The organism is Blautia sp. Marseille-P3087 (assembly GCF_900120195.1).
In the GTDB taxonomy this organism is placed as follows: domain Bacteria; phylum Bacillota; class Clostridia; order Lachnospirales; family Lachnospiraceae; genus Blautia_A.
In genome coordinates, this window is the sequence record NZ_LT635539.1 from 1,200,261 (window position 1) to 1,257,931 (window position 57,671).

59 protein-coding genes and 2 pseudogenes (2 of these 61 cut by a window edge) are annotated in these 57,671 nt (G+C 41.7%); 17 read left to right on the forward strand and 44 right to left on the reverse strand.

Going from position 1 to position 57,671, the window contains the following annotated elements:
• Both BQ7344_RS05795 and BQ7344_RS05800 read left to right on the forward strand, forming a co-directional pair.
• Positions 1 to 680: the 3' portion of an XdhC family protein gene (locus BQ7344_RS05795; protein WP_072521801.1), read on the forward strand. 346 nt of this gene lie to the left of the window's left edge; only the last 680 of its 1,026 coding nucleotides appear in the window; the start codon falls outside the window, past its left edge; it ends in the stop codon at positions 678 to 680.
• Positions 681 to 733: 53 nt separating this feature from the next.
• Positions 734 to 1,537, forward strand: coding sequence for a TylF/MycF/NovP-related O-methyltransferase (locus BQ7344_RS05800; protein ID WP_235816053.1), 804 nt, complete (start codon positions 734 to 736; stop codon positions 1,535 to 1,537).
• Positions 1,538 to 1,621: 84 nt separating this feature from the next.
• Here the strand turns inward: BQ7344_RS05800 and BQ7344_RS05805 are convergent, their stop codons facing one another.
• The gene (locus BQ7344_RS05805; RefSeq protein WP_072521803.1) at positions 1,622 to 2,734 is read right to left on the reverse strand and encodes an ABC transporter substrate-binding protein; all 1,113 of its coding nucleotides are present in this window, start codon (positions 2,732 to 2,734) and stop codon (positions 1,622 to 1,624) included.
• Positions 2,735 to 2,903: 169 nt separating this feature from the next.
• Here BQ7344_RS05805 and BQ7344_RS05810 point away from each other — a divergent pair, with 169 nt between their 5' ends.
• The 4 genes from BQ7344_RS05810 to BQ7344_RS05825 are packed head-to-tail and all read left to right on the forward strand — an operon-like array spanning position 2,904 to position 6,179.
• Complete coding sequence (locus BQ7344_RS05810) at positions 2,904 to 3,947, forward strand: FecCD family ABC transporter permease (protein ID WP_072521804.1); 1,044 nt, start codon at positions 2,904 to 2,906, stop codon at positions 3,945 to 3,947.
• Between the two features lie 4 nt (positions 3,948 to 3,951).
• On the forward strand, positions 3,952 to 4,749 hold the full coding sequence (locus BQ7344_RS05815) for an ABC transporter ATP-binding protein (RefSeq protein WP_072521805.1): 798 nt from the start codon (positions 3,952 to 3,954) through the stop codon (positions 4,747 to 4,749).
• Between the two features lie 12 nt (positions 4,750 to 4,761).
• Positions 4,762 to 5,646: a class I SAM-dependent methyltransferase gene (locus tag BQ7344_RS05820; protein WP_015542409.1), complete on the forward strand. Its 885-nt coding sequence runs from the start codon at positions 4,762 to 4,764 to the stop codon at positions 5,644 to 5,646.
• Complete coding sequence (locus BQ7344_RS05825; RefSeq protein ID WP_015542408.1) at positions 5,643 to 6,179, forward strand: nucleoside-triphosphatase; 537 nt, start codon at positions 5,643 to 5,645, stop codon at positions 6,177 to 6,179. Before BQ7344_RS05820 ends, BQ7344_RS05825 begins: the two co-directional genes overlap by 4 nt.
• Positions 6,180 to 6,334: 155 nt before the next feature.
• On the opposite strand, the pseudogene BQ7344_RS05830 reads toward BQ7344_RS05825, so the two are convergent.
• The 4 genes and pseudogenes from BQ7344_RS05830 to BQ7344_RS05845 form a co-directional block, all read right to left on the reverse strand.
• A pseudogene (locus BQ7344_RS05830) lies at positions 6,335 to 7,141 on the reverse strand (group II intron maturase-specific domain-containing protein); the annotation flags it as partial.
• A gap of 48 nt (positions 7,142 to 7,189) precedes the next feature.
• Positions 7,190 to 7,777, reverse strand: coding sequence for a cytidylate kinase-like family protein (locus BQ7344_RS05835; RefSeq protein WP_072521807.1), 588 nt, complete (start codon positions 7,775 to 7,777; stop codon positions 7,190 to 7,192).
• Positions 7,778 to 7,790: 13 nt separating this feature from the next.
• Positions 7,791 to 9,158 carry an MATE family efflux transporter gene (locus BQ7344_RS05840; protein ID WP_072521808.1) on the reverse strand — a complete coding sequence of 456 codons (1,368 nt, stop codon included), beginning with the start codon at positions 9,156 to 9,158 and terminating at the stop codon, positions 7,791 to 7,793.
• A gap of 222 nt (positions 9,159 to 9,380) precedes the next feature.
• Positions 9,381 to 9,602, reverse strand: a complete 222-nt coding sequence (locus BQ7344_RS05845) for a hypothetical protein (protein WP_015542162.1) — start codon at positions 9,600 to 9,602, stop codon at positions 9,381 to 9,383.
• 450 nt (positions 9,603 to 10,052) lie between these two features.
• Between BQ7344_RS05845 and BQ7344_RS16290 the strand changes: the two genes are divergently transcribed.
• Positions 10,053 to 10,367, forward strand: a complete 315-nt coding sequence (locus tag BQ7344_RS16290) for a hypothetical protein (RefSeq protein ID WP_200793035.1) — start codon at positions 10,053 to 10,055, stop codon at positions 10,365 to 10,367.
• 249 nt (positions 10,368 to 10,616) lie between these two features.
• Here BQ7344_RS16290 and BQ7344_RS05855 read toward each other — a convergent pair whose 3' ends face one another.
• From BQ7344_RS05855 to BQ7344_RS05905, 11 genes are all read right to left on the reverse strand, one after another.
• The gene (locus BQ7344_RS05855; protein ID WP_072521810.1) at positions 10,617 to 11,207 is read right to left on the reverse strand and encodes a hypothetical protein; all 591 of its coding nucleotides are present in this window, start codon (positions 11,205 to 11,207) and stop codon (positions 10,617 to 10,619) included.
• On the reverse strand, positions 11,204 to 13,642 hold the full coding sequence (locus BQ7344_RS05860; protein WP_200793036.1) for a glycoside hydrolase family 3 C-terminal domain-containing protein: 2,439 nt from the start codon (positions 13,640 to 13,642) through the stop codon (positions 11,204 to 11,206). Before BQ7344_RS05860 ends, BQ7344_RS05855 begins: the two co-directional genes overlap by 4 nt.
• Positions 13,643 to 13,668: 26 nt before the next feature.
• Positions 13,669 to 16,530, reverse strand: a complete 2,862-nt coding sequence (locus BQ7344_RS05865) for a glycoside hydrolase family 3 C-terminal domain-containing protein (RefSeq protein ID WP_072521812.1) — start codon at positions 16,528 to 16,530, stop codon at positions 13,669 to 13,671.
• Between the two features lie 141 nt (positions 16,531 to 16,671).
• Positions 16,672 to 17,979, reverse strand: coding sequence for an ATP-binding protein (locus tag BQ7344_RS05870; protein ID WP_015542181.1), 1,308 nt, complete (start codon positions 17,977 to 17,979; stop codon positions 16,672 to 16,674).
• A 28-nt stretch (positions 17,980 to 18,007) separates the two neighbouring features.
• The gene (locus BQ7344_RS05875; RefSeq protein WP_072521813.1) at positions 18,008 to 18,712 is read right to left on the reverse strand and encodes a LytR/AlgR family response regulator transcription factor; all 705 of its coding nucleotides are present in this window, start codon (positions 18,710 to 18,712) and stop codon (positions 18,008 to 18,010) included.
• A gap of 170 nt (positions 18,713 to 18,882) precedes the next feature.
• Positions 18,883 to 19,383: a DUF3786 domain-containing protein gene (locus tag BQ7344_RS05880; RefSeq protein WP_072521814.1), complete on the reverse strand. Its 501-nt coding sequence runs from the start codon at positions 19,381 to 19,383 to the stop codon at positions 18,883 to 18,885.
• Positions 19,328 to 19,843: a nucleotide-binding protein gene (locus BQ7344_RS05885; RefSeq protein WP_235816054.1), complete on the reverse strand. Its 516-nt coding sequence runs from the start codon at positions 19,841 to 19,843 to the stop codon at positions 19,328 to 19,330. Before BQ7344_RS05885 ends, BQ7344_RS05880 begins: the two co-directional genes overlap by 56 nt.
• A 60-nt stretch (positions 19,844 to 19,903) precedes the next feature.
• Positions 19,904 to 20,098 carry a hypothetical protein gene (locus BQ7344_RS05890; protein ID WP_072521815.1) on the reverse strand — a complete coding sequence of 65 codons (195 nt, stop codon included), beginning with the start codon at positions 20,096 to 20,098 and terminating at the stop codon, positions 19,904 to 19,906.
• 16 nt (positions 20,099 to 20,114) lie between these two features.
• Entirely contained in the window at positions 20,115 to 21,932 is a 1,818-nt protein-coding gene (locus tag BQ7344_RS05895) for a cobaltochelatase CobT-related protein (RefSeq protein ID WP_072521816.1), read from the reverse strand.
• A 6-nt stretch (positions 21,933 to 21,938) separates the two neighbouring features.
• Entirely contained in the window at positions 21,939 to 22,871 is a 933-nt protein-coding gene (locus BQ7344_RS05900; protein ID WP_072521817.1) for an AAA family ATPase, read from the reverse strand.
• Between the two features lie 85 nt (positions 22,872 to 22,956).
• Positions 22,957 to 23,727, reverse strand: a complete 771-nt coding sequence (locus BQ7344_RS05905; protein ID WP_072521818.1) for an ATP-binding protein — start codon at positions 23,725 to 23,727, stop codon at positions 22,957 to 22,959.
• Positions 23,728 to 23,970: 243 nt separating this feature from the next.
• Here BQ7344_RS05905 and BQ7344_RS05910 point away from each other — a divergent pair, with 243 nt between their 5' ends.
• Positions 23,971 to 24,543, forward strand: a complete 573-nt coding sequence (locus BQ7344_RS05910) for a TetR/AcrR family transcriptional regulator (protein ID WP_235816055.1) — start codon at positions 23,971 to 23,973, stop codon at positions 24,541 to 24,543.
• On the opposite strand, the gene BQ7344_RS05915 is transcribed toward BQ7344_RS05910, so the two are convergent.
• Positions 24,465 to 25,091, reverse strand: coding sequence for a DUF3786 domain-containing protein (locus BQ7344_RS05915; RefSeq protein ID WP_072521820.1), 627 nt, complete (start codon positions 25,089 to 25,091; stop codon positions 24,465 to 24,467). The genes BQ7344_RS05910 and BQ7344_RS05915 overlap by 79 nt on opposite strands.
• A gap of 228 nt (positions 25,092 to 25,319) precedes the next feature.
• Between BQ7344_RS05915 and BQ7344_RS05920 the strand changes: the two genes are divergently transcribed.
• The 3 genes from BQ7344_RS05920 (at position 25,320) to BQ7344_RS05930 (ending at position 27,797) form a co-directional block, all read left to right on the forward strand.
• Positions 25,320 to 25,766, forward strand: coding sequence for an Rrf2 family transcriptional regulator (locus BQ7344_RS05920; RefSeq protein WP_072521821.1), 447 nt, complete (start codon positions 25,320 to 25,322; stop codon positions 25,764 to 25,766).
• Positions 25,767 to 26,234: 468 nt separating this feature from the next.
• Positions 26,235 to 27,221, forward strand: coding sequence for a biotin synthase BioB (bioB, locus tag BQ7344_RS05925; protein ID WP_235816056.1), 987 nt, complete (start codon positions 26,235 to 26,237; stop codon positions 27,219 to 27,221).
• Positions 27,222 to 27,251: 30 nt separating this feature from the next.
• Entirely contained in the window at positions 27,252 to 27,797 is a 546-nt protein-coding gene (locus BQ7344_RS05930) for a biotin transporter BioY (protein ID WP_072521822.1), read from the forward strand.
• Positions 27,798 to 27,804: 7 nt separating this feature from the next.
• Here the strand turns inward: BQ7344_RS05930 and BQ7344_RS05935 are convergent, their stop codons facing one another.
• The 6 genes from BQ7344_RS05935 to BQ7344_RS05960 all read right to left on the reverse strand — a co-directional run bounded on the left by BQ7344_RS05935 (position 27,805) and on the right by BQ7344_RS05960 (position 33,951).
• On the reverse strand, positions 27,805 to 29,037 hold the full coding sequence (locus tag BQ7344_RS05935; RefSeq protein WP_072521823.1) for an MYG1 family protein: 1,233 nt from the start codon (positions 29,035 to 29,037) through the stop codon (positions 27,805 to 27,807).
• Between the two features lie 68 nt (positions 29,038 to 29,105).
• Positions 29,106 to 31,172, reverse strand: a complete 2,067-nt coding sequence (locus tag BQ7344_RS05940) for a hybrid sensor histidine kinase/response regulator (protein WP_072521824.1) — start codon at positions 31,170 to 31,172, stop codon at positions 29,106 to 29,108.
• Between the two features lie 223 nt (positions 31,173 to 31,395).
• Positions 31,396 to 31,647 (reverse strand): sulfite exporter TauE/SafE family protein, encoded by a 252-nt coding sequence (locus BQ7344_RS05945; protein ID WP_072521825.1) that lies wholly within the window; start codon positions 31,645 to 31,647, stop codon positions 31,396 to 31,398.
• 32 nt (positions 31,648 to 31,679) lie between these two features.
• A complete protein-coding gene (locus BQ7344_RS05950; RefSeq protein WP_072521826.1) occupies positions 31,680 to 31,790 on the reverse strand; it encodes a heavy-metal-associated domain-containing protein in 111 nt (36 codons plus the stop codon).
• Positions 31,791 to 31,962: 172 nt separating this feature from the next.
• Positions 31,963 to 33,015, reverse strand: coding sequence for a 16S rRNA (cytosine(1402)-N(4))-methyltransferase RsmH (gene rsmH / locus BQ7344_RS05955; RefSeq protein ID WP_072521827.1), 1,053 nt, complete (start codon positions 33,013 to 33,015; stop codon positions 31,963 to 31,965).
• Between the two features lie 18 nt (positions 33,016 to 33,033).
• Positions 33,034 to 33,951, reverse strand: coding sequence for an alpha/beta hydrolase (locus BQ7344_RS05960; RefSeq protein ID WP_235816057.1), 918 nt, complete (start codon positions 33,949 to 33,951; stop codon positions 33,034 to 33,036).
• A 578-nt stretch (positions 33,952 to 34,529) separates the two neighbouring features.
• Between BQ7344_RS05960 and BQ7344_RS05965 the strand changes: the two genes are divergently transcribed.
• From BQ7344_RS05965 to BQ7344_RS05975, 3 genes are all read left to right on the forward strand, one after another.
• Entirely contained in the window at positions 34,530 to 35,096 is a 567-nt protein-coding gene (locus BQ7344_RS05965; protein WP_072521828.1) for an ECF transporter S component, read from the forward strand.
• Between the two features lie 162 nt (positions 35,097 to 35,258).
• Complete coding sequence (locus BQ7344_RS05970) at positions 35,259 to 36,389, forward strand: pyridoxal-phosphate-dependent aminotransferase family protein (protein ID WP_072521829.1); 1,131 nt, start codon at positions 35,259 to 35,261, stop codon at positions 36,387 to 36,389.
• 33 nt (positions 36,390 to 36,422) lie between these two features.
• Positions 36,423 to 36,950 (forward strand): ECF transporter S component, encoded by a 528-nt coding sequence (locus tag BQ7344_RS05975; protein WP_072521830.1) that lies wholly within the window; start codon positions 36,423 to 36,425, stop codon positions 36,948 to 36,950.
• An 82-nt stretch (positions 36,951 to 37,032) separates the two neighbouring features.
• On the opposite strand, the gene BQ7344_RS05980 is transcribed toward BQ7344_RS05975, so the two are convergent.
• The 9 genes from BQ7344_RS05980 to BQ7344_RS06020 all read right to left on the reverse strand — a co-directional run bounded on the left by BQ7344_RS05980 (position 37,033) and on the right by BQ7344_RS06020 (position 43,648).
• Positions 37,033 to 37,656, reverse strand: a complete 624-nt coding sequence (locus tag BQ7344_RS05980) for a cysteine peptidase family C39 domain-containing protein (RefSeq protein WP_072521831.1) — start codon at positions 37,654 to 37,656, stop codon at positions 37,033 to 37,035.
• A 37-nt stretch (positions 37,657 to 37,693) separates the two neighbouring features.
• Positions 37,694 to 38,167, reverse strand: a complete 474-nt coding sequence (locus BQ7344_RS05985) for a PTS sugar transporter subunit IIA (protein ID WP_072521832.1) — start codon at positions 38,165 to 38,167, stop codon at positions 37,694 to 37,696.
• A 47-nt stretch (positions 38,168 to 38,214) separates the two neighbouring features.
• Entirely contained in the window at positions 38,215 to 38,754 is a 540-nt protein-coding gene (locus BQ7344_RS05990; RefSeq protein WP_072521833.1) for an LOG family protein, read from the reverse strand.
• A 3-nt stretch (positions 38,755 to 38,757) separates the two neighbouring features.
• Positions 38,758 to 39,039: a hypothetical protein gene (locus BQ7344_RS05995; protein ID WP_072521834.1), complete on the reverse strand. Its 282-nt coding sequence runs from the start codon at positions 39,037 to 39,039 to the stop codon at positions 38,758 to 38,760.
• 125 nt (positions 39,040 to 39,164) lie between these two features.
• Complete coding sequence (locus BQ7344_RS06000; protein ID WP_072521835.1) at positions 39,165 to 40,493, reverse strand: anti sigma factor C-terminal domain-containing protein; 1,329 nt, start codon at positions 40,491 to 40,493, stop codon at positions 39,165 to 39,167.
• 86 nt (positions 40,494 to 40,579) lie between these two features.
• Complete coding sequence (locus BQ7344_RS06005; RefSeq protein ID WP_083585497.1) at positions 40,580 to 41,062, reverse strand: RNA polymerase sigma factor; 483 nt, start codon at positions 41,060 to 41,062, stop codon at positions 40,580 to 40,582.
• Positions 41,063 to 41,449: 387 nt separating this feature from the next.
• A complete protein-coding gene (locus BQ7344_RS06010) occupies positions 41,450 to 41,851 on the reverse strand; it encodes a type II toxin-antitoxin system HicB family antitoxin (RefSeq protein ID WP_072521837.1) in 402 nt (133 codons plus the stop codon).
• A 27-nt stretch (positions 41,852 to 41,878) separates the two neighbouring features.
• Positions 41,879 to 42,061 carry a type II toxin-antitoxin system HicA family toxin gene (locus tag BQ7344_RS06015; RefSeq protein WP_330392898.1) on the reverse strand — a complete coding sequence of 61 codons (183 nt, stop codon included), beginning with the start codon at positions 42,059 to 42,061 and terminating at the stop codon, positions 41,879 to 41,881.
• 987 nt (positions 42,062 to 43,048) lie between these two features.
• Positions 43,049 to 43,648, reverse strand: a complete 600-nt coding sequence (locus BQ7344_RS06020) for a 50S ribosomal protein L25 (RefSeq protein ID WP_072521839.1) — start codon at positions 43,646 to 43,648, stop codon at positions 43,049 to 43,051.
• Positions 43,649 to 43,952: 304 nt separating this feature from the next.
• On the opposite strand from BQ7344_RS06020, the pseudogene BQ7344_RS16920 reads away from it, so the two are divergent.
• A pseudogene (locus BQ7344_RS16920) lies at positions 43,953 to 44,063 on the forward strand (hypothetical protein); the annotation flags it as partial.
• On the opposite strand, the gene BQ7344_RS16925 reads toward BQ7344_RS16920, so the two are convergent.
• A complete protein-coding gene (locus BQ7344_RS16925; protein ID WP_330392816.1) occupies positions 44,033 to 44,230 on the reverse strand; it encodes a hypothetical protein in 198 nt (65 codons plus the stop codon). The pseudogene BQ7344_RS16920 and the gene BQ7344_RS16925 sit on opposite strands and share 31 nt — an antisense overlap.
• On the opposite strand from BQ7344_RS16925, the gene BQ7344_RS16675 reads away from it, so the two are divergent.
• The gene (locus tag BQ7344_RS16675; RefSeq protein WP_072521840.1) at positions 44,231 to 44,602 is read left to right on the forward strand and encodes an MATE family efflux transporter; all 372 of its coding nucleotides are present in this window, start codon (positions 44,231 to 44,233) and stop codon (positions 44,600 to 44,602) included.
• A 390-nt stretch (positions 44,603 to 44,992) separates the two neighbouring features.
• Here BQ7344_RS16675 and BQ7344_RS06040 read toward each other — a convergent pair whose 3' ends face one another.
• Positions 44,993 to 46,450 (reverse strand): uracil-xanthine permease family protein, encoded by a 1,458-nt coding sequence (locus BQ7344_RS06040; protein WP_072521842.1) that lies wholly within the window; start codon positions 46,448 to 46,450, stop codon positions 44,993 to 44,995.
• Positions 46,451 to 46,675: 225 nt separating this feature from the next.
• Positions 46,676 to 47,845, reverse strand: coding sequence for a cation diffusion facilitator family transporter (locus BQ7344_RS06045; RefSeq protein WP_072521843.1), 1,170 nt, complete (start codon positions 47,843 to 47,845; stop codon positions 46,676 to 46,678).
• Positions 47,846 to 47,990: 145 nt separating this feature from the next.
• Between BQ7344_RS06045 and BQ7344_RS06050 the strand changes: the two genes are divergently transcribed.
• A complete protein-coding gene (locus tag BQ7344_RS06050; RefSeq protein ID WP_072521844.1) occupies positions 47,991 to 48,758 on the forward strand; it encodes an NYN domain-containing protein in 768 nt (255 codons plus the stop codon).
• 30 nt (positions 48,759 to 48,788) lie between these two features.
• On the opposite strand, the gene BQ7344_RS06055 is transcribed toward BQ7344_RS06050, so the two are convergent.
• The 9 genes from BQ7344_RS06055 to clpX all read right to left on the reverse strand — a co-directional run.
• The gene (locus BQ7344_RS06055; RefSeq protein ID WP_072521845.1) at positions 48,789 to 49,103 is read right to left on the reverse strand and encodes a hypothetical protein; all 315 of its coding nucleotides are present in this window, start codon (positions 49,101 to 49,103) and stop codon (positions 48,789 to 48,791) included.
• 95 nt (positions 49,104 to 49,198) lie between these two features.
• On the reverse strand, positions 49,199 to 50,842 hold the full coding sequence (gene hcp, locus BQ7344_RS06060; RefSeq protein WP_072521846.1) for a hydroxylamine reductase: 1,644 nt from the start codon (positions 50,840 to 50,842) through the stop codon (positions 49,199 to 49,201).
• Between the two features lie 162 nt (positions 50,843 to 51,004).
• Positions 51,005 to 51,745 carry a tRNA pseudouridine(38-40) synthase TruA gene (truA, locus tag BQ7344_RS06065; RefSeq protein WP_072521847.1) on the reverse strand — a complete coding sequence of 247 codons (741 nt, stop codon included), beginning with the start codon at positions 51,743 to 51,745 and terminating at the stop codon, positions 51,005 to 51,007.
• A 60-nt stretch (positions 51,746 to 51,805) separates the two neighbouring features.
• Positions 51,806 to 52,609 (reverse strand): energy-coupling factor transporter transmembrane component T family protein, encoded by an 804-nt coding sequence (locus BQ7344_RS06070; RefSeq protein WP_072521848.1) that lies wholly within the window; start codon positions 52,607 to 52,609, stop codon positions 51,806 to 51,808.
• Positions 52,602 to 53,489 carry an energy-coupling factor transporter ATPase gene (locus BQ7344_RS06075; protein WP_072521849.1) on the reverse strand — a complete coding sequence of 296 codons (888 nt, stop codon included), beginning with the start codon at positions 53,487 to 53,489 and terminating at the stop codon, positions 52,602 to 52,604. Before BQ7344_RS06075 ends, BQ7344_RS06070 begins: the two co-directional genes overlap by 8 nt.
• Positions 53,480 to 54,325: an energy-coupling factor transporter ATPase gene (locus tag BQ7344_RS06080; RefSeq protein WP_072521850.1), complete on the reverse strand. Its 846-nt coding sequence runs from the start codon at positions 54,323 to 54,325 to the stop codon at positions 53,480 to 53,482. The genes BQ7344_RS06075 and BQ7344_RS06080 overlap by 10 nt, the downstream gene beginning before the upstream one ends.
• Before the next feature lie 13 nt (positions 54,326 to 54,338).
• Positions 54,339 to 54,944, reverse strand: coding sequence for a ribosome biogenesis GTP-binding protein YihA/YsxC (gene yihA, locus BQ7344_RS06085; protein ID WP_072521851.1), 606 nt, complete (start codon positions 54,942 to 54,944; stop codon positions 54,339 to 54,341).
• 46 nt (positions 54,945 to 54,990) lie between these two features.
• Entirely contained in the window at positions 54,991 to 57,306 is a 2,316-nt protein-coding gene (gene lon / locus BQ7344_RS06090) for an endopeptidase La (RefSeq protein ID WP_072521852.1), read from the reverse strand.
• Between the two features lie 18 nt (positions 57,307 to 57,324).
• Positions 57,325 to 57,671, reverse strand: the 3' portion of a protein-coding gene (gene clpX / locus BQ7344_RS06095; RefSeq protein WP_072521853.1) for an ATP-dependent Clp protease ATP-binding subunit ClpX. 967 nt of this gene lie beyond the right edge of the window; only the last 347 of its 1,314 coding nucleotides appear in the window; its start codon lies off the right edge, out of view; its stop codon occupies positions 57,325 to 57,327.

Consider the following 57,671-nt stretch of genomic DNA (forward strand, 5'->3'; position numbering starts at 1 on the left):
CTGAAAAATCATATGAGGAACGAAAGGATTTCTGGCTGATCTGCGATCTTCATGCAACATCCGGCATGAGTCTTTACAGCCCTTGTTATGGTCTGATCGGAAATGCTGATGTTCCTTCTTCCATATTATCATCCTTATCTGCACAGCCATTCCGCTATCGCAGTGAAGATTATGATCTGTTTTCTGAGCAGATCGGAACTTCCGGAACTGTCTATGTATTTGGCGGTGGCCATGTTTCACAGAAACTTGTACCGATACTTGCAAGCGTTGATTTTCGCTGTGTTGTCCTGGATGACCGGCCGGAATTTACAGATCCTGCTCTTTTCCCAGGAGCAGTTGAAACAATACTTTGTGATTTCAACCATCTGGAGCAGTATGTTTCTATCACAGCTTCTGATTATTGTTGCGTCATGACACGCGGACATTCCTATGATACCATTGTACAGGCACAGCTTCTCGCTACACCTGCATGCTATATAGGCGTCATTGGAAGCCGCGCAAAAAAGGCTGCTGTATTTCGCCGTCTGATTGAAGAATACAACATTAATGAACAAGATTTAAACCGTATCATCTCACCTATAGGACTGGAGATCAAAGCAGAAACACCGGCTGAAATCGCCATCTCCATCACAGGACAGATGATCCAGGTTCGTGCTGACAGAAAGGCTACATCAAAATGATGGCAAAATCAGTATATAAAACTGTAATATTTGGTGCCGGACAAATTGGACAAATGACAGCAAGACTTCTCAACAGTCCATGTCAGCTCCTGTGCTTTGCTGATAATGACCCCCATAAACACGGATCATATATTGGGAATATTCCAGTCTGTTCTCCGGATGCTGCAGCAGCACTTCTCCCGGATCTGGTCATCCTGGGAGTTCTGGATGAAGAACGGCGTAATTCTATGATAAAACAGATGGAAAACCTGGGTTATCACGGACCTTTTCGTGATCCCTCCGTCCTTCGCATGTTTGACCCACGGGTTGCTGTTATGCGTCTTTTATCTGAGCAGATCTATCAATTGGATATTCCGGGAAATGTTGCCGAACTGGGGGTTTTCCGAGGTGAATTTTCTTCCCTGATCAGTGCAGCCTTTCCAGACCGAAAAATCCATCTTTTTGATACTTTTGAGGGCTTTTCAGAAAAGGATATCACAATAGAAGCCTCCGGTAATCTGTCCCGTGCCAAAACAGGTGATTTTTCTTCTACTGATATTGACTCTGTTCTTCATGTTATGCCTGATCCTACACGTACTGTGATCCACAAAGGATGGTTTCCGGATACCTTTTCCGATGTTAGAGATGAAACTTTTTGTTTTGTATCTCTGGACGCGGATCTCTATGCTCCAACTGCTGCTGCACTTCCTCTGTTCTATGAACGCCTGGCCACCGGAGGAGTTCTCCTGATCCACGATGTGTACAGTACACAGTTTTCCGGATGTCGAAAAGCGGTCGGGGAATTCTGTCTGAAAAAACATCTGTTTGCAGATCCTGTATGCGATCTGCATGGAAGCGCAATGATCCGAAAATTATAAAAAGAAACGCCGGAACCGGTATTTACCGGAACCAGCGTTTTTTTTATTTATTGTATAGCCCTTTTCCACGTCCATGCCTAACCTTTATAAAGTTCCTTTCAGAACATTTTCCAACTGTTCATCGGACAGATCAACATGATAAAAAAGATCGAAAAATTTATGTATTTCTTCATTGATATCACATTTAATATATTCCGGATAAATCAATGCTGAGAACCATCGCATACCGATCAGGCGATTTGGTCCTGCCGGACGATCCACCCAGCTAAACGGTGCATTAGGAGTTCCATAAACCTTTTGGTCCTGTACTGCTTTTAATGAAGCATAATCAGGATTGCTCAGGATATCTTCTGCTGCAGAACTTCCACTTTTATCTGCCTTTGGTTCACCATTTACAACAATCACATCCGGATCCCATGCAAGAAGCTGTTCTGCTGAAATCTGAACACGAGATCCATCTCCCAATTCCAGATCTGCAACATTGACTGCATTGATGGCATCAAGAATCTGTGCATGCTGGGACCCTCTGGGTGCAGTTTCCAGTGAATCCTCTCCATTACCGAAGTATACACTGACTTTCTTTTCTTCTGGAATATCTGAAAGTGCATTAATATCAGTAAATACCTGCTCCGCATACTGGGCAAGCTCTTCTGCATGATCTTCTACACCAAGAAGTTCGCCCATAAAACGAAAAGCTTCCGCAGAATTATTAAGTTCGTTGTCTACTGCAACAACCGGAATTCCAAGGCTTTCTGATAACGCATCGCAATCAGAAACCATTGCATCATTAATCTTTCCACTATTAATAGCAATTGTAGGATTGGCAGCAATTACTGCTTCATAATTGACAGCATCACCCATTCCAAAATTAGGAAGATCCTGATATTTGTCCAGAATAATAGATTTCTCAACATCATTCAGTTCATAATTCCACCCAAGAAGCTTATCCGGTGCAACCATGTACAGAAAAATTGCAGCTACCGGACCTGTTGAAAAAACAGATTCAATATTTTCTGCTGCTGGGACAGTTACTTTTCTTCCTGCCATGTCTGTGATCTCACGGGTTTCAGCAGTTTCCTGCTCCGCACTCTGCGTCGGCTCTTCAGTAGCAGCTTTCGTTTCAGAATATCCTGTTAAAAGACTGACTGACATCACCAGACATATAAGCAGAGCCAAAAGTTGTCTGTGCTTTTTCATAAACTCTCTCCTTTCTTTTCTCCGCATTACTCATAATTGACGCTTATTGAAATTGACTATACAATTTTTAAGTATTATAATGTATATGCGAATAGTTTTTAAAAACAATTCGATTTTTCTGAGTATAACACCGTAAATTTGATTAGTCAAGTTACAAGGATGAATGATTATGAATCTGACAGCTAATGAAAAAAATGCCGCCGCTGCCCGGCAAAGACGATATGTTCTGCTGTTGGCGGTTATGCTGGTACTTTTGTTTATCATTATAGTACTCTCATTCTGGGTGGGATATTATCCGCTTACACCAGTGCAGGTACTAAATGCATTTTTATCAAAATTTGGTTTTAAAGGAAATATCTTACCCCAGGCAGTTACCATATTCTGGAATATCCGTCTGCCCCGTATTCTGTCTGCTTTATTTATTGGTGCCTCCCTCTCGGTAGCAGGTGCAACCTATCAGGGAATATTTCGCAATCCACTGGTATCTCCGGATATCCTTGGAGTTTCTTCCGGTGCAAGTCTTGGAGCTGCTTTTGCAATTTTAAACGGCGCTTCCAACTGGATGATTCAGCTTTCTGCTTTTGCAGGTGGTGTGGCCGCAGTAGCCGCATCCTATCTTATCAGCCGAAAATCCGCACATTCCCAGACTCTCAGTCTTGTTCTGACCGGAACTATGATCATGTCACTCTGCAATGCCGGTGTCACAATGATCAAATATGTCGCAGACCCCAATGATGTTCTCCAGCAAATTACTTTCTGGCTTATGGGCAGCTTAACCAAAACCACAACCAAATCCTTTTCCTGGAGTGTTCTTCCAATGATCATTGGATTAAGTCTGATTTTTATTTTTCGATGGCAGATCAATCTGCTGACTTTGGATGAAGAAGAAGCCAAAAGCTTAGGAATCAATGTGCGTAAATATCGTCTGATTTTTATAGTCGCTTCCACATTACTCAGCGCCGCTGCAGTCTGTCTTGGAGGATTGATCGGATGGGTCGGGCTGATGATTCCCCATCTGGCACGTGCACTGGTTGGCGTTGATTACAGAAGGCTGATACCTGCAAGTGCGATCCTTGGCGGCGGATACCTGATACTTGTTGATGATATTTCCCGTTCCCTTTTGTCCATGGAACTTCCACTTGGCGTTGTCACAAGTATCATGGGCGCCCCCTTCTTTATCTATCTTATCATCAAACGAAAGGAGCGCGCGTAATTATATGCTTCTGGAAATTGAAAATGTTTTTGGCGGTTACGGCAATGGTGATATTTTAAAGGGTATCAGCTGCAGCGCAGACTATGGTGATGTGCTTTGTCTGCTTGGCCCTAATGGTTGCGGAAAGACCACTCTGTTCCGCATGATATTAGGTTCCCTTCCTGTTTCTAATGGAAAAATAAAGATAGCCGGAAAAAATATTAGTGACTTTACAACCAAAACACTGGCAAATATGATTGCATATATTCCCCAATATCATTCCCCAGTATTTGCCTATACAGTTCTTGATATGGTAATTATGGGGCGTGCTTCTCATTTCTCCGCATTTGAAACCCCAAAAGAGCCTGATCAGGAAGCAGCTTTTGCCGCCTTGGAGAAAGTAAATGCCCTGCCTCTTGCCAACAGGAAATATACTTCCTTAAGCGGAGGACAAAGGCAATTGGTTTTAATTGCCCGTGCAATCTGTCAGTCTGCAAAAATCTTCATCATGGACGAGCCAGCCGCCAATCTGGATTATGCCAATCATCAACTTCTCATGGAAGTAATTTCAGGGCTGGCCAATCAGGGCTATTGCATTATTATGTCAACACATAGTCCTGAGCATCCCTTTTCCGTGGGAAACAAAGTTCTTCTCATGAAATCCGGAAAGGTTATGGGATTCGGCTCTCCCAAAGAAATCATTACATCTGAAACCTTACAATCTGTTTACGATATTGAAATGGATGTGATAACTACACACGACCGCTATGACCGTGAACGAACTATCTGTTTACCGGTAAATAGCTCACCAAAAGTATTTTAGGAGAAATGATACATGGACTCTATATTGGATTATTTTATTTCTCTGCAGGAATCTGAGCCTGCAGAATTACCTGAGCGGGCTATAGAAAGATGGAATAAACGTGCAGACTTTTGGGAAGACGCACGCAAAAAGAAAGAAAAAGGTGATGAACGTGTCATCAGCGCAATAAACTACCTGGATTCCAAAGGACTTCTTGAAAAAAATTATGATGTCGCAGATATTGGATGCGGTCCCGGACGGTTTGCTGCTGCATTTGCCAAATATGTACACAAAGTAGTGGGGCTGGATATTTCTGATAAAATGGTTAAACACGGAATGGAACATATCCAAAATGAAGGATTAAATAACGCTATACTCTATACATGTAATTTTCAGACATTAGATATTGATAAATCGGGGTATACGCATGCATTTGATTTGGTATTCAGTTCCATGACACCTGCAATCCACAATATGGACGGACTGATAAAATCTATGGAAATGAGCAGGGCATGGTGCTGTAATATCACGCATCTTGACAGACGAAATTCACTCAGGGAACAGATCTTACAGGAAGTATTTGGCAAACAAACAGCACCCCAATGGAATGGGCGATGGTTTTTCTCTCTTTTCAATATATTATTTCTGCTTGGATATAATCCTGAAACAAGCTATGAAAAACTCCATCGTGAAACCTGGGTAACTCCGGATGAACAATATATTGATTCCCTCATGGAGCACATGCTTCCTTCTGAAGAATATACACAGGAAAACGCAAATAAAATCATGCAATGGATTCAATCTCACTTAAACAAAGATGGGCAGATCAAGGAAATAACTGATTCCACTTATGGAAGAATTCTCTGGGATGTTCGAAACAAAACAATACGACCTGACTATAGAACTATTATAAAATGAAATGGGACTTTACTATGACTCAACATATATTTTTAACTGGTAAAAAACACATTGGAAAATCTACATTGATCCAAAAGATATTAGATGATTATAAGAAAACCTCTGATGGATTCCTGACTGTCCGCACAAAAAACTATCTGAAGGATCAGTATTCAGTTCATATGTACCATCTAAAAGAGAAGGAGCTCCCAAACGAATCTAATCTTTTGTTTTTATGCGGAAAAACAGATGAACACACTGCCGATACCTTTGATCGCCTTGGATGCAATATTCTTTCCATGTGTTCTGACTGCTCTTTAATTGTTATGGATGAGCTTGGTCCACATGAAGCAGACGCAGCTTTATTTCGGAGAAAAATCCTAAACCTTTTGGATGGGCAGACTCCCATTTTAGGGGTATTGCAAGAACCTGCAGAATCTTTCTGGCCTGAAATCGTAAATCACCCAAAGGTAGAAATCATTATAATTTCTGAAGACAATCGAAATGATTGCTCTTTACTTAATCACATTCAATATAAAATCTCATCTCCTTAATAATTACTCCCGGGGCTATGCGTTCGGAACTAACCAAAGGGTCAAGTAGCTTTGTCAAGTAAATCGAGTAGGAGAAATATCTCATCTTGTGAATGAGATATTTCGACCTCTCACACCACCGTGCGTACCGTTCGGTACACGGCGGTTCAATCAACTTAGCAAGTGACACACCTTTCGGTGTAGTAATCTAACATTGAGACTAATCCAAATGAGGCTAATCTTTTGTTGGTAATTACATAATTCAATGCCCCGCTACATACATGGGCTATCCTCGCTCCTGTGTATGCTATCGAGTATGCATCTTCTTTATTCATTCCAAGTTTTATCAGATTCTCAGCACGGTTTTGTGGTGTTTTCCAATGTTTCCAAATGCACATACGAAGTCTGTACCTGATATTACTGTCAAGTTCTTTGCAGAGTGTTTTCATACTTCCTATCTTGAAGTAGTTAATCCACCCTCTGATAAGCTGATTGAGCTTTTCCACCTTGTAGCTGTTGCTAACGCCCCAACTACGGCAAGTGAGTTTTCTCATTCTGTTCTTAAACTTCGCTACTGATTGTGCATGTGGTTTCGCCTTAAACTGATGCGCTCTTGTGTCATAGTAGAATCCAAATCCAAGGTATTTCAGTCCGCTTGGTCTGTCTACTTTGCTCTTAGTCATGTTGACCTTAAGCCCTCGCTTTTCCATTTCCTTATCAAGTTCATTGAGCATAATATTTGCCAACAACGGCGAGAGATTTCCTCCTTGCGGTGTTCCCACAATAGAATCCTCATATTCGTCGTCAATCATGATTCCGCTGACAAGATATTTCCTTATGATAGAGATAACATCTCCATCTTTAATAGTTCTGCCTATTGTAGTCATAAGCTTGTCATGGTTTACCGTGTCAAAGAACTTTTCCAAGTCAATGTCTACAATCCAATCGTTACCATCATTCATCATGTCAAGTGCTGTTAGGATTCCGGCAGGTTCATTTTAGACATCTCATTCTCATTTTCGCAACAACTTTTATTTTGCACACTCCATAATTATTGCTTCACATCTGTCATATCCAAGCTGTGAGCTGTTCAGACACAGCGTATAGTTGCTCGCTTTTCCCCATTTCTGATCCGTGTAAAAATTATAATTCGTCATACGCCTTTTATCTGTATCTGCCATCATTTTGACAGCTTCCTTCTCTTCTACATTATATAAGCCCATAATTCGCTGTGTTTTTTCCGGCATATCCCCATGGATAAATACATTCAGCACATCAGCCCTATCCTTCAGAATATAATCTGCATTTCTTCCGATAATCACACAAAATTCCTTATCAGCCAGTTCTAAAATAACCTTTCTCTGTGCATCATACACGATGTCTTCCAGTGATTTTCCTGTGATATCACGTCCGGCAAATGCATAGGCAAACAAGCCTTTTTTCGGAGATAATTCCGCATTCTTCTGAACATACTCCGGCGATAAACCAGACTTCTCTGCAATCTCATTAATGATATTTTTATCATAATAAGCAATTCCAAGTTTCTTCGCTACTTCTTCTCCGATAAAGCGTCCGCCACTTCCAAATTCTCTGCTGATCGTAATGATTCTTTTTTCCATCTCTGATTCCTCCTTAGTTCAAAACATCTACTTTATTTTTTCTGATTCTCTTTAAAAATACATAGCCTACAAGGCATGAAATTATTTCAGTAATCGGAAATGCCCACCAGATCAGTGAAACTCCCATCTGTCCATTTCTGACAAACATGGAAAAAATTCCGGCCAGCGGCAGTATAATAATGAACTGTCTCAAAAGCGAAATAACAAGGGACTCTATACCACCATCCAGTGCCTGGTAAATACCCTGATAAGCAATATTGATTCCGGCAAACAAAAAGCTGACTGAGATTATTCTCATTGCTTCGATAAAATACTCTCTTGACTGTCCCGCATTAAACAATGTTGCAAATGCTCCGGGGAAAATCTCTGTGATTGCAATTCCCAGAATCATTAACACAATTGTATAGATCAGACCATATTTGATTCCAGCCTGAATCCTCTTCTTGCTTCTCATTCCATAAGCGAATGCAATGATCGGAGTGATCGCATCTCGCAGACCAAAAGCGAGAAACAGTACAAACTGCTGAACTTTATAAAATAATCCATAGGCTGTCTGCGCTGATGGATTGAATTTCAGGATCAGATTCATTACATAAACCATAATGGACATCAGCGCCTGCGCAATGATTGCCGGAAGTCCGATTGCATAGATTTCCTTGATAATCCCGCCAGCCGGCTTCATGTATTTTGCCCCATGCTCGAATTCCTTATTGAATTTGATATGAAAGATAAGCAGTAATACTGCAGATGCTACCTGACCAATTACAGTTGCATAAGCTGCACCTTTCACTCCCATTTCCGGGCAAGGTCCAATACCATAGATCATGATCGGATCAAGGATGATATTTACAACTGCTCCAACCACCTGGCCAATTGTGGAATAAAGAGAACGGCCTGTTGCCTGTAATAACTTTTCAAATAAAGAAAAGAAAATAATACCAAAAGAGATTACGCAGCATATCCTCAGATAGCTGACTCCCATCTCCAATACTTCTGTATCTACTGTCTGTGATGAAATATATGCTTTCACCCCAAAGATACCAAACAATAAGCAGACCACATAAATGAGCACTCCCAGAAACAGACTGTTTCCTGCTACCTTTGCAGCTTTTTTATTGTTTCCCTGTCCAAGTGTCCTTGCAAGAAGTGCATTGGTTCCTACACCGGTTCCAATCCCCACTGCCACCATAAGCATCTGCACCGGAAATACCAGTGTCAACGCATTTAGTGCTGCTTCACTGCCTACTCTCATATTTCCCACAAATGCACTGTCTACAATGTTATAGACTGCCTGCAATGCCATAGATAGGATCATCGGGATTCCCATCTGGACCATCAGCTTATTTACCGGCATCTCCTTCATCTTGTTGCTTTCCGCCATTTTTTAACTCCTTTCTTTTTGACACAAAAAAAGTGCGCACCTTGTCATATAAGCTGGACTTACGCTGACACGCTACACACTTTTTCATGGCGATATTCATTTTTCAAAATAAAAACGAGTAGCCGGTAAACTGGATTTACGCTTACTTGCTACTCGTTTCTTATAATTATATTTCCTCTTTTTCAAAAAGTCAAACAAAATTTTCCTTGCAGTCACGCCCTCTTATTCCGTAAAAGTATATCGTACAAAAGAGCCTTGATTATCTCCTGTTACTATTACAACATCTCCGCTTTCATTATGTGTGGATTCCAAAACCGGAAATCTTCCATTTTCCTTTACATAAGCTTCCGGACTGTCTGCTTCTGCCTCAATTAAAGACTTTTTACTGTATTTTTCTCCTCCACACGGATTTATTTCTTCAATAAAGATTTCATACTCATGCATGTATGGTTCCTCCTCAGATTCATTTTATAAAAACGAGCAGCATATGCTCCGGAAAGCCTGTAAAACAGGCACTTCTAGGATACACAAGACAGGACAAAAATCGACTTCCATTATCAAGAGGTGAGTGCTAATTAGTTATGAACATTCTGTGAACTGTTAATTGAAAAAGTAAATGCAATCATAGAACCTTGATCTTCCCAGAAAAGTCCGCTACAAAAAACGCAAAAAGAAACATCTTGATACACCAAATCCGGTCCTGTCCTCCTTACTCTGTTCTTTCGGAACTGTTCCCTGATGCTTCTTTTTCTCTTGCCTGGTGACCGCAGAAAATATGTTCAGGATGTTTTTAATCTCCTGCTGTCTGAACTTGGCCCACAGACTTATTCACAGCTGTTTCCGATAATACTGACAGACAACGGGAGTTCTTTCCTGGATCCTTCATTATTTGAGATGCCGCACCGGCAGGATGTCCTTACAAAGGTCTTTTACTGCGACCCCATGTCCTTCTGGCAGAAAGGACGCCTGGAAAAGAATCATGAGTTTATACGTTATATCCTCCCAAAAGGAACTTCTTTTGACTCTCTTACTGAACAGAAAGTAAACCTTATGATGAATCACATCAACAGTACGGCAAGAGCCAGCCTGAATAGCTGCACTCCATTCCATCTGGCTCTTCTTCTGCTTGATGCAAAACTGATGAGTCTCATGGATCTTCGATCAGTTCCCGCTGACCAGATCCACCTCAAGCCTGATCTTATAAAATAACAAACGCCCAAATATAATGCCTGAGAGAAGCAGTTTTCATCTCTTCAGACGGGTTGCATTTAGTCCTGCAAGATTCATGCCAGCCGTCTTATTTTGATGTTAAAAAGCTTCTGATGTTCATCTGTCTGCATTCTAAGTATAGCCTATTTCAACTGTAACTTCTATCTTATAATTGCATTTACTCTCTCAAAACACTTTATATTTAGCGTGATATACCCGGGTTGCAATAACTCTTGCATTCAACCTCTTCTATTCAGCCTTCCCCTCTGGGAAAATAATTTTAAACACAAAGAAAAAAATCACCATGGAAACTCCACCTGTGATAATTGTCACAAGCATGTTATAGACTGCCGGTGCCACATATGCAGCTGCAACTGGCATCCACAGATTATTAAATCCATTACAAATCAGTGAAATCACCACCCAAGCAATAAAATACCAGATTGCCTGATATACAGGATTTCCATGGCTTTTAAAAGTAATATTTCTCTGAAGTGGAAAATTGATACACTGTGCAAGAAATGAGCCCAATTCATAACTGATAAAATAGCCAAGTCCACCACCGATCAGTATATTCCCTGTTGCATCACGCAATACGTTATACCCCAGCAAGCTCCATGTGAATTTTACTCCAAACAGATTCATGGAAACCTTTGGCCACATAAATTCTGTACCAGCCAGACCAATTCCCAAAATTCCTGGTAAAAATGTAAATACAAGATACTGAAAGACTGTCACGCCCATACTGAATATAACAAAATAGAATATCTGGTAAAGCCATTTTGCGATAGCAGAATGATTCTCTTCAAAACATTTCCATATATTTTTTATATGATTCATCTGCACTTCCCTCCGGCTCCTTTTAATAATTTTTCATATTTCTTATTATTTCTTCTGTTTCTGAAATATCCGCCAACTACTTTTTTTACTCCAAGCATAAAGTGACCATTTACAGCATCGACAATTCCATATACCATTTCCATACTGACTGCCCCGCCGGTCATCTTGGCAATCCCCCGAAACGGCATATTGTAAATAAAAAGAATATTGAGATCCGGCTTTCCCTGTGCCTCACTCTTCTTTTTCATTTTTGTGAGACATCTATATATCAGTCTTGCAAGTCGGCTTTTTGCATAATACATCTGACAGATTGCATCATTGATTCCCAGATTTCCACTCCATCTTCCGTTCGGTATCTCATGGCCAAGAAGTTCACGAAATTCCTCATCTGATATTTTCCGCACGATTCCTGTATAATAGTAAGGCATTTTTGCCGGATTATACGGATACCCTTTACTATTTCCTGTTCTCTCAGTCATACCTGTTAAACGAATATCTGCAACACTGGCTCCTACCATAATCTGATAAGTTCCTGTTTCTATTTCCCACTGTCCTGTTTTTATATTCCAATAGCGGAATGTCTTATCATCAAAGGGAATTCTGACCTGTCTGCTTTCTCCCGCCTTCAGATAAACTTTTACAAATCCTTTCAGTTCTTTTTCCGGTCTGAACACGATTGCATTAGGAAGTCCTACATACATCTGAACAACCTCTGCTCCATCTCTGTCACCTGTATTAGTAACCGAAACTTTGATTCCATCCTCTTCTATGATAAGATCAGAATATGTAAATTCTGTATAGGAAAGCCCAAAGCCAAATGGGTATTGCACCCGGACTTTTGAAGTATCATAATAGCGATATCCCACATAAACACTCTCGCGGTATTCCGATGTTTTCTCATTACTTGGATAATATCGGAATGCCGGTGTCTGTTCATAAGATATGGGATATGTTTCTGCCAGTCTTCCTGATGGATTCACTTTTCCGGTCAGAATATCCATCGTTGCAGAAGCGCCTGCCTGTCCATTCAGATAGCCATGCAAAATCGCTTTGCAGCAGGTATGCCATGGCATTTCTATCGCAGATCCTGCACTCAGTATTCCAATAACATTTTCATTCACCTTACTGATATCCTGCAGAAGATCGATCTGATCCTGCGGAATACGCATATGAGTTCTGTCCAATCCTTCTGATTCACTGATCTCATCAAGACCAAAGCAGAAAATCACAATATCCGCATTCATAGACAAATTTAATGCAAACTTTCTGTCATTCTCATCTACATCTCCATTTCTATGATAGCCTCTTGTCATTCCCAAAATATTCAGATTATATTGTTGCAAAATCGATGACATATCTTCCACTTTTGTAGGATTGACCATAGAAGATCCTGCTCCCTGATATCTGGGTGAAAAAGCAAAATCTCCAATAACAGCGATGGATTTTTTGGTATCCAGCGGAAGAATCTGTTTTTCATTTTTCAGAAGAATCATGCTTTCTGCTGCTGCTTTCCTTGCCAGTTGATGATGTGCGTTTCTGTCAAAGTTTTTATCTGAAAGCTTCTTCCCTGATGTCAGTTCCATCACTGCATCCACCAGTTCTCCAACTCTTTCATCCAAATCCGCTTCTTTCAGCTTTCCATTTCGGACAGCAGCAATCACTTCTCTTGCAGAATCATACCCACAGGACGGCATCTCCAGATTTGAGCCGGCAGCAACACCTTTCACATGGTCATTGCTTCCGCCCCAGTCTGTTACTACAATTCCATCAAATCCCCAGTCTTTGCGCAAGATGTCTGTCAAAAGATGTTTGTCCTCATTAGCATAAATCCCATTAATCTGGTTGTAACTGCTCATGATTGCTTTTGCGTGTCCTTCTTTAACAGCTATCTCAAAACCGGTCAGATATATTTCTCTTAATGTCCGTTCGTCAACAACTGCATCCATTGCCATTCTCCGAAGTTCCTGACTGTTAACCGCCAGATGCTTCGGGCAGGCATAAACGCCTTTACTCTGTATTCCACGAATATATGATGCTGCCATCTTCCCGGAAAGATATGGATCTTCTGAAAAATATTCAAAATTTCTTCCACATAATGGGCTTCTTTTAATATTCAATCCCGGACCAAGCAGTATATTTACATCCATACTTGCTGCTTCCTCTCCAAGAGCCTGTCCAATCTCTTCCCCCAGATCCTGATTCCAGCTGTTTGCAATCGTCGCTGCTGTGGGAAAACAAGTTGCATTCAAGGATGCATTCAGGCCCAGATGATCTCCTGCTCCTGCCTGTTTTCTGATTCCATGCGGTCCATCTGAAAGAAAGATGGACGGGATGGAAAGCCTGTCAATTTCTCTGGTCTGCCAGACAGTTTTTCCACTGAGGATTGCTGCCTTTTCTTCTATTGTCATCTTTTCAACCAATTTTTGCTGTTTCATAACTGTTTTCCATCCCACTTTCATCCTTATTCAGCATTCTTTCTTTTCTTATATCCTCTGATTACCAGTACTTCCATTCCTGCCATGAAAAGTACTATTACAATATCGATACCAATTCCTGCTTTTTTCCAGTTTTCCATACCTGTTTCTTCGTGTTCTCCATCATAAGCCCAGCTGCTTACAACTGTATACATGACATTTTTGCAGGCATTTCTCATCTGAAGTACAGATGTCGGATGCTCCGGATTGGTTACATTGTTCTCTTCTCCGTTGAATGTGGACAACATTACATCTACTCCATTTGCCAAAGCTGCATCTGCATTCATAAATCCATGACCATTGTTTCGGAAGAAGTCTGTAAGCGCCATTCCCCTGAATCCCCATTCCTCTCTGAGGACTGTATTCATAAGGTTACTGCATTCTCCAGTCCATTTATCTCCAAGGAAGCTCCAGGAAACCATAACTGCATTTGCGCCACCCTGTTTTACAGAAATTTCAAATGGTTTCAGATAGATTTCCCGGATTGCCTGCTCATTCGACCAGGCACTTACCATTTTGGCATTTCCTTCATACAGAGCAAAATGTTTAATATAAGAATAAACTCCATATTTTCTTGCTCCTTCTACTGCTTTTGCTCCCATATTTCCTGCAAGAACTCCATCTTCTGAAAAGTATTCATAGTTTCTTGCTCCAAATGCGGTTCTATGAGTATTCATACCTGGTGCATACCAGCCCTCTGCACCCATTTCCTGACTGATCTTGCCCATGCATTCACCCCAGGCCTGTGCAAGTTCCTTATTCCATGTGGAAGCAACCACAACTTCAATTGGAAATCCAATAGAACCAACTCCTGTAAAGTTGTTATTAATTGCTGCTGGTCCATCGAAATCAAGTGTAGCCACTTTTCCCACAGAATCCATGGCTGCTGTCTGATAACCTGCCATTGCAATCATATTTGCCATTTCATCAACAGTAAGCTGATCCAGAAGTTTTTCCCAACGAGGATCGTCATAATCAGCATCACGCATATCAGCTAATGTAAGTCCATTATCTGCTCCCGTTGTCGGCATTACATCCTCATCATTGAGGTATGTAGTCTTGTCAAAGTTGCTGTTCAGATGATATTCGGAAACATATGGCTCACCCAGCTCTGCAGATGCCGGCGCTGCTGTAGCCTCTTCATAATTTGCAAAATGATCTGCTCGTGATAAATATGTCACATCGCCTTTTGCATCTTCAAATACATTTGTTGCTGCAGTATCATCTGATGATCTTTTATTTTCTCCCTTATATACTACATCTTTATCTACAGTATAAGTTTTCTGATCCAGCACAGTGTGTGAATCGCTGTTGATAGAAATCACATAATCGCCTTTTTCAAGAACATACGCTTTTGCATTATTCTCATCATAAGAGGCCATATCTTCTATACTGAATGTAACTGTAACAGTCTGAGATTCTCCTGGCTGAAGCAGATTTGTTTTTTCAAACTCGATCAGATTTGCAGAAGATTTCTCAATTCCCCCATTTGTATATGGCGGTTTATAATACACTTCTACTACATCTTTTCCGGCAACATCTCCTGTGTTGGTTACTTCTACATCTACAGAAATCTGTCCGTCTTTTTCCTCCAGTTCATCCATTTTCTGTTCAAATTCCGTATAACTCAGGCCATATCCAAATGGATACTGTACAGTCTTATCGTAATCAATCGCACCTTCCTGTGCAGCTGTTTCATAGTACTTGTATCCTACATAAATACCTTCCACATAATTGGTAAATGCCGGAGCATACACCTGCGCAGTTCCTGCGTTCATTCCTTCAACGGCCATATCTGCCAGATTTGTATACTCCGTTTTTTCTGCATTATTCCACCACGGAGCAGTCGTCATATCATAAATAAATGTATCCGGTGTTTTTCCGGAAGGATTGACTTCACCTGAAAATACTTTACCAAGTGCATTAAATCCCACATTTCCAGTTCCAGGACACCATACAACAGACTTAATCTGTGGATATTCATCTGTAAATCCAAGTTCAAACTGGTTTGCGCCATTATAAAGGACAATAACATCATCAAAATTATCACAGACCATGTCTACCATGTCTTTTTCTGTCTGGGAAAGCTGTAAATAATGCTCTCCTTCCGGGAAATCGTCATACGCATCAGAGTTATTGTCATAAGCTGCTTTGCTTACATCCATCGGAATATCGTTATGACCTTCACCTGCTTTTCTGGAAAGAACCACAACTGCCACATCAGAATATTCTTTTGCACTTTCAATAAGTTCATCACTGTATGTATCTGCCGGTGGTTCTGGTAATGTCCAGCTCTGTTTCTGAATTGACATTTCCGGATTATCTGCACCATAATTATTATAAAAATCAACAAGATCCTGATTAATAGAAAATCCTGCATTTTCAAGTCCCTGATTCAGGCTGACAATATCATACAGATCATTGATTCCTCCTGAGCCAGCTCCTCCGTAAGCCGGATTAATAGATTCCCAGCCAAAAATATTCAGTTTTTTTGTTTCATTTAAAGGAAGCAGGCTTTCATTCTTCAGAAGAACAATTCCGTCTTCCATAATTTCTTCTGCTGCTTCCGCAGCTTCTTCATTTGTTTCATCGCTTAAAGTTCCATTTCCCGTTGCAAGTCCAATCAACGTAGCCATTGGTCCAAAACAGATCATATTCACGCAGACAACAACTGCAAGAACCATTGCGATCGCAGCTTCCCTTCTTATCAGAAATTTTTTGTCCCTGCACATCCTGCGGCACGCGATCATAATTACGATTCCAATTACAAGTGCAGCAACAATACCGATAATATACGGTTTGCACAACTGTAATACCGCCAGGACGTCTTCCATTTCAACACTGATCATTCTCTTCTCCTCCTTTTTATCTGTCCTGTAATTTCAGGAACTGTTTCCTGTTGACCTTACTATATCATATCTTTTTCATCGTGCCGGTTTTGGCACAACATGCAAAAATATGGCATGAAATGCAAAAAAACACCCAGAGCTTTACATTACTCTGGGTAAAAGAATCTTTAATTCAAACCAGTTCTGATCCACTCCAAAATCCACAGAACCATTATATTTCTCCACAGCAGTACGAATGCTTTTTAATCCAAATCCATGGTTTTGTCGATCTACTTTTGTTGTTGTAATCAGATCATTTTCATTTTTCTGAATTTTATCTTCACAATAATTTTCTATTTTAATAAAAACAAAACTCTTTTTTGCAGATACCGTCAGATGAATCAGTCTTTTTTCCACTTCCGGTATCATAATTACATGTTCAATTGCATTATCCAATGCATTTCCAAAAATGGAACACAAATCTGTTACATGTATAAAATCCAGTAACTTACCATCCGCTACACAGGTAATCTGTATGTAATTTTTTCGACAATGAAAAATTTTAGCTGCAAGAATTGTATCCAACACCTGATTACCTGTTTTGCTCATATTTTCAAAGGCAGAGACTTCTTCCTCCATTGCATCAATCCATTTTTTACGTTTTTCTTCGTCTGATTCTGCACGAAGTGCTGTGATCTGATGCTTCAAGTCATGATATTTCATCTGTATGAGATCCAGACTGTCCTGATAATTTCGATACTGCTCATATTGACTTTTCAGGATCACATTCATTGCTGAAAGTTCTTTTTCGGCAATATACTCACTAATCCTGCTCTGATAAGCATGCAGGATTGCAATTCCTCCAAAATCAATCAGGGTTCTCATAGAAAAAATGTCTGCACGTTCTTTGCTTGCAAATGGTACATTTTCACTCAAAAAACTCAGATTACTGAACGCAAAGATTGTAACTGCCATGATTGCTGCTGCTACAACTTCTTTTACAGTCATCTGCTGAAGATAATCCTGTTTCAGATAATCCCTTTCCAGATAAATATCAATGACAAAACAACCACCGAAAATTATAATCGTAATCAAAATTTCAGTCCAGAAACTTTGAATTCCTCTCACCTGTACAATAGATACAATCTGCCACTGCAGAGAAGCAACAAACTCTGCCAACACAAATGCTCTGGCACAGCAATATCCTGCCCCAAGAGGTTTCATGCTTCCTCCAACCATAAGAAATACATACATTATAGCAACAGCAATAATCATACAGGGAATCCATAAAACCTCTGATACATTACCTGTCGCAACCAGAAAAGCACACTGCAATGCCAGCATAAGCAACACACCAATAAGAAAATGTGCAGATTTCATTTTTTCTCTTTTCAACATATAGAGATAAACCAGACACGCTCCCCACTCCGCAATTGCTGTATAAATTCTTGGAATATCCTGATATAACATAACTTCCTCCGTTATCCGCCCAACAAAATTAATCCATGTTCAGATTTTGCAAAAGTTTATTCATAAATTCCTTTTTTCTAGTTCTGCTGACTGGTATATGTACATTATGAATCACACAGTCAGAACCAACAATGCCTTCTACATGATTCATGTTTACCAGATACCCCTTGGCGCACCGGAAGAAATTATGAACTATCAATTTTTCTTCCAGTTCCTTTAACGTAACTCTGGAACTGTAATCCCCTCTTAAAGTATGAAAAACTGCATTATGTCCCTGTCCTTCAATAAAATAGATATCTGCTATATCTGTTTTTACGATTCCTTCTCCAATCGTAATCATAAGAAATTCCTTTGCCTCAGAACGAATACGTCCAATTGCTTTATCCATTTTCTGCGAAAAAGAAAAATACTCAACTGGTTTTACTACATAATCCATTGCATCAACTTCATATCCACGTACTGCATATTGGATCATATTTGTGATAAACATGATAATTACTTTCTGATCCATCTGACGGATTTTTTCTGCTGCTGTCATACCGTCCATAAACTGCATTTGGATATCCATCAGAATAATGTCAAAACCGCCACTGTAATTCTCTGTGATATCTTCTCCATCACCAAATACTGTAACCTTTATTGATCTTCCCCTTTCCGTTTGATATTTCCGGATATACTCTGTTAATTGTTTTACGTAAATTTCTTCATCTTCCACAACTGCAATCTGTATCATCCTATACCCTCCGCAAAAATTGCATTCTTTGTAACTGTTCAATCACACAATTTAGTTCCAGGTTTTTATTATTTTATAAATATCTTTTATTTCAGTATATCACTGCTTTTTTCTTGCATCAAGCGGATCTAATTTTACAAATTACAGCTGTATAATCTGGTTTTCTTTTATTATATATCAAATTCTTCTTGTTTCATATAATCTAATATAACATCTCCAAGATACGCTACATCCTCAGCTGCAAATGCCATTGGAAAATTATCAGAGAAAAGAATTTGTGCAGAAGGTGGAAATTCCTCATCACCTGACCATAAAATAAAACATAATTTTAATTCACGAAAAACTTCAAATTCGTAGGATACTTCTCCATATTTTTGACGTATCCCTGCCAATTTTTCTATTAATCTTTTAAAAACATCTTGTCTATTTCCATATGTTTTCGCGAGTCTCATAATACAACGCCCATAAAACTGCCTATAATAAACCTCTCCCCAAGGAAGATCACGATAGGACAAAAAACTCCCCGTAGCTTTCATATAATCTCCCTCCGAAAAATATCGTAACATCAAGATTTTTGCATGAATATCATTACACAAAATCGCATCTTTATCTGATTTATCTATGCAATGAATTTCGAACTCTGGATAACTGATCGTGTATGTGTTCTGCATAAACTTTATTATAAATGAAGTGTTCAACACCAGCCTCCATATCCATTAGCGCAAATTGGTCTTCTGTAAGCCTGAGATTTTGGATAAATTGAGTCATAACAGTTCCCATAGCACAAGAACACCCTTCATTTGCCTGATGGATTTTTCCACTGGTCATCAGTTTTACACCGTCCTTCAGACTATAATAATCTTCCGGTATATCATCTATAGTCCAGGTTTCCTCAAAAAACTGATGAGTAAATTTTGATAACATCATATCATTTAAAACATTTTGCTTACCACCGAAATAGTCTGTAAAATCTCTGGGAAGCTTCATACCTAGCTGTCGGTGTAGACCATAATTAGATTCATCGGAATCAATTACCAAAATTTCTTTTCCTCGTCTGGCTAAAGCCTTAGCCAAAAGACTGGTTACTGTACTTTTGCCACATCCACCTTTTCCACAAACTGCTATTTTCATCTCTATATTTACTCCTTTTTTTAATAATAAGCATTACATATGGCCATGCTTCAAACTGTCTTACTCCACTTCCTCCAGTTCTGTTCCTTCTGAAAGAATATATCCGCAGTTATCACATACTCCGTCCTCTGCAAGTATCCCGTCTTTCACAAAGGCTTCAATGCCTCCCGGTTCATGACAGCGTGGACAGTCTAATTCCTGTATCTTTTTCTGATTTCTTACATCCTGGCAATTGGAAAATTCAATTTTACCCATAGTGATTCCTCCATTTTCATTCCATATCAATTTGTCTTCGCAAAAAAGTTCCTACTATACGGGAAAAATTGCTGATATTACGAATATAGGCAAAATCTTTTCCATAGATTCTCTTTTCCACGGAGAGTTCTTCTTCATTCCCTACAAAAATACCAATTACGAAAATTCCCTGATTTCTGGCTCGACGCACCTCATATGCAGTATCTTTCACAGCTCCTTCTCCGTCATAGATTTTGGGCTGGCGGGTTCCTGGTCGTTGTATGCTCATATCACAGGGTTTTCCATCACTTAATACGATTAAAATCTTATTTTTTTCCGGTCGCTCCATGAGAGAGGAACAGACTGTTTTCAGTGCAAGCCCATCTCTGTTATTGGCATACGCCCGAAATTGAAAGATTCTTTCATTTGTTTCCCTTGGATCTTCATAATCCCGAAATCTCTGAATTACTGTATATCCCCAGAAAGCACAGTATCCTGTCACCCGATGAGGAATTCCTGCCTGGCTTAATGCTTCACTGATAATATATCCCTGAGCCGCTACCTGAGCCTGTCTGTCAGCCTGGGAACCACTGGAATCAATCAGGACGTCTATTACAAACTCAGAATCATCAGATCTTTTTTTTCTATTAAATAACTTGTCATCGTCTGTTCTTCCAATTTTCCATAACCTCTCAGGAACAAGCTGCCCTGCATCAGATCTGCTGACAAAATCATCCTTTCGGATTATAAATGCCCGTTTCAGTGACTCTGCCAACACAGAAATATTTCTTTTGATGATCCAGTGATTATTTCCATAATAGGCTTTATTTTTTTCAAACTGCAGCTGAGAAAAACGGTATTGATTATTTTTTATCACAGGGTTTTGTAAAATTCCATCTGTAAGATACAGAATACAGTTTTTGTGGATTCCTGTACAAAATTTCCGGTTGACTCTGGCCTGCTCCGCTTCACTTAGATACGATTTTCCGTAATTCAGTTCCACATATTCCCGTATCCGTCGCACTGCCTGTGGATTTATATTCTCCGAGCTTTCCGGAACTTCTTCATTTTCCGGAGAGAAATAAAATCTTTTTTTCTTTTTGTTTCTGATATCCAGACTCATCATCTTTTTTTTGAGATTAGAAAGATATTTTTGAATGATGTCTTCCATCTGTTCATCCGTCATGCATTCCTGCCACGCGTCATTGGCCAATGCCATATCCGGTAAATTCAGAATCTTCTCCAGATTTCCATTCTTTTTTTCAAAAGAGGGATCCAGAACATGATTATAAATCTCATCTATCACGTTTATGACATCTTCCGTATTTTCTGCATCCTTCAGAGAAAGAATCTTGTACAATGCAATCTCTGCCTGTGGATCCATTCCCTCATCGTCTGTGTTCTCCAGAACATGCCTTATATACAGAAACCTAATCCTGTGAATCAGGTCTGTTCCAGCTTTGTCTGATACCTGCTCTTTCTCGTCCTTTTCCAATTCTCTGAACGCCTGTTCTCTGATTTCCTTTGTTCCCAAACGTTCTCGAATGATAAAACGATTCACTGCAGCATCCATGCATAATCCAGCAAGAGGCAAAAGCATATCTTCTCCGGCAGAAAAATGTATTTTTTTCATCAAATACATGCCAAGTTTCTTCTGGTCAAAATATCGTGCAAAGGCACCCTGCTTCACTGCCTCATATAGAACCGTTTGTTTTGAATAAACATATTTTTCTGTGTCCGGTTCAAATTCCGTATCATAATCACCACTGACTGTCCAAAAAAGATTTCTGATACGATTGCTGATCTCCAGATGATGTTCTTCCAGTTGTTCCGCCGGCCATCTGACATCCTCCATACAAGTTTACCCCCATATGTCTTTTCCGGTCCAGGAAGATGGGATTCTGGTAGAAACCACATCTTCTACGATCTCTTTTTCAAATACATCAAAACTTTTATTTATGATTCCCATCTGGATTGCATCAATTGGAGAAAGTCCGCTTCTTGTTGCTTTTACAGCAGAAACCAATCCTCTCAGGTCAAGAGATTTCGTTGAGATTTCTCCATGATAAGCTTTGATCTGCAAATCCAGAAACAGTCCTGCAAAAGCTTTCAATGCACTTTTTTCCCCATCTGGAAAATGTTGCCTTAATACAAAAAGGACACTATCCTCATCCATTTCAGGCATATCGATTACCATAAACCTTGAAACCAATGCTTCATTTAGCTCTCTGGTACCTGCGTAACCATAATTCATCGTGCCGATAAATCGTGTTGCCGGATGAAGTAAAATCCTGTTATATCCTGGAATATCGATTCTGCGCCGATGATCCAGCGTGGCATGCAGTACAGAAACCGCATCATTTTTTGCCATATTGATTTCGTCCAGAATTCCAAATCCTCCAAATTCCGCGCATTGGTAAATGGGGCCTTTCCGAAGGCGAACCTCATTATTTATAAAGGTATCCGTTCCAATCAGATCGGCACTGTCTGTATTTACATGAAAAGAAATGTCGTATTCCGGTCTTCCGAATATCCATGCCAGTGTCTCACATAGTACATTTTTTCCTGTAGCTTTCGCACCGGAAAGTAACAGATTATCTCCCTGAAGAAGCGCTGCTGTTGACATTTCCAGAATCTTTTTCCCATAAAATAGGATATCCGGTTTTTCTACCCGTTCCTTTACCTGATCCTCTACCTCATAACGCATGTGAAAATCTCTCAGTTCTCCAATCAGTTCCTGCGCTATCTTCTGGTCTTCTAAATATTTTTCTATTTCTGTCCAATGGTTTCTCATGAAGATTTTCCTTTCTTTGCAATTGGTTATATCAAATCAGATAATATTTCTGTTCACTCAATCTTCAAACTTTCAATCCTCCAACTCACAATCCTAACTTCTTTACAATTTCTCCCAGTGCACTTCTTACAGGAGAATCTTTCGGAAGCCGTATGATTGGCTTTCCAGCACAGTCATACTGATATACCTGGTCATCATGTGGTACAATCCCTAACAGTTCCAGTCCCTGATTTCGGATTTCTTCCAGAGTTCCAGCGTCCAGTTTTCCATCTGGAACACGATTCACGATTAATCCAGTTTTCTGTGGTTTAAAGTTTAACTCCTTCATCAGCTTTGCAATACGTCCGGCTGCCTGAACACCTCTTCTGGAACAGTCACTTACAAGAATCGCCACTTCCATCATTGGCAGGATTCCTCTGCTGATATGTTCCATACCTGCTTCGTTATCAACCACAATATATGGATAATGGCTTTGCAGTTTCTGAACCTGGGTCTGCACAAGACCATTTACAAAACAATAGCAGCCCTGTCCCTGGGTTCGCCCCATTACCATCAGATCATAATCGTCTTCTTCTGCAATCGCATCGGAAAGACGCATTTCCAGATAAGCCTGTTTTGTCATTCCTGCCGGAATCTGATATCGTGGATCAACTCCTGCCCGCTCAATTTCTTCTCTCAGCTCTCCAAGTGTGATTTCCGGCTCCACACCAAGCACTTCATTTAAATTGGCATTCGCATCTGCATCCACGGCCAGAACCGGACATTTCCCACTTTCACACAAATACTGGATCAATAATCCACAAAGTGTAGTTTTTCCTACGCCGCCTTTTCCTGATATCGCAATTACATGTCCCATGTTTTTCCTCCTAATATTCTGAACAATCTGTTGACTTTTTCTTTAAATCTTATTATAGTTGTTACTATATAAATTACAATAATCAATCTGTGAGATTTGTATAGCTGCTCAACACATCAGAAAAATTGTTGAGGAATCATATGATACCAAATAATACAGGAGTATATAATGTCAGAAAAAACGAGAAAACAAGATCGCCGTACCCGCTATACCAGGCAAACCATAAAAGATACGTTCTTAGAATTGTTAAAGCAGAAAAGTTTTACGAAAATTACAGTTACAGAGATCTGCAAAAATGCTGAAATCAACCGAGGCACTTTTTATCTTCATTACTACGATATCCATGATGTATTATCAGATATTTTTAATGATATGACTCAGGATATGTTAACAACTGTAGATCATTTATTCTGTCTAAATCAAAAAAGCTGTTCCTATCCGTTCTGTCAGAAAATACAGATGGAATCACAATACAGGACACTGTTTCTGGATGATGCAATTGCCCCTATTCTTCTGGAAAAATTAGCAGGAAATACAAAAGAAGGCTATGTGACCTGGCTTATGTCACACAGCCTCCTAACCTTTGAACAGGCAGAATCGGTTTTTTATTTTCAAATGAACGGCTGCCTTTCCATCAACAGACTGATGCTCCGCAATCACTGTAATGACTGGAAACAGATTCAGACAACAATTGACAAATTTATCAAAGCCGGACTGGAAAGTTTTCTGATTCATGATCAGAGGGAAGAAAATGCTTCCGATAATTTTTGTAGCAAGATTTCTCCGACTGTTACTGCATCTTCTACACTCAGATAATGATCGGCATGATCTTGAAGAAATAGTTTTCCCGATGCAGGAAATTCTTCATCCGCAAACCATATCTTTAAAGTTACCGAATATCTTGGCAGAACTGGAAAAACAGCACACAGATCCGCCTTTGTCTCTGTGAATTCTGCACCCAGACTTGTACATGCTTTCTGAATTTTCTCAGGCTCTTTGTCCTGCAAAAGTTTTTCCAGTTTCTGCTCTGCAGTCCGGTCAAACTTGGTTCCTCGAATCAATCCATCTTTCAGGTTACCAAAAGTAATGAGCTTCTGTGAGCCTTCTGTTCCATCGGCCATATCCAGATAATGCAGCAATATCAGATAATGCCATTCATCCATATTTGAGTTAATACGAAACTCAGGGAGTTGAATTTCAATCGTTTCATAAAAACTCAGTATTTCCAGCACATTTCGGCTGCTATGAAAAACAGCCCCACTTTTTGCAGCAATATCCTCTCCGGAACGATTTTGCAGCCGTTTTACTGCTGCCTGCAACATTTCCTGAAATGCACGATTTTCTGTTTGATTTTTGTATTCCATAAGCTCTCCTTTGCCATAAGTTTCATTACTGTGTTGACTTTTCCTTTAATCCCCATTATAGTTGTAATTATATTATTTACAATCGTCAAAACATTAAAAAATGTACAGTTTATCAACACATAAAAAAAACTGTTGAAAACTTAGAATGTTTTCAACAAACCAGAAATATTTTCACCCCAAAAACGTGAAAACAAGATTAGTATATCATACTACAAGGAGCTTCTTATCATGAAATACTCGACGAAATTAAGTGATACTGTTCATGTGATGGTTCTGATTGCTATCAACCAGAAAAAATCCCTCTCCAGTGCCTCAATTGCAGAAAGTGTCCATACAAATCCCGGCTTTGTACGCCAGCTTATGTTAAAACTAAAAAAAGCGGGACTTATGACCAGTGTAGCCGGACATGCCCGTCCCTCTCTTTCAAAACCAGCAGATCAGATTACATTGCTGGATATTTATAAAGCAGTTGAAGGTGATAAACCTTTGCTTCATTTAGATACTCATACCAATCCAGAGTGTGGTGTTGGCATTAACATTCAGTTATCTTTGCAGGGATTTTTCAATGAAATTCAAAAGGATGCCGAAGAAAAAATGAATACGATTACTTTACAGGATATCATAGATGCCTACTATCAGCGGACATCTATAGAAAATAACTTACAGAACACTTAATGCAACTTTGAGATAACAAAAAAGCAACATTTACCTTTTTTTGTAAGAGTAAATGCCACTTTATAAATTACATTTTTCAAAGTGGAAATAAACTTTTCACTTCAGCATCTAAATCAAACCAAATGTTACCTGTGAACAGTAACAACCAAATCCCTGTAAAGCAGGCACTTCCGAGAGGTAAGTTACGTTTATAAGCCCTACTGACAGATACATTCCCCATTTAATTATACACGCTTATAAATTATTGGTTCATCATATCCAAAAGTTCGCTTCCCATTAACTACTTTCATTATCAAGAGATGAGTGCTAATTAAACAAATTGCATTTCTACGTAATTTGGTTCTAATTGTAAACCTATTTTTGTTATATGGTTGACATTTCATACTTTTATGTGTTAAAGTGATACCCGTAGCAAAAATCAAAGGGCTTTTCCCCCTGCCAGAAGGCAGTGGGGAGAGCCTGTGACAAATGAAAGGAAAATTTATGAGTTCCGAATTTTATGAAGCAGAAACACCGGCTCTTTCCAGAGAGGATGCGATCGCCATCCTGAATACTCCTGACAAAGAACTGGATGCGCTGATCGATCGCGCGAAGAGTTTACGATATCAATATAAGGGAAATCGTGTAAGCATTCATATTCTTACTAATGCCCGCAGCGGAAACTGTTCCCAGGATTGCGCTTACTGCGCACAGTCATGTCGCTCTACCGCAGATATTGATAAATACAAATGGGTAGATGAAGATAAGCTGTATCAGGATAATGACTTTGTAAACGATTATCATTTATCCAGACACTGCATCGGTCTGAGCGGTATGAAATTTACAGATAAAGAAATTGAAGAACTTGCCCGCCGAATCCGTAAGATGAAAGAACATGGAACACATCTCTGCTGCTCCATCGGTTTTCTGACAGAAAAACAGGCCCGAATGCTCAAAGAAGCCGGCCTGGACCGAATAAATCACAATCTGAACAGCAGCCGTTCTTATTATCATAATATCTGCAGTACACATACTTTTGAGCAACGTGTACAGAATATCCACATGCTGCAGGGACTTGGATTCGAAATCTGCAGCGGCGGAATCATTGGCATGGGCGAAAGTAAAGAAGATGTAGTTGACATGCTTCTTGAACTCCGCGAAATCCAGCCGGAAGCACTGCCAATCAACTTCCTCCTGCCGATTAAAGGAACTCCGCTCGGAGATGCCGATATCTCCGTACTGACAACCGAATACTGCATGAAAGTCCTCTGTCTTGCAAGACTTCTCGTACCAAAAGCAGATATCCGCTGTGCCGCCGGAAGAGAAGTATATTTCAAAGGGGAAGAAAAGAAACTGCTCAGTGTAGTCGACTCTATCTTTGCCTCAGGTTATCTGACAGAAGGCGGTCAGGGAATCGAAGATACTCTGAAAACTATCACAGATGCCGGATTTACTTATGAAATTGAATCCGCATAACCGACAAACTTTAGAAGGAGAATTTTTAACATGAACCAGACACAAAGCATTACTGCACCCCGCAGCAAAACCTACGAAATAACCATGACCGCACTGATGGCAGCGGTCACCTGCATTCTTGCTCCATTGTCCATCCCCATCGGACCGGTTCCGATCTCATTCACTAATCTGGCAATCTATTTGTCCCTGTATCTTCTCGGATGGAAAAAAGGAACCATCAGCTATCTGATCTACCTTCTGCTCGGTCTCGTCGGTCTCCCGGTATTCTCCGGATTCACAGGCGGTCCGTCCAAGCTGGCAGGTCCTACAGGCGGATATATCATCGGATTTATCGTAATGGCAGTCATTGCCGGACTGGTAATCGACAACTGCCGTAAACCATGGATCCAGCTTATCGGCATGATCGTCGGAACCATCGTATGTTACCTTTTCGGAACCATATGGTTCTGCCTGGTCGCAAATTACACTTTCAAAGCGGCCCTTGCAGTCTGCGTAATCCCTTTCATACCGGCTGATCTGGTAAAAATGATCCTCGCCATGATCATCGGACCGCTGATAAAGAAGAGAATACGTTAATATTTCCTTATGATCCTGACGGAATCCGCACAATCAGCTTCTTCCCGTCTTTTTGCACCAGAGTCAGTACCGGTATGTGTTTTTTTCGAAGTGAATGCACGATCGGATATGCGGCAAACAGATTTTCTCCCGCAAAAACTGCCTCTGGTTTGTATTTCAGAATTTTCTTCACCTGTTCTTTGATCAGGCATTTCCACTCCTGCTTCTCCAGTGCAGCCTCGCCATATATTCCCTGAATTTCAAGCTCCGGAAGCTCAGGGAACTCGAGATGTACCACTTTTGCAGATGATACTCCCGGTAACTGTACGAGAAGTTCATCCGCTTCTTCTGTTCCGCCTAAGTTTACGATCACCGGTTTTTCCTGAAACTGTTCCATGCTGATATGGCATGCCTGCACAGCATCAGCAAGCTCTCCTGTTGTCATAAGGAAGCCGCCTTTATGACAAAAGCCCGCCGATTTTAATCCGGTCGCTGCTGCCAGTTCTTCGTTTTCAAGTCCAAGCCACTCCACCGGAAAGCTGCATTTATAATTCATGGAATATTCTTTTTTCTGTGGCTGAATACAATAGCCGCCTCTGTTTGATGGAAAGATCACAAATGCAATTTCCGTTTCGGAGAGAAATTTCTGGCACGGCACAAATTCTGGAAGAATCAGAATACGTGCATCATCTCTGTGTTTTTCTCTGTCATGCACTGCCTGTTCATGGTGGGCATAAATTTCTTCTATACGTTTGTCTGCACGTTCGTTTCCTCTGAAACGTTCGAATTTATTTTCCAGAATCATCCCTGCGACACTTACCGCCTGAAAAAATGCTTCGTCATTGCTTCCTTCTGCATCCCATGTCGGGTTGAAATTGCCGATCAATGTGGCAAGCTCGTTCTTTTCACCTGTATTGTCATTGTTATCAAGTGGCTGCACGAAGGATTCGTCGAATTTCTGCGCAAGTTCTTCCCCAAGGATGTCTGCACCAAGCTCCTCCCATAAAAGACCAAATGCCGCGTACGGAATACCGTTTTCACGAATCCTGCTGTCTTTCTGGTGATGATCGTATTGACCTCTTCCGATGTCAAATACGATCCCGTCAAAGTCTTCCGGTACACGATTGCCGCGTGTGATCATAATTTCCGGGTTCAGATATAATAATAATGCCGCCGAAAAAACATCATCTGCATGAAATTTCCCGCTGTGCGTAAATGCAGAGGCGCCCGGGCGGTGGATCTGGTATAATAAATTGTTCATGTATATTCTCCTGTGAGTTGGGTTTTTGTAGTAAAATAAAATATTTTCAGTATAGCACAGAATTGCAATTACTTATTTTTTTCTTTATTTTCGCTGATGTTGATACATTCTTTGAATACATTCAGAACGCTTTCCGCATCAAGCGGCTTTGCAATATGGCGGTTCATGCCGGAAATCCGGCTGTTGATGATATCTTCGGCAAATGCGTTTGCACTCATTGCTATGATTGGAATCGTTCCTGCATCTGGTCTTTGCATGGAGCGGATTTTTCTGGTCGCATCCCATCCGTTCATATTTGGCATCATGATATCCATGTAAATCACATCATAATATCCCGGTTCATTTTCTTCGAATTTTTTTACAGCTTCCAGACCGTCTTCTGCACAATCCACTATGATTCCATGATCTTCCAGCATAAATTTTACAATTTCCATGTTCAGTTCATTGTCCTCTGCAACAAGTGCACGTTTTCCTTCTAAAGATATTCCCTCATGCACTGTTCTTTTTTCAAATGGCGCTGTTATACCGATTCTGAACGGAACTGTCATGATCACGGTCGTTCCGACTCCCTTTCTGCTCTCCAGTTCTATCTTACCGCCAAGATACCCGACAATCTTCTTTGCAATTGAAAGTCCCAGGCCGGAGCCCTCATACTGTGTTCTGCTGGTTTGATTTTCCTGCGAAAACATCTCAAATGCATGCCCGATAAACTCCTCACTCATACCGATTCCGTTATCCGCACAACCGAACTCACACAGCACATGTTCGTTATCCGCTTTCTTTTGCTTACACCATACCTTTACACAGCCTCCCGGATTCGTGAACTTCACTGCATTATCTGAAACCGCGGCAAGTAATCTTTCCAGATACACAGGATTCCCACTCAGGTTCACATATGTTAAATCTGAATTTTCCCAATCTACTATATAAGAAACATTTTTCTTCTCCGCCAGTATCTGCCTTTCAGTATTCGCCTGCTTCAGCACATCTGCAAGATTAAACGAGATTTCCTTATCTGTATACTCCTCTGCTTCCAGCTTATTCATCTCCAGAATATTATTCACAAGAGAAAGCAGGTATTTTGATGATTCCATCATCTTATCTCTGAATTTCTGCTGCATTTCAAGATTATCCGGGTAATGGTTTGCCTGATCGAGCATACCCATAATTCCGTTTAACGGTGTGCGGATGTCATGACTCATATTCGATAAAAATCTGGCTTTCAGAGCAGCATCCTTTTTGGCTTCTGCTACCTGTGAAATCAGCATCTGCTCCTTTTTCTTTGCATCACTGACACTTCTTATCGCACAGAGAACATGTGTCAGCTTTCCGTTTTTATCTCGTTTTTTTTCGATAAAACGGAGTTTGTGCCAGTTTCCGTCTTTCATCCGGTATTCCATCGCAATTGTTTCTTCCTTTTTCATCCGCTCCGGAAGTGTAGAAAGATCCGTAAATTTGAGAAAAGCTTCCTGATATTCCTCTGCAACAACGTCTTTGCAGATTTTTTTGTTGCCCTGAGATACGCATCCGCCTTTCAAAAATTTCATGTGTACCCTGTCTCTGTTGGATACTTCCTCAAACCAGTCCGCTTCAATATCGATTCTTGAAATATACTGATATGTTTTTGCAATGGACGATATAATCTCATTGCTTAGTCTTGTTTCATCCAGTGCTCTCTGAAGTTTCTCCTGAATTGCTTTCTCTTTATAAAGAATACTGTCTATATTCCGGTATCCCAGAAAAATATAAAATTTGCTTTTGTCCACATTCTCTTTTACTGCGTAGGCTTCATAATAACTGTCTTTTCCTTCTTTTGAAACGCTGTGATAATGATATGTAATCTTCTCGTTCTCAAGAAGTCGTTTTTTCATATTTTTGCATAAATGCCAGTCCAGAAATTCTTCTCTCTCCTCTTTCAGTATAAATGCTTCGGCATATTGTTGAGTATATTCATCAAAAGCCGGAATTGACTGCACCTGTTCTGCAATCAATCTGGCATTCGTATTGGATGCTATCCTCAGAATTTCATATTTTCCTGAATTGAGGTCTATATGATACAGAGAAACATATTCCGGCAATAATTTGTTTAAGGCATATTCTTCTTTATGTGAAAACATCATATCTAATCCTTTCAAAGTAACTCTGCCGGAAGAATCCTCTTTCCGTTAAAGTCTTTAGCTGCTCCTGTCTGTCTGATATCTTCCCAGTTGCCGCATAATGTCTGATTTTTTTCAAGTATAGCATTTCTGTATAATATTTTCTACCCAAAAGAGCATTCTTATGTTTGTCTTCTGATCCCCGCTGCAATTACTTTTTCATAATCTATTTCTCAACTTTCCACATGAATTTTTCCTGTGATCATTCCCATCCAGCAAGTATACCTCCAATCATGGAATAAGAAATCACACGTCCAATGTTGTATTGCAGTGAATTACGGAACATTGAGCCATTTTTTTCACTTGACAAAGTCTGTGATAAATTAATTCCACCGCACATGGCTATACAGTGTACGGAAGTGATCAGTCCAATCACAAACAATGCACCATATCCCATCTCACTGTCCGCAAGCTTTCCCGGTGCCAGACGGTTCAGAATTCCCAAATGCTGCAAAAGTAAAAATATGACTGCGATGATTGCAATTTCTAGCTGACGGAAGCTTCTGTGATTCCACTGGTCTGCTGCAGTGTGGATGTAATTCTGTTCTGACAGTTAATACAGGTCATTCCATTAACGTATATTTTCTGATGTTTCATTTTGTTTCCTTTCTGATGAAGTCAAAACAAAAGACTGTCACAATAGTTTATCTACTGTAACAGTCTTGTTTAACATATCTTTATAATAGGTTTATTGTAATAATTCTTTGTTTTACTGTCAATACTTTTGATTCGCTTCACAAAATCTTCATTTTTAGCATATAGGACGTACTCATGCCTTAACCGCCCAGCGCATTTTTGTGGATCTGGCTCTGCCGTTCTGGGCACATTCCTGCGCGGAAGGGCGAATCACATCTTTGGCATAGTCGGAATAGATTCCTGCTTTATAGCCGGCCTTAAGTGCTTTCTTTACAAGCTTGTCTTCTCCTGAATGGAACGTCAGGATTGCCACACGTCCGCCCGGTTTGAGAGCATCCGGCAGTTTTTCCATAAATTCATACAGGACCTCAAACTCGCGGTTTACGTCGATACGCAGCGCCTGGAATACTCTCTGGCAGGTCTTGCGGACGGTATCTTTACGTTCTTTTTCCGGAATAAAAGAAAGTGTCTTCTCGATAATCTCACGCAATTTTGTCGTAGTATCTACACGATTTCCCCTGCGGATCTCGTCCGTAATTGCTTTTGCAATCTCCTCACAATATGGCTCATCGGAATTTTCATAAAGCATTCCGGCAAGTTCATCTCTGCTGATCGTATCAAGTCTCTCTGCCGCGCTGATTCCCTTTTCCTGATTCAGTCGAAGATCAAGCGGTCCGTCTGCGCGGAAAGAAAAACCACGCTTCGGATTGTCAATCTGCATGGACGATACCCCAAGATCTGCAAGAATAAAATCAAATCCACCGGCTTCTTTTGCAATCTCATCGATCGTACAGAAATTCTGAAGTTTAACCGTCAGAATGTCCTCTCCAAAGCCCTGCTCTGCCAGACGCTTACGGGTCTTTGCTGATTCCTCCGGATCCACATCTGTTGCATACATATGGCCTTCACCATGCAGGCATTCCATCATTGCTTTTGTATGTCCGCCATAGCCAAGTGTCGCATCAAATCCTGTCTCGCCCGGCTGGATCTTCAGGAAATCAAGGATTTCCTTTACCATGATGGAAATATGCATTCCTGCCGGAGTGTTGCCCTTACTGATGACATGTTCGATCGTATCCTTATATTTCTCCGGATTCAGCTCTTTATATTTTTCCTCAAATTTGCGCGGATATTTTCCCTTATATCGTACTCTTCGTTTGTGTGGTGTCTGTGTTTCCTGTTCCATTTTGTTCTCCCTGTATTTTTAATTAATTTTCTTCTTTATAAATTCTTCTACTATATCCAGTGCCGCCTCACTCATAAAACCGCCCCATCCATGTCCGGCATTCCTGAGCTTGACAAACTCCACTTCCTTATCCATCCGTTTTAAAGCCTCATATAAAATACAGGACTGATTAAACGGAACCAGCGGGTCACTGCCACCATGCATAATAAGAACAGGCGGTGTTTTTCGATTGCGGTGCAGATGCACCACAGGATTTGCCGGATAAGCATCCTCCGGATGATCATGAAGTGTTTTTCCGCCAATCAGTACTCCTGACGGACTTTTGGCTGAATCATGATCGATTGCAGACGGATACTGTGATGCTGCCATAAGATCTGTCGGCCCAAACCAGTCTATGATGCAGTCCACTTCTGTTGTTGTCTGTGGATATTTTTCCGGAAGATACTCCGCATCTCCGGTAATTCCAGCCATCAGCGCTGTATGTGCCCCGCTTGAATCGCCCCAGAGTACCACTTTGCTCACATTGATGCCATAATGTGCTCCATTCATCCTCAAAAAACGAATTGCAGCTTTGGTGTCTATCACCTGAGCGGGAAATGGTGCCAGCTCGCTTTCTCTGTGCTCCACAATTGCCACGGCATATCCTCTTTCGCACATCCTGACCAGTGTCGGAAGACTCTGAAACAATTTCTGCTTATGCCAGGAAGATCCCTGTACATATACGATCAGCGGCCATTTTAGATCTTTTCCATAAACGAGCGGTGCCATGATCTGAAGATGCAGCTTCCTGCCACTGTGCTCTGCGTATTCAACATCCGGATAAAGTTCGGTACAATATCCGAATGTGTCCTTTACGTCGATTTCTTTCACTCCCTCCGGAAGCTCTTCACTTTCCGGAAATCGAATTTTTTCCATCGGAGACAATATTTTTTTCACGTTTTTCCTCCGTAATCTGTTTTATTTGTAAGCTGTTTCATATTTTCATTTTGTATAAAAATCTGTTTTGATCTTAGATTATCATACCATGTCGTCCTGTTCATCTCAACTATAAATCTACGGTCTGTCAATGCCTCCCAAACAACCAAATACAAATTAAACCAACAAATTTTCGTGTCAAAAATGACCACCAAAAAAGCAAGTCCAGAACAAGTCCACGAATTCTCAAGCTACCAATGACTCCAGCAACAGTAAGTACAAACAAAGTCCACAAAATCCGAGTAAAACAGATGATTTAAATAGAAGTAAGTACTCCGAAAGTCAATAAATCCGTCGAAAAAAGATGGTCTAAATAAAAGCAAGTATCCTGGTAGTCAAAAAGTACACCGAAAATAGATGGTCTAAACAAGTACAAATACCAACAAGGTCATTCACATTTGGGTACCGCAAACTGTCCCCTTATTTTTTCTTCAAATTGCCTCTTTATTCATGTACAGTTCTATTGTAAAGTATACACAATCAAAAAACATAAGAAATAGGGAGGTTTTATATTACTTCCCGGGAAAGGAATAATTATCATGGCAAACACAAACGTACAGACAGCAGCAGCTGAGCGTGAGATTACTTCTTCCGTTCAGTTTCTTACCGTGACCGCTATCTTTGTAGCTCTTACTTACATCTTTACAGCATTCATCAACGTCCGTCTTCCGATTGCAGCCAACGGAGGACTTATCCATCTCGGCAATGTTCCGCTGTTTATCGGCGCGATCATCTTCGGCAAAAAGACCGGAGCGATCGCAGGTGGTGTCGGAATGGGACTGTTTGACCTGCTTTCCGGTTGGACTTTATGGGCTCCATTTACTTTTGTAATCGTTGCTCTCATGGGCTTCACCGTAGGCAGATTTACCGAAGACGAAAAACACCAGAACTTCAAGTGGTATGTAATCGCACTCATCGCAGCCTGCGTAATCAAAGTTGCAGGATACTATATCGCGGAAGTCGTAATCTACGGTAATCCACTTGCACCGGTTGCTTCCATTCCGGGAAACCTCGTACAGATTGGTGTTGCAGCAGTCATCACACTTGTTGTGATCGCACCTCTGAACGTTGCTGCTAAAAGAGTCGGTTTACGTAAATTCAAGTAATATCCCGCGAGGTGTTTTGACATGTATATGTCAAAATCCCGAGATATACAAGTCAAAATGCCATCACCAAAGGTGATCTGGAATGCATTTTGGCTCGTAACTGTGAAAGTACTGAACAGTTACACCGGATTAAAAAAATAATAAGAAAAAGGACTTGATCTTATGTATAAAATTATGACACCGGGCCCGACACAGGTTGCCGAAAACGTGCGTCTCGCCCGCAGCAGAGAATGTACCAACCCTGATCTTGACGAAAACTTCGTAGAATTTTATAAGGAAACCTGCGAAGAGATCAGCCGGCTTCTCCACACCGACAACGAAACACTCATCCTCAGCGGAGAGGGAATCCTCGGACTGGAAGCCGCCTGTGCGTCCATGACCGAACCAGGTGACCGCGTCCTCGTTCTGGACAACGGCATCTATGGCAAAGGATTCGCAGATTTTGTTTCCATGTACGGCGGATGTCCGGAGCTCTACTCCAGAGATTACCGTGAAACCCTTGACGTACAGGAACTCGAAAACTTCCTCAAAGAAAATCATGATTACAAATACGCAACCGTTGTCCATGGAGATACACCAAGCGGTATGCTGAACGATGTTTCCGCAATCTGTCCGCTTCTTAAGAAATACGGCATCATGACAGTTGTCGATTCCGTATCTGCTTCTTTCGGCGAACCGATGCGTATCTCTGACTGGCAGATTGACATTATGTGCGGCGGTTCCCAGAAAGTTGTTTCCGCACCTCCGGGACTCACCTTCGTAGTGATCAGTAATGATGCAAAAAAAGCCATGACAGACCGTAAGACACCAATTGCATCTTTCTACGCAAATCTGACGACTTTTGCACATTATTATGAAGAAAAATGGTTCCCGTACACCATGCCGATCAGTGATATCTACGGACTCCGTGCCGCGATCGACAACATTGCAGCCGACCCGGACATCCTGACACGACATGAAAAAATCGCCGAAGCTTCCCGCAAAGCAATCACCGGTGCCGGCCTGAACCTTTATCTTAAGAGTGGTTTTTCCAGCACTGTTACTGTATTTGAGATCCCGGAAGGAACCACCGCCAAAGCAATCCTTGATGGTGTCAGAAATGACTACAACATCATGCTTGCAGGTTCTTTTGATGTACTTGCAGGCAAAGTCATCCGCATCGGACATATGGGAAACAATGCTGATTACTACAATGTTCGTGAAGTCTTTGCAGCTCTGGACGGAACGCTCGCCAAACTTGGTGTTCCACTTAAAGCAAGCATGGAAAAACTCTTCTGCGACAGCATGAAATAAAATTTACACCAATAGAAAAGAGGCTCATTTACTATGAATAACAATCTGAAAAAATTAATTCTCGCAGCTTTGTTTGCTGCACTTTCCTGCGTGGCAACCATGTCCATCCGCATCCCTACTCCGGGAACCGGCGGATACATTCACCCGGGGGACGCTATCGTGATCCTCTCCGGTGTAATTCTCGGACCGGTCTGGGGCTTCCTTGCAGGCGGTATCGGATCTGCACTTTCTGACCTGATCGGTGGATATTTCATTTATGTTCCGATTACTTTCGTGATAAAAGGTCTTGTTGCACTTGCTGCCGGACTTCTTTATCAGAAAATCGGTAAAAACCAGAAGAGCCGCTACATTGCAGTCATTCTTGGCGGTGTTGCAGACATCATCCTCGTTGCAGGCGGATATTTCGTATGTGAATTCTTCATCTACGGAGCAGGCGCAGCTGCCAGCATCCCTGCAAACATCATTCAGGGTACCGGCGGACTTGTTATTTCCTGTATCCTTTACCCGATCCTGATTTCCATTCCAAATGTACGTCAGACCGCAGTTGCTGCAGGTAAATAAATAATTTATCAATAACCTCAAAAGGATTCCCGTTCTATGGTTCATTCACATCTCCATAGATTCGGAAATCCTTTTTTATTCCTCAGATAAAGTACTCTATTACTTCCTCCGGTACGGTCTTCGTCTTTTCGTTGAATATCAGAACCGCCTCACGTTCCTCCACCGGACCAAGAGCGTATATTGTTTCTTTGTTTTCCTGATTAAAGTACTTAAACGGCACTATGCGGTTGTATTCCTTAGGATGTTTATCATCCATCAGAATATCTTTCTGTTCATATGGTTTATCCCAGTAATACGGATCGAAGAGAAGAATATTTTCATTCTGTATTCCAGTCATCAAAACATAATGCTCTTCCTCAAGATACAGACGCACTACCGCCACACCCCCATGATTCAGCGCATGATTGATGCGACTTTCTCCATCTATGTACACGCCTCGTCCTGACAGATATTCACTGCTCACAGACATGATGCCGAGGTCTCCGTATTCGTTCAGCCAATTGCTGAGGAACATCATCGCTGCTCTGGAAGTGCCTCTTTTGCCTGGGATTCCTTCTTTGCTGTGGCAGTCCAGACAATAAAGCATCGTATTTCGGACTGCCTCCGGAGGGATCTCCTCCCGCTCGAACAGATAGGCAAGCGCATTCATCATGGAAGTCGGTCCACAGTCGTATTCAGATAATTGATAATGTAACGGATTTTTCATAATAATCTCTCTCTTCGGTAAGTAAAATTTAATGCAGTCAGTTTATATCTGACTTCTCTCTTTTTTGTATTACTGTTCGGATTTCTTTTTTATTCTTCGCATCAAGCAGTCCTTGCAGGATTTCTTCATCCTTGATCATATCAAGGACCTGCAGCAGTCGGTCAATATGCTTATCTTTTCCGGCCACAGTAAACATGATCACAATTTTCACCGGAATCCTGCAGTCTTCCTCCCCCATTGCATCAAATTCAATTGGCGGATTCAGCACTGCAATTGAAATACCTTCTTTTTTTACATGTTCCGCGTCTGTATGTGGAATTGCCACTCCAATCCCGTTCACATCCAGCCCTGTCGGATAATCCTTTTCTCTTTTCAGAACAGCCTCTGTGAACCCTTCTTCTCCATACCCTTCCTGTATCATGGCATCTCCCATGAGCTGCAGCACCTCTATATTGTCGGATGCCTTTAAATTATGAAAAATCAAATTGTCGTTTAGCTCTTTCCAGATCATTTTTTACCTGCTTTCTGTTGTATTCCTTTTTCATCCCCCTTAACCGGTTACCTGTAATTTTCTATGTAAGATAAGATCTGCTCCGGATCATCCATAAATTCACAGAGTTTCAGATTGGACGGATCCATGAATTTCTCATCAGCCGTATGGCGCAACAGAACTTCCATTCCGTCATAGTAGCCGTTGATATTGTAGAGAACGATCGGGCGATCCAGTCTGTGTAGACTTTTAAGCGTCAGGATCTCAAAAAATTCTTCATAGGTTCCGATTCCGCCTGGTGTAACGATTGTTGCATCAGAGCGCTCCTCGAGAAGTTTTTTGCGCTCACGCATGGTATCTGTAAAAATAAATTCACTGCAGTTCTGATACAGAACACCCGGTTTATCAAAAAATCGTGGTGCAATACCAAGAATATAACCTCCTTCGACATCCACACCTCGCGCCGCTGATCCCATCATTCCTGTCGCGCCGCCGCCGAACACCAGCCCGTGTCCACGCTTCGCCATCATTTTTCCGAGTTCTTCTGTTTTGTCATAATAAATCTGCTCCAGCTGCGCACTGGAAGCGCCATAGATACATATATTCATAATTTACTCCAGTCCTGCAAAGAATAATTCGTAAAAATCATCCTCGCCTTCAAGCATTGGTGAGTTCTCGCCACCGCCATTAGTGCTCCTGCGCATCGTAGCATAAAATTCTTCACCTGCAGTGATCAGATCCATATCGTAGATCTCATATCCCAGTTCTCTGCATTTCCGACAAAATGCGCTGAGAGGCTGTGCATCTTTCCTTGTTTCCAGAAGTTCTGCCCGAAGCTTCTCGTCACGACATGCTTTGCTTTTCAATTCATCCAACATTTCTGTAATTCCCATGGTGTCGCCCTCCCTTATTGTAAACATCTTTGCTGGTAGCCACAAATATGAAGTATTCTGCATCTTATTTCTCTTAAAATGCAGAAATGCAGACACACACCAACGTATATGTCTGCATTTCTTTTCTAATTTTGTGGTGTTGTCTGAATATAAGATACCACATCTTCCTTATATAATTCAAGAAGAGTCTTCTTCTTTGTACTGATTGCAAAGCCGTGGATCTTCAGGCCGTTTTTCTTTACATAATCAATCATATTCTGATAGTCTTCCTGATAATCAGTTGACTGCCCCATCATGGAAAGGATGTCATCATGATCCTGCATATAGGAAAGTATACTGGTAAAATGTGTCTGCATGATATCTGCATCGGTCACTTCTGCCTCATTATAAGGATCTGCATTATCCAGAAGCGACAGATACGGATATTTTTCTTTGTCCCAGCTCATGCCTGAACCAGATGCATACGGACAAAAACCAATGTTTGGCTCGCTGCAGTATCCGTCTTCTTCTGTGTGAACTGCACACCAGAGATTTCCCCACTCCAGACCTTTTTTATCAGAAAGTTTTTCAAACCAGTCAATAAAAGCTTTGTAGTCCATAAGTTTGTTTATGGAAACATATGCCGTGTACCAGTCATTATCGTTGTATCCGGAAATTTCTTCTTTTGAATACTGAATACTCTCCTGTTTGCGAGCCTCTGTATCCACTTTTGTTTCCTTTCCGTTCTCATCTGTCTCCCATGCTTCCCATGCATTCTCATCTCCCGGAAGGTAAAACATCAGCGCCGGACGGCTCAGAATATTGTTATCATACAAAGTAAGTTTGCCCCGCACCAATCGGCCACTGACAGAAGTAAATTTTCCCGTCCAGGTGTAAGTCTGTGGGATAACGATATCATATTCGCCATAGCCTCTGGAAACTGCATTTACCTGATCACGGTAATTTCCCGGCAAAAACAGTTCCGAATATACGGAAAGATCCAGAGACATTCTGGTCGTCGTCATTCCTTCATACGCTCCTGCTGCTTCGTTTGGATCGTAGTAAAATTTTGAGACTGCTTTCGGAAGGATAAAGACTGCACAGAAAACAAGGAGTAAAACAACAGCCCCTACGATTGTTCCCATTTTGATAAAAGCCTTGCGGATAGAGTGCCGGATTTCCTTCATGAACTGCTCGTTAAAAGCTTCCTCTTGCTTCTCCGGCTGATTTCTCTGTTGTTCTTCTATGCTGTTATCGTTTTTACTATTTTGTCGTTCTGTCTTCTGTGTTTCGTCATTCAACCCATTGAAACATCCCTGTTCATTCTCCAAATCAGAAAAATCAGGTATCTCTCCCTCTTCATAAAGAAATTCACTGATTGCATCTTGTTTTTCGATTTCCGCTTCTATCTGTTTTTTTGCGCTGTCTTCCAACTTTCCCTGCTTATATAGCCTCAATAACTCGCGATATGTCATTTCACGTCCTCCTCTCTGCCAACTATATTTCTATCTAATTCTACTTACATATTTCATACTATTTTTTACGCTTTTCACTTATCTGCCTATTCTCCTTTTAACTCTTCTAAGTCTTTCTTCAATTCTTTCTTTGCCCGATATGCCAACACACGGACATTCTCCGGAGTAATATGTAAAACTGCGGCAATCTCTTTCTGCGACATTCCGCCGAAATACTGCATCTGAATGATCTCGCGTTTTTTTAAATCCAGGTTCTGAAGTGCCCGGTAAAGCATTCGCCTGCTTTCTTCAGCAAGAATGTTTTCGAGCAGGTCTCCTTTTTCGCAATCTTCCGGCACAACATTTTGTTCCTTACTGAGAATCTCTTTTGACCTCTTTTTCTGCTGATTATAAAACAGATTCCTCGCAACCATATAAAGCCATGCCCGCATATTTGTATGTCCGTCCGGCAACGCCAGAAGCGCTTTCAAAAATGTCTCATGCAACAGATCCTCTGCCTGATGCCGGTTCCTGCAAAGGGAATACAAATACAGATATAATTCTTTTTGATATGCGCCATATAACTTCATTAAAAGCTCATTATCCACATCTGTTTTCCCCCTTTCCGAAATTCTGCACCGGCTGATGCTTTCCTGTCCACGTTTCCCACCGGCATTTTTACCTCTTTCAACAATATAACATTTGAGCAGGAAAAATGTTACAAAAATAAATATCTACCCGCATAGCGGGTAAGCTGACTGTAAAGAACAAAGCGGACAAGTCCGCTTCAAACTCCCTGAATCCCTCAATCTTTGAGGGACTTGTTACGCTTTGCGCGCCAGATGCCGTCTGCTTCAGCAGACATATTCCTCATGCATCTGGTCGCATCCTCGCGGAGCGTTTTTGTGTAATAGGAACATTACGGAGTAATTTCCTATTACATAAAAAATCAGCACCCATAAAGAGTGCTGACTGATTTATCTGTTCATCCCAAGCTTTGCCATCAACGCATCCTGAAGAACCTGAGAAAAATTCAGGTTTTCACGTATGGCAGCTTCATTAAGCCATTCTGGAATACTGAGTGTTTTCTTTACAGCTCTGGAACGGTTCTTTCGCCGGTATTCTGCTATATCAAATTCAACAATTACAAGTATACCATCTTCCACTGTAATTTCATCTGCAGAAGATGCCTTCGGAAGCGTTTCTCCCTCATTATCTATTGTAGTCAAAGATAAGCCCAGTGCATCTGCTGCCATCTCATATGCTTCCTGCATATCTTCTCCCTGTGTCATACATTCCGGAATATCCGGAAATGTTACCCAGAATCCGCCTTCTTCTGCTCTATGAAAAACTGCCGGATAAAATAAACGTTTGTTCATACGTAAGCCTCCATTCACACAACAAAACTATCTGATTCCCGCCTGTTTAAGAATTGCCTGTTCCAGACCTTTCTTTAAATCTTTTGAATGATATGGAACAATTACAGATTTTCCAGTATGTACATTTTTCATTTTCATATGTGAACCATTTTGACTTATTGTTTCATATCCATTTTCTTTCAGGAGCTTTATCATCTCCCTTGGCGTCATTGGCAATTCATATCCTCCTTTATTTTAACACGTATCATTACGTATTTCAATTTATTTTTCTGTTTTCCCGCTCCCATAATGTTAACAGTAAATATCATATATAACAAACAAATTCGTTCTTCTTTTTCCGACAAAATTTCACTAAACGCTTATTTACAACTTTTTCATTTATACTGTCATTCCATTTAAGAATTGTCTTTTTCGTTACCTTTGTTTATGACTGTTATAGAATTATGATAGTATTTTTTGCCGTTGCACTTAATATCCCTGTCGTTATGTGGGCAAGGAGCCGATAAGCCTCGTCACCGGAATCTACAATTAAATTATATCCGAAAAACTGCCTGAAAACGGTCTTGAATGTATCATCGTTCCACGTAAAGAAAATGACAGAAAAATCGGTTTGGTTGACTTGGTTTTGTGTAACTCTGGATCAAGTCATCCATTTTCGGAGCTTCCATTGACTCCCAGATGACTTTCCTATTTCACAGGCATCCGATTTGAACGATTTTGGGTACTCTCCTCTTACTTACTCCTTGTATAGTCATCCTTTTTTACAAATTCTGTTGACCTCCTGGTAACTTGCTTTTCTCCTAGTCAACCGATGCTACGAATTCCGGTACCTCTCTGGTAACTTGCTTTTCTCCTAGTCAACCGGTGCTACATATTCTGCGGACTTTCACTTAACTTACTCTTCCCCCGGTCATCCAATCCCCTTCCCCGCCCGTAGAACAAAGCGGACAAGTCCGCTTCAAACTCCCTGAATTCCTCAATCTTTGAGGGACTTGCTACGCTTTGCGCGCCAGATGCCGTCTGCTTCAGCAGACATATTCCTCATGCATCTGGTCGCATCCTCGCGGAGCGTTTTTGTGTAATAGGAACATTACGGAGTAATTTCCTATTACATAAAAAAATCCCTCCTGTGAACCAACTCTACAGGAGGGAACTTTTATCATATATTTTGTTGGTGTGAGTTTCTGATCAGGCAGATTACTTTGCTTCTTCTGTCTCTGCTTCCTCAGGTGTCTCTGTTTCCGGTACTGCTCCGTTATGAACTGCAACAACTGTCAGTACTACAGCTTCCAGATCATCTTTAATGTCGATATCTTTGTCTTTTGCAAGGCCCAGATCTTTGACACGGATCGTGTCACCGACCTTCAGACCGGCTACATCGACTTCTACTTTGTCAACCAGTGCTGACGGATAAGCTTTATAATTTACTTCTTCCATGTTTTCCTGAAGAACACCATCTGCTACTTTGTCATGGTTTACAATCACGATTTCAGCAACAGAATGTACTTTTTCATTGCTTACCAGTGCCTGGAAATCAATCTCATCAACTCTGCCTGCCAGTGGGTTAAAATCAACCTCTTTAATCAGTGCATCGTATGTCTGACCATCTACCTCAAGCATAACCTGACTTCCTTTGTGGTCAGTCTTTAACAGTTTGTCAACCTCCGTCTTCAGCATTTTTACCGGGATGGAACCTTCGATCTCACGACCGAATACATTACCTGTAACGTATCCTTCTCTTCTCAGTCTTTTTGCCTTAACGTCCATGCTTCTTTTTTCAGCTTTTAAAGTATTCATTTGTCTTTTCCTCCAAAAATCTGATGCTTAGCAGCCTTCAACTTTGTTTTGTGAAAGGAGGTTTTGTTAAGTTCTGTTTACTTTTTACGGTTAGAAGTATAGCACTGAGTATAGAAACAGATTAACCAAATATTATTTTTTTTTACTTTAAAATTTGTTGATATTTTAAAATTGTATACATTATATAGATTTTTCTGATTTTTCTTATATTCAAACGCTAAAGAATGTAAATCTCAAATCTTACCGGATTCTTTTTTATGATATAATCATTATAGGAATTGATCCGATCCTGCACTTCCTGCGTGTGCCGGCCGAGGTCTGGGATGGCATGAAGTCCTACCTGCTCGTAATCTTTGCAGGAATCATTGCAACATCTTTGTACAATTATTTTTCCTGTCTTTTACGGGCACTTGGAAATTCTACGATTCCTCTGGTATTTCTGGCTGTTTCCGCCATTCTGAACATCGGATTGGATCTTTTATTTATTGCGGTACTCCCATGGGGCATCCGCGGTGTAGCATTTGCAACAGTCATCGCACAGTATGTTTCCGGAATCGGCATCACATTGTATGTACTTCTCAAATGCCGGGATCTGCTGCCGTCAAGATTGACACCTTTGCCTATCTTCCGGTGCAGGATTTCGGTAATGCTTACTCTACTTTTATTGCACAGAACTACGGTGCCGGTAAAAAAGATCGTATCCGCAAAAGAACAAAGGAATCCTTCCTGCTCAGTTTTATTTTCTGTATAATTATTTCCGCTATTGTCTGCATTTTTGCAGCTCCGCTAATGACTATTTTTGTGAGTGCAAAAGAAACTGCCGTCATCACCTGTGGTGTACAGTATCTCCTCTCCAACTATATCGGTGAGATTGGTATCTGGATGGCAATTCCAATCGGATGGGTACTCGCTGATGCCGTCGGACTGATCCACATGAAATTTCATAAAATATGAAGTTTTAAAATACCTTCAACATTACTGCTCCCGATGCTCTTTCCGGCATCGGGAATTCTTGAAAGCCGCTATTTCCGTTGCTTTTCTTCCACTTTTCACACAGCACTCCCCTTTTGATTCAACCGTCAGGGATACCCGTAAATTTCCCCTGCCTGCAATATAGATAAGCCATGTAAGAAACCTGCGAGGCTTTTGAGATTTCGAATGCTCTAATTATCACTGCGTTGCACTGTCTGAGCACCTTCAGGTGCGAGTTTGCAAAAGCAGTGATTAATAAATGAGCAGAGAAATCCAAAAACACAGCACGTTTCATCCATGGCTTATCTATATTAAAAGGCAGGGATATTTTTTCGTCATCCCTGCCCGTTCTCATAAACTACTCTCTTTTATTTACTTTTTCTCTTTTGCTTTTTCATTTGCCAGTATCTCTTCTGCCATCTCCACTTCCGTCTTTTCATCTTTCGGAAGGATGATATTCAGAATAATCGCAAACAGCGCTGCCGGCACGATACCTGAACCACCAAAGATCAGATTAATACTTTCCGGAAGCTGTGCAAGTACGGCTGAATTGGAGCCAAGTCCATAGCCAACACCAAGTGCAACAGACACAATCGTCACATTTCTCGGAGACAGTGGCCATTTTGTGATAAGCTGAATACCACTGATTACGATTGATGAGAACATCATAACCGCTGCGCCACCCAGTACACTCTGCGGCATAATGGAAATCAGTGCTGCAAGCTTCGGAAACAGACCACATGCGATCAGGAAAATACCGCCGATTCCGATTGAATAACGGTTCACGACCTTATTCATGGCAACCAGACCAACGTTCTGGCTGAAAGAAGTATTCGGAAGAACACCAAGCAGTGCTGCAAAAGAAGATCCAAGACCATCACACATAACACCACCGGAAAGCTCTTTGTCAGTAGCCTCACGGCCAAGACCACCTTCTGTAATACCAGAAATATCACCAACTGTTTCAACAGCGGTAACGACAAACATGATACAGATCGGAACAATTGCTTTTGCATCAAATACCCATTTGACCGGCATGATCTTCGGAATTGCAAACCAGGATGCGTCTGCTACCTTACTCCAGTTGACTACCCAGGACTTTGTTGCTTCAACAACAGCACCTGTTTCATCGGTGTATGTAAAAGTAGTCGGCAACACCATTGCCATGATGGATACCAAAATATATCCTACAATGATGCCCAGCAAAATCGATGAAAAACTGGTGAATCCCTTTGTGCCGTGTTTCAGTGCTATGATCACAACCAGAACTACCGTACCTACAAAAAGATTTTCGAGAGAACCATAATCCGGTGCTGTACTTCCACCGCCGAAAGAACCGATTCCGACAGAAATCAGTGAAAGTCCGATAGACAGTACAACTGTACCAGTTACAACTGCAGGGAAAAATTTACGCAGTGGCTTTAAGAAACCTCCAAGTACGGTTTCAAACAGACCACCGATAAAGCTGGCTGCCAAAATTGCTCCATAACCGGCAACTCCGCTTCCCATCGTAACTGCCACGCTTTTGCAGACACCGATAAATCCGGAACTTGTTCCCATAACGATCGGAAGTTTACCACCAACAGGTCCGATCGTGTAGATCTGAATCAATGTAACGATACCTGCTACCAGCATGGCATTCTGCAAAAGCGCTACCTGCAGGGCACTTCCTGATTCGATACCACAGACTCCTGTGATGATCAGAAGTGGGGTCAGGTTTCCGACAAACATTGCCAGAACATGCTGTAATCCAAGCGGAATCGCAAGTTTCAGCGGTGGCTTACCGTCAAGATCATACGGTGTTGCAGTGTTTTTTTCTTTTGTTTCCATTTAGTTTCTCCTTTTCTCCTCTCTCGTTCGAGCCCTGATAAAATCAGCGGACATGTTACCGGCACTTCCACTATACGCGTGCAGCAAAAAAGGAAACAACAACCATCTTCATCTTTGAAGTTCTCTGTCGTTTCCTTTCAAGGTGCGATTTCTCATGTTAGCGCACTAAATAACATCTCGATTATTTAATTATACCAGATTATTTTTATCTGTCAATTTCTTTACTCAATAGTATTCATGATCGATCTGTATCACCGCGAAATACTTGCTTCCCGGCAATTCGTGTATCCGCTCTTTCAGCCAGTTCACGATCTCGTTGTCTGTATAGGAAGTTTTTCTCGGAACCTCCACATCAAAGATCAGATTTGTTCTGGTCGAACCTTTTACCATTCGGAAATCATGCATACTGAAGGATTCATCCAGAAAATGTACCATCTCTTCTACTTTTGCCTTCATCGCAAGAACTTCCTCATCATCTGTCACAATCGGATCCATATGGATCGTTGCGGAACAATGCAGTTTTTCCTGCAGTTCATGTTCAATATGATCGATCTGTTCGTGGATATCCTGAATATTTCCGTTCACATCCACTTCTGCGTGAAGTGAGATCATCACACGTCCCGGACCATAATCATGAACGATCAGATCATGTACACCATGAACCATCGAATGTCCCAGAACGATTTCACGAATTTCATTGATAAATTCCTGCTTCGGCGGCTGTCCGATAAGAAGGTCAATGGTTTCTTTCAGTGTAGAACCACCTGTATAAAGAATAAAGCATCCTACCAGGATTCCGAACCAGCCATCAAGAAGCAGTCCCGTATATTTGCTGATCAGTGTGGCGATCAGAACAAGTGTCGTTGCCACAGTGTCGCTCAAACTGTCAACAGATGTTGCTTTCATTGCTGCACTATCCAGTTTTTTACTCAGTGAACGATTATAAAAAAACATATATACTTTCACAAGAATGGATGCGATCAGAATCACACATACCAGTGCACTGCTCTCAATCGGTTCCGGGGAACGCAGTTTACCAAGTGATGACCAGATGAGTTCGAATCCCATGACAAGTATTGCTACCGATACCAAAAGTCCGGAAATATATTCCATCCTGCCATGTCCGAATGGATGCTCCGGATCAGGCTCCTGTCCGGAAAGCCGAAAACCGATTAACGTAATGATCGAAGAGCCCGCATCCGACAGGTTGTTAAACGCATCTGCCGTAATAGCGATAGAACCACTCACCGTTCCTGCAATCCATTTTCCGAGAAAAAGCAGAATGTTCAGTCCAATTCCGACTGCACCACTTAAAACGCCATATGCCTGCCGGACTTCCGGCGAATTATAATTGCGGCGATCCTTAATAAAAAGGGATGCCAAAAATGTAATCATATAGATTCCCCCTGTCTGTATTCCCTCGATCTTACCACATTTCTGTGAATAAATCCAGATTTCCCGGAATCCATCTGGAAAAAGATTTCAGAAAATGATATAGTTTTATTAATAAGGTTTACATATTACGAGGAGACTTATTTCTATGAAAAATCTCAAAAATATTGCAATGCTGATAGATGCTGATAATACACAGCTTTCCAAACTGGAATCTGTTATACAGGAAATCTCAACAAATGGCCGTATCGTCGTCAAACGTGCTTACGGTAACTGGCGCAAAGGTTCTCTCAAAAACTGGGAAAATGAATTAAAACGTCTTGCAATCAAAGCGGAACAGCAGTTTGACTATGTTGCCGGCAAAAATGCGACAGACATGGCACTCGTTATTGATACGCTTGATCTTCTCCACAGCGGCATTTACGATGCCTTTGTCATTGTCGCAAGTGACAGTGACTACACACCTCTCGCGATCAAACTTCGTGAATCCGGAGTCTTCGTTATGGGAGTCGGTGAAAAAAAGACACCGGAACCTTTCCGCAATGCCTGTGACGAATTTGTCTATCTTGAAAACTTAAGCAAAGATACGGATACGCAGACTGCCGCCGTTCAGAAACCGGCAGAAACTGCAAAACGCAATGCGCAGGAAAGTGCCGAAGAACGCCGCAAAGCAAAAGAGCTCAAAGAGATCCACAAGCTTCTTCGTATCGCCTGGGACAAATACCAGGATGATGACGGTTATGTCAATGTAAGTTCTGCCGGTCAGTATATCAAACGTGCCAGACCGGATTTCGATGCCCGTACCTACGGTTATGTCAAACTTCCGGAACTGATCGAAGCTTTCCCTAAAAGATATTCAATGAAGCGCTACCCCGGCAAGGGCACGGTAACGATCATTGCATATAAGTGTCTCTGATTTCTTTCTCAGATATACAATTTCTTTTCTTTATTTACGTCCAAACAGTCTCTTTACTGCTTTTACTACTTCATTCAGAATGATAACTGTAAAAGCAGTCAGGAGCATCTTTCCCCACATTCCCACCGAAAGCGGAACCGTTTCAAATACAACTGTACCAAGGAAGTTTTTGAAATGCTGGAGCATAAAGTTTAACTGTCCGTTCATCACAAACTGGATCACTTCGATGGCAAAAACAATAGCTGCGGCAGAAGCACCAAGTACTGTGATCTGTTTTCCGAGTTTATCCAGTTTTTCCTGAATCGGTGTCGTCTCCTGACAGACAGCTTCGGCATCTTTATTCACCGGTGAAATAGCGAGTGATGTTGACTGCCAGTGTGATAATAGCGGCAAAAATCAACACTTTTTATTTATTACAGCCTTTCAAAGCAGTTCTTTCTTTATCCAATCAGGTTTGCAAGATCCTCTTCTACTGTCCCGATTCCACTGATTCCGAAGTTATCTACCAGAATCTTTGCTACATTCGGAGAAAGGAATGCCGGCAGTGTCGGTCCGAGATGGATATTTTTGACTCCAAGCGCGAGAAGCGCCAGAAGGACGATGACCGCTTTCTGCTCATACCATGCAATATTGTAGACGATTGGAAGCTCATTGATATCGTTCAGTTCAAAAATTTCTTTCAGTTTCAGTGCAATGACTGCAAGTGAATAGGAATCGTTGCACTGTCCTGCATCCAGAACTCTCGGAATGCCACCGATATCTCCGAGATTCAGCTTATTGTATTTATATTTTGCACATCCTGCAGTAAGAATTACAGTATCTTTCGGCAGTCCTTTTGCAAAATCAGTATAATAATTTCGGGACTTTGCACGTCCGTCGCAGCCTGCCATTACGACAAATTTGCGGATTGCTCCGGATTTTACTGCTTCTACGATCTTATCTGCCAGCGCGAAGACCTGCGCATGTGCAAACCCACCGATGATCTCACCATGTTCGATCTCTTCCGGCGCCTGACACTGCTTCGCCTTAGCAATGATTTCTGAAAAATCTTTTTCTTCTCCGACACCGCCCGGAATATGGGTGCATCCCGGATAAGAAGCTGCACCCGTCGTATACATACGGTCTTTGTAGCTGTCCTTTGGCGGAACGATGCAGTTCGTTGTCATCAGGATCGGACCATGGAAACTCTCAAACTCCTCTTTCTGTTTCCACCATGCATTTCCATAATTTCCGATAAAATTCGGATATTTTTTGAACGCCGGATAGTAATGCGCCGGAAGCATTTCGGAATGAGTGTAGATATCCACACCCGTTCCCTGCGTCTGTTCAAGAAGCATTTCCAAATCATGCAGGTCATGTCCCGAAACAAGGATACCCGAATTTTTGCCGACTCCGATATTGACCTTTGTGATCTCAGGATTTCCGTAAGCTGCTGTATTAGCCTTGTCAAGAAGTTCCATCACACGAACACCGAACTTTCCTGTCTCGAGAGTCAATGCGGTAAGTTCTTCTGCCAAGAGAGCATCATCCGCTGTTGCCGCAAGTGCTTTCTGGAGAAACGCGTCGATTTCCTCATCCGTATGCGCAAGTGCTGCTGCATGTTTCGCATAGGCTGCCAGTCCTTTCAGACCGTAAGTGATCAGTTCTCGAAGACTTCGGATATCTTCATTCTCTGTGGCAAGAATTCCTACGTGCGAAGCTTTATCTTCAAAAGTATCTTCTGTACCGTTCCAGAATGCAGCTTCCGGGACACCATCTCTGTTTTCGACTTTTTTCAGAAGTTCTTCTTTGATCTCCAGCGTTTCTTTGATTCGTGTAATGATAGATTCTTTATCAAAATTTGCATTTGTGATTGTTGTAAACAGATTCACAATAATTTGATGATTGACATTATCATCTATTTCTTTTTCTTCGCTTCGAAGCTGTGTGGTCACTGCTGAAATGCCTTTTGTCACATAGACCAGCAGATCCTGCATAGCTGCAACATCCGGTTTCTTTCCACATACCCCTGATACTGTACATCCGCTGCAGCCTGCAGTTTCCTGACACTGAAAGCAAAACATCTTATTTTCTTTTTTATCCATGGTTAAACCTCCTTATGGTCTCTCTGTATAGTTTCTTTGTGAATCCAATATAATATACATCTCACTATAAAGACGTGGTTATAACCACATACATAAAAACGCAAAAAAGACGGACATAAAAATCCGTCTTCTTTCAATGCATATAATAATTAAATTTTATTTTCAGTCAAAAAATTCAATTCCTATCAGTGTCAGTCCGTGTGCCGGCGCGGTCGGTCCGGATACAGAACGGTCGCAGGCATCGAGGATCTTTTTCACACGTTCCGGCGGATACTGCCCGTTTCCGACCTGAATCAGTGTTCCGGCAATGATGCGAACCATATTGTAAAGAAATCCCTCTCCCTTTACACGAATCGTCACAATGTCACCGTCTCTCCACACATCAATTCCTGTAATGGTACGGACTGTGGATTTTACCTGCGCACCTGTTCCACAGAAACTTGCAAAATCATGTCGTCCGATCAGATAAGAGGTTGCTTCCCGCATCTTATCTACATCAAGTTTATAATGATAAAAATAAGAATACAAACGCTCTGTCGGCACCGGGAATTTACGGTTCAGTATCCGGTATTCATATGTTTTTTCACTGTCGCAGTATCTCGGATGAAAATCCGGTTCCACTTCTTCTGATAACTGAATACGGATATCTTCCGGCAGTCTCTGATTCAGTGCATAGGAAATCTTTTCTCCCGGAATGCGTGTATTCGTATCAAACACAGCTACATTTCCGAGTGCATGGACACCCGCGTCGGTACGGCTTGCACCCATGATCTCAATCTTTTCTCCGAGAAGGTCAGAAAGTGTATCATTAAGCACACCCTGAATCGTGATTCCGTTTGGCTGAATCTGCCATCCACTGTAATTCGTTCCGTCATAGGCAACTACAAGTCCAACTCTTTTCATCTTGTCCTCCATTTATGGTAAAAATGGCTCCCGCCTTTTACAGCAAGAACCATCCTTATTTTATAACCCGGCCACACGAAATCCGATCGCTACTGCAAGATACGCAAACAGGATCAGGTATGCAATATGGTCTCGTTTCTTATATTTCAGCGGTTTCATCTGGGTACGGTGATCGCCCCCGTGATAACATCTCGCTTCCATCGCCATTGCAAGATCATTTGCACGGCGGAAAGCCGAAATAAACAGCGGTACCAGAAGCGGTACCATATTTTTTACTTTCTGGATCAGATTTCCATTTTCAAAATCTGCGCCTCGCGCGATCTGTGCTTTCATGATCTTGTCCGTTTCTTCCAGAAGAATAGGAATAAAACGAAGTGCAATCGACATCATCATTGCGATCTCATGTACCGGAACATGGATCTTATTCAGTGGACGAAGGCTTTTTTCCAGTCCGTCGGTCAGCTGATTCGGGGTAGTCGTCAGTGTCATAAGCGAGGAGCCGATTACCAGATAGATCAGTCGGATTGCCATGCGGACTGCCATTGTAATACCTTCTTTTGTGATCTTGAAAATTCCAAGCGTAACGATCGCCTCACCCGGTGTCAGAAGAATATTAAACACCATCGTGATCAGCAGGATCATAAAGATTGCTTTCAGTCCCTTGAAAATAAACTTCACCGGAACTGTGGAAATCAATATCATTCCTGCCAGAAATACGGTCGCTACCGCATATCCGACTACAGTATGAAATAAAAATACCGATATAATAAAAATCAGTGTACCGGCAAGTTTTGTTCGTGGATCCAGCTTATGGATCGGGGACTTTGCCGGATAATACTGTCCGATTGTAATATCTCTAATCATTCAGAACCCCTCCTTTCAGTAAAGGAGAGTTCATTTTCTTAAGCGCACGCAGGATATCCGCTCTCGCTTCCTCAACAGTTGTATCAGAAGGATCTACCGGAAGTCCTTTTTCTTTCAAAGCATGCATGATATAGGTGATCTGCGGTGCAGCAAGTCCCATCTCTTCCAGCTCTTTGTAATGCGCAAAAACCTTTTTCGGAGTATCGTCAAATGCAATCTTACCGTGATTTACCACTATCAGACGTTCTACATATTTCGCAACGTCTTCCATGCTGTGTGAAACCAGAATGATCGTGATTCCACGGACTTTATGAAGTTCTGCAATCTGATCAAGGATCTCATCCCTTCCCTTCGGATCAAGTCCTGCAGTCGGCTCATCCAGAATCAGGATCTTCGGATTCATTGCAAGAACACCGGCGATCGCCACACGCTTTTTCTGTCCGCCAGACAGATCAAATGGAGATTTGTCAAAATTTTTTTCTTTGAAGCCTACCTGAAGAAGTGCTTTTCTTGCTTCTTCCTCAGCTTCTTCTCTGCTTTTGCCCTGATTCATCGGTCCATAGCAGACATCCGAAAGAACATCACTCTCAAAAAGCTGATGTTCCGGATACTGGAAAACAAGTCCGACTTCACTTCGAAGTGCTCTTCTGTTGTAGTTTTCTGCCCAGACATCCTCACCATTGTATGATACTGTGCCGGAAGTCGGCTTAATCAATGCATTCAGATGCTGGATCAATGTAGATTTCCCGCTTCCTGTATGTCCGATCACACCGATAAACTGTCCATCCGGAATGTTCAGATTAATGTCTTTCAGTGCGTGGATCTCATAAGAAGTTCCCGGGCTGTATGTGTAAGTTACGTTTTTCAGTTCTATTGACATAAGGCATTTACCAACTCTTCCGTAGTAAGGATTCCATCCGGAATGTCTACACCGGACTGTTTCAGTTCATGTGCAAGCAGCGTTACCTGCGGCACATCCAGACGATATTTCTTCAGTGTCTCCACCTGTGAAAAGATCTCCTTCGGAGTTCCCTCCATCACGACATGACCGTCATCCATGACAACCACACGATCGGCATCGATCACTTCTTCCATGTAGTGTGTGATCAGAACGACCGTCACATTTTCCTGACGATTCAGCTGATGAACTGCTTCCAGTACTTCTTTTCGTCCGTTCGGATCCAGCATGGCAGTCGGTTCATCCAGAACGATACACTGCGGACGCATCGCCATGACACCTGCGATCGCCACACGCTGCTTCTGTCCACCTGAAAGCTTATTCGGTGAATGATGACGATATGCAGTCATTCCTGTCTTTGCAAGGCTTTCATCCACACGTTTCCAGATATCTCCTGTAGATATCCCCATATTTTCCGGTCCGAATCCCACATCTTCCTCAACCACGGTACCAATGATCTGGTTATCCGGATTCTGAAATACCATACCTGCTTTTTGCCGTACCTTCCAGAGTTCCGGCTCTTTCGCCGTGTCGATTCCGTCGATCCAGATGGTTCCCTCTGTCGGGAGCAACAACGCATTGATGTGCTTAGCAAACGTAGATTTGCCTGAGCCGTTATGTCCAAGCACTGCAACAAATTCACCCGGTTGTATATCAAGGTCAACGCCGTCAACCGCTCTCTGCGTATCTTCGACATTTCCATCTTCATCATATCTCAAATAGTCAAATGCAAGTTTTGCTGCTTTGATGATTCCCATCTTTTTAGTCCTTTCAGGCTTCCTCGGAAGGTTCGCCACCGGTCAGAGATTCGATCAGTTCCCAGATTTCATCTCTTCCCTGCTTTGTCTCAGCAGAATACGGAATCACAGTTGTTCCTTTTCTTAACTGAAGGCCTTCTCTTATCGCCTTCAGATTCTTCTGAACCTGACTGCGTTTCAGTTTATCCAGTTTCGTTGCAATAATTATCGGCTCATAGCCATTATGAAGGATCCATTCATACATCTGTCTGTCATTTGCAGACGGATCATGACGGATATCGATCAGAAGAAAAACGGCTTTGAGATTACGGGAAGTATGCAGATAATTCTCGATCATCTTTCCCCATTTTTCTTTTTCTGCCGGTGTCACACGGGCATATCCATATCCCGGAAGATCGACCAGATCCAATTCATCATTGATCTTATAAAAATTGATCGTCTGTGTCTTGCCCGGCTGTGCACTGGTACGCGCCAGTGCCTTCCGGTTCATCAGACCATTGATCAGTGAAGATTTGCCGACGTTGGATTTGCCGGCAAAAGCCACTTCCGGCAAACCGGTATCCGGAATCTTACTTGTGATTCCGCATACGATATCTAAAACTGCGCTTTTTATAACCATAAAGTCCTCTTTCGATAACTGTTCAAGTCTCTGCAAGTTACTTCTGTCAATTCGCAAGTGCCTCGTGAAGCACTTCATTCATATTTTCTACAAAGGAGATTTTCAGACCGTCAAGGATCTCATCGTCCATCTCCTGAATATCCGGTTTGTTCTGCTTCGGTACAAGTACCTGCCTGATCTTGGCGTATTTGGCTGCAAGAAGTTTTTCTTTCAGTCCGCCGATCGGAAGTACATGACCACGGAGTGTGATTTCACCGGTCATTGCTACATCTGCGCGCACTTCTCTTCCGATGATCGCAGAAAGCATAGCTGTCGCCATGGTAATACCCGCAGAAGGTCCGTCTTTCGGAACTGCCCCTTCCGGAATATGTACGTGAATATCATTTTCCTGGAAAAATTCCGGCGAAATATCATAATCGGATGCTACAGAACGAATGTAAGAAATACCTGCCTGAGCAGATTCTTTCATAACATCTCCGAGCTGTCCGGTAAGTACAAGTTCTCCCTTGCCCGGCATGACATTGACCTCGATCTGAAGTGTATCACCACCGACCTGTGTCCATGCAAGTCCTCTGGCAATTCCGACTTCGTCTTTCTTATTTGCCATCAGATAACTGTATCTGGCTTTGCCGAGAAAATCTTCAAGGTTTTTGCCTTTGACCGTGATCTTCTTCTGGTTATTTTCCATGATCTCACGAGCCGCCTTACGGCAGATCTGACCGATCTTACGCTCCAGTCCACGCACACCTGCCTCGCGGGTGTAGAGTGTGATAATCTTGCGAAGTGCAGACGGCTGGATCGTCAGTGCTCCTTTCGGAATACCGTTTACTTCCAACTGTTTCGGGATCAGATGCTCTTTCGCAATGTGTTCTTTTTCGTTTTCAGTATAACCTGAGATCTCGATGACTTCCATACGGTCAAGAAGTGGTCTCGGAATACTGTCCATATCATTTGCGGTCGCAATAAATAATACTTCGGAAAGATCCTGAGGAACCTCTACATAATGGTCATTGAAGCGGTTGTTCTGCTCCGGATCGAGCACTTCGAGAAGTGCTGCAGAAGTATCACCTTTATAGTCACTGCTTGTCTTATCAATCTCATCAAGAAGCATCAGCGGATTGCTGACACCTGCCTGTGAAAGTGCTTCCGTGATACGTCCCGGCATAGCACCTACATAAGTCTTTCTGTGTCCGCGGATCTCCGCCTCATCACGGACACCGCCGAGACAGATGCGGACGTATTTTTTATTCAATGCCTCTGCTACAGACTTCGCGATGGAGGTCTTACCTGTTCCCGGAGGGCCTACAAGACAGAGGATCGGGCTCTTGCCGCCACCTGTCAGCTTACGGACAGCAAGGAATTCCATGATGCGTTCCTTGACATCTTTGAGCCCGTAATGTCCTTCTTCGAGAATTTCCCAGGCCTTCTTTAAGTCTGTGGAATCTTCAGACTTTTTGTCCCACGGAAGCGCAAGAAGTGTCTCGATATAAGTGCTCAGTACACTGCTTTCTGCTGCACTGCTGTTCATGCTCTTAAAACGGTCAATTTCTTTGTTCAGTTTGTCTTTAACTTCCTGAGAAGCCTGAAGTTCACCAACTTTTTGGCGGTATTCTTCCGCGGCATCACTGGTACTTTCCTCTCCCAGTTCCTCACGGATGACTTTAAGCTGCTCTCGCAGAATATAATCTCTCTGATTCTTATCCACACGGGATTTAAGCTTGCGCTGCAGATCGTGTCCGACCTGGAACACTTCGATCTCATTTGTGAGGATTGCAGCAAGTACCTCATAGCGATCTTCAAGGCTGACTGCCTCGAGGATTTTCTGTTTGTTCTGATAACTCAGCGGAACATTTACCGAGACCTGTGTGATCAGCTGATCGATATCCTCAATGTTCAGGATTTTTGCTGCCAGATCTTTGCTGATTTTTCCGCTTTCCATGCAATATCTCTGAAAGAGTTCCTGAATACTCCGGAACATTGCTTCATTCAGAGATTTCGTATATTTCGTACTGTCAGGCTCAAAAAGTGCCGTCTCTGCTTTCAGAAACGGCTCCTCCTGATCAAGACTTAGAAGTTCTGCACGTTCAATTCCTTCTACCAGCACTCTGAGCAGATCCTGCGGAAGTTTTACTACCTGCTTGATGTAGGCAACAGTTCCCACCTGATACAGATCTGATAACTTCGGAGATTCCATCTCAGGATCTTTCTGTGTAACCAGAAAAATCTTCTGATCATGAAGCATTGCCGCCTCTATCGCTTTGATTGAACGTTCTCTGCTCACATCAAAGTGAACGATCATTTCCGGAAGGATCGTTGTGCCGCGCAGAGCGATTGCCGGAAGAATGCTGATTGGCTGTTTCATCTATTTTCAATCCCTTCTTTAGGCCGTCTCCGGCTTTCCTGTCTTTCTGGAACGGGAATTTCTTCTTGTGGTATTTTGCTGCATGGCAGGCTGTTCCCCATGAACCACTTCCGGTTCTCCGGTTCCGTCTACTGCATCTTTTGTGATGATGCACTTACATATCGTATTGTCGGAAGGAGTACGGTACATCAGATCCATCAGAGATTTCTCCATGATGGAACGAAGTCCTCTGGCACCGGTCTTACGCTCCAGAGATTTTCTCGCTACTTCTTTGAGGGCATCTTCCTCAAATTCAAGCTCTACTCCATCCAGCTCGAATAATTTGTGATACTGTCTGGTCAGAGAGTTCTTAGGCTCTTTAAGGA

Coding starts and splice junctions, on each gene's coding strand:
- BQ7344_RS05800 (WP_235816053.1), top strand. CDS start 734: ATGACAGCAAGACTTCTCAACAGTCCATGTCAGCTCCTGTGCTTTGCT.
- BQ7344_RS05805 (WP_072521803.1), bottom strand. CDS start 2,734: ATGAAAAAGCACAGACAACTTTTGGCTCTGCTTATATGTCTGGTGATG.
- BQ7344_RS05810 (WP_072521804.1), top strand. CDS start 2,904: ATGAATCTGACAGCTAATGAAAAAAATGCCGCCGCTGCCCGGCAAAGA.
- BQ7344_RS05815 (WP_072521805.1), top strand. CDS start 3,952: ATGCTTCTGGAAATTGAAAATGTTTTTGGCGGTTACGGCAATGGTGAT.
- BQ7344_RS05820 (WP_015542409.1), top strand. CDS start 4,762: ATGGACTCTATATTGGATTATTTTATTTCTCTGCAGGAATCTGAGCCT.
- BQ7344_RS05825 (WP_015542408.1), top strand. CDS start 5,643: ATGAAATGGGACTTTACTATGACTCAACATATATTTTTAACTGGTAAA.
- BQ7344_RS05835 (WP_072521807.1), bottom strand. CDS start 7,777: ATGGAAAAAAGAATCATTACGATCAGCAGAGAATTTGGAAGTGGCGGA.
- BQ7344_RS05840 (WP_072521808.1), bottom strand. CDS start 9,158: ATGGCGGAAAGCAACAAGATGAAGGAGATGCCGGTAAATAAGCTGATG.
- BQ7344_RS05845 (WP_015542162.1), bottom strand. CDS start 9,602: ATGCATGAGTATGAAATCTTTATTGAAGAAATAAATCCGTGTGGAGGA.
- BQ7344_RS16290 (WP_200793035.1), top strand. CDS start 10,053: ATGCCGCACCGGCAGGATGTCCTTACAAAGGTCTTTTACTGCGACCCC.
- BQ7344_RS05855 (WP_072521810.1), bottom strand. CDS start 11,207: ATGAATCATATAAAAAATATATGGAAATGTTTTGAAGAGAATCATTCT.
- BQ7344_RS05860 (WP_200793036.1), bottom strand. CDS start 13,642: ATGAAACAGCAAAAATTGGTTGAAAAGATGACAATAGAAGAAAAGGCA.
- BQ7344_RS05865 (WP_072521812.1), bottom strand. CDS start 16,530: ATGATCAGTGTTGAAATGGAAGACGTCCTGGCGGTATTACAGTTGTGC.
- BQ7344_RS05870 (WP_015542181.1), bottom strand. CDS start 17,979: ATGTTATATCAGGATATTCCAAGAATTTATACAGCAATTGCGGAGTGG.
- BQ7344_RS05875 (WP_072521813.1), bottom strand. CDS start 18,712: ATGATACAGATTGCAGTTGTGGAAGATGAAGAAATTTACGTAAAACAA.
- BQ7344_RS05880 (WP_072521814.1), bottom strand. CDS start 19,383: ATGCAGAACACATACACGATCAGTTATCCAGAGTTCGAAATTCATTGC.
- BQ7344_RS05885 (WP_235816054.1), bottom strand. CDS start 19,843: ATGAAAATAGCAGTTTGTGGAAAAGGTGGATGTGGCAAAAGTACAGTA.
- BQ7344_RS05890 (WP_072521815.1), bottom strand. CDS start 20,098: ATGGGTAAAATTGAATTTTCCAATTGCCAGGATGTAAGAAATCAGAAA.
- BQ7344_RS05895 (WP_072521816.1), bottom strand. CDS start 21,932: ATGGAGGATGTCAGATGGCCGGCGGAACAACTGGAAGAACATCATCTG.
- BQ7344_RS05900 (WP_072521817.1), bottom strand. CDS start 22,871: ATGAGAAACCATTGGACAGAAATAGAAAAATATTTAGAAGACCAGAAG.
- BQ7344_RS05905 (WP_072521818.1), bottom strand. CDS start 23,727: ATGGGACATGTAATTGCGATATCAGGAAAAGGCGGCGTAGGAAAAACT.
- BQ7344_RS05915 (WP_072521820.1), bottom strand. CDS start 25,091: ATGGAATACAAAAATCAAACAGAAAATCGTGCATTTCAGGAAATGTTG.
- BQ7344_RS05920 (WP_072521821.1), top strand. CDS start 25,320: ATGAAATACTCGACGAAATTAAGTGATACTGTTCATGTGATGGTTCTG.
- bioB (WP_235816056.1), top strand. CDS start 26,235: ATGAAAGGAAAATTTATGAGTTCCGAATTTTATGAAGCAGAAACACCG.
- BQ7344_RS05930 (WP_072521822.1), top strand. CDS start 27,252: ATGAACCAGACACAAAGCATTACTGCACCCCGCAGCAAAACCTACGAA.
- BQ7344_RS05935 (WP_072521823.1), bottom strand. CDS start 29,037: ATGAACAATTTATTATACCAGATCCACCGCCCGGGCGCCTCTGCATTT.
- BQ7344_RS05950 (WP_072521826.1), bottom strand. CDS start 31,790: ATGAAACATCAGAAAATATACGTTAATGGAATGACCTGTATTAACTGT.
- rsmH (WP_072521827.1), bottom strand. CDS start 33,015: ATGGAACAGGAAACACAGACACCACACAAACGAAGAGTACGATATAAG.
- BQ7344_RS05965 (WP_072521828.1), top strand. CDS start 34,530: ATGGCAAACACAAACGTACAGACAGCAGCAGCTGAGCGTGAGATTACT.
- BQ7344_RS05970 (WP_072521829.1), top strand. CDS start 35,259: ATGTATAAAATTATGACACCGGGCCCGACACAGGTTGCCGAAAACGTG.
- BQ7344_RS05975 (WP_072521830.1), top strand. CDS start 36,423: ATGAATAACAATCTGAAAAAATTAATTCTCGCAGCTTTGTTTGCTGCA.
- BQ7344_RS05980 (WP_072521831.1), bottom strand. CDS start 37,656: ATGAAAAATCCGTTACATTATCAATTATCTGAATACGACTGTGGACCG.
- BQ7344_RS05985 (WP_072521832.1), bottom strand. CDS start 38,167: ATGATCTGGAAAGAGCTAAACGACAATTTGATTTTTCATAATTTAAAG.
- BQ7344_RS05990 (WP_072521833.1), bottom strand. CDS start 38,754: ATGAATATATGTATCTATGGCGCTTCCAGTGCGCAGCTGGAGCAGATT.
- BQ7344_RS05995 (WP_072521834.1), bottom strand. CDS start 39,039: ATGGGAATTACAGAAATGTTGGATGAATTGAAAAGCAAAGCATGTCGT.
- BQ7344_RS06000 (WP_072521835.1), bottom strand. CDS start 40,493: ATGACATATCGCGAGTTATTGAGGCTATATAAGCAGGGAAAGTTGGAA.
- BQ7344_RS06005 (WP_083585497.1), bottom strand. CDS start 41,062: ATGAAGTTATATGGCGCATATCAAAAAGAATTATATCTGTATTTGTAT.
- BQ7344_RS06010 (WP_072521837.1), bottom strand. CDS start 41,851: ATGAACAAACGTTTATTTTATCCGGCAGTTTTTCATAGAGCAGAAGAA.
- BQ7344_RS06015 (WP_330392898.1), bottom strand. CDS start 42,061: ATGACGCCAAGGGAGATGATAAAGCTCCTGAAAGAAAATGGATATGAA.
- BQ7344_RS06020 (WP_072521839.1), bottom strand. CDS start 43,648: ATGAATACTTTAAAAGCTGAAAAAAGAAGCATGGACGTTAAGGCAAAA.
- BQ7344_RS16675 (WP_072521840.1), top strand. CDS start 44,231: ATGCCGGGATCTGCTGCCGTCAAGATTGACACCTTTGCCTATCTTCCG.
- BQ7344_RS06040 (WP_072521842.1), bottom strand. CDS start 46,450: ATGGAAACAAAAGAAAAAAACACTGCAACACCGTATGATCTTGACGGT.
- BQ7344_RS06045 (WP_072521843.1), bottom strand. CDS start 47,845: ATGATTACATTTTTGGCATCCCTTTTTATTAAGGATCGCCGCAATTAT.
- BQ7344_RS06050 (WP_072521844.1), top strand. CDS start 47,991: ATGAAAAATCTCAAAAATATTGCAATGCTGATAGATGCTGATAATACA.
- hcp (WP_072521846.1), bottom strand. CDS start 50,842: ATGGATAAAAAAGAAAATAAGATGTTTTGCTTTCAGTGTCAGGAAACT.
- truA (WP_072521847.1), bottom strand. CDS start 51,745: ATGAAAAGAGTTGGACTTGTAGTTGCCTATGACGGAACGAATTACAGT.
- BQ7344_RS06070 (WP_072521848.1), bottom strand. CDS start 52,609: ATGATTAGAGATATTACAATCGGACAGTATTATCCGGCAAAGTCCCCG.
- BQ7344_RS06075 (WP_072521849.1), bottom strand. CDS start 53,489: ATGTCAATAGAACTGAAAAACGTAACTTACACATACAGCCCGGGAACT.
- BQ7344_RS06080 (WP_072521850.1), bottom strand. CDS start 54,325: ATGGGAATCATCAAAGCAGCAAAACTTGCATTTGACTATTTGAGATAT.
- yihA (WP_072521851.1), bottom strand. CDS start 54,944: ATGGTTATAAAAAGCGCAGTTTTAGATATCGTATGCGGAATCACAAGT.
- lon (WP_072521852.1), bottom strand. CDS start 57,306: ATGAAACAGCCAATCAGCATTCTTCCGGCAATCGCTCTGCGCGGCACA.